45 protein-coding genes and 3 pseudogenes are annotated in these 53,128 nt (G+C 40.2%); 20 read left to right on the forward strand and 28 right to left on the reverse strand.

Going from position 1 to position 53,128, the window contains the following annotated elements:
* Positions 1-535 (reverse strand): annotated as a pseudogene (locus PSF42_RS15405) (transposase); the annotation flags it as partial.
* A gap of 52 nt (positions 536-587) precedes the next feature.
* Here PSF42_RS15405 and PSF42_RS15410 point away from each other — a divergent pair.
* Positions 588-1,001 (forward strand): annotated as a pseudogene (locus PSF42_RS15410) (DUF932 domain-containing protein); the annotation flags it as partial.
* Here PSF42_RS15410 and PSF42_RS20825 read toward each other — a convergent pair.
* The 8 genes and pseudogenes from PSF42_RS20825 to PSF42_RS15445 form a co-directional block, all read right to left on the reverse strand.
* Positions 965-1,048 carry a hypothetical protein gene (locus PSF42_RS20825; protein ID WP_423810928.1) on the reverse strand — a complete coding sequence of 28 codons (84 nt, stop codon included), beginning with the start codon at positions 1,046-1,048 and terminating at the stop codon, positions 965-967. The pseudogene PSF42_RS15410 and the gene PSF42_RS20825 overlap by 37 nt on opposite strands.
* 215 nt (positions 1,049-1,263) lie before the next feature.
* Positions 1,264-1,551, reverse strand: a complete 288-nt coding sequence (locus tag PSF42_RS15415; protein WP_217748447.1) for a hypothetical protein — start codon at positions 1,549-1,551, stop codon at positions 1,264-1,266.
* A 36-nt stretch (positions 1,552-1,587) separates the two neighbouring features.
* On the reverse strand, positions 1,588-2,379 hold the full coding sequence (locus tag PSF42_RS15420; protein WP_254879869.1) for an RHS repeat-associated core domain-containing protein: 792 nt from the start codon (positions 2,377-2,379) through the stop codon (positions 1,588-1,590).
* 57 nt (positions 2,380-2,436) lie between these two features.
* A complete protein-coding gene (locus tag PSF42_RS15425; protein ID WP_272680319.1) occupies positions 2,437-3,165 on the reverse strand; it encodes an RHS repeat domain-containing protein in 729 nt (242 codons plus the stop codon).
* 71 nt (positions 3,166-3,236) lie between these two features.
* Positions 3,237-3,440: pseudogene (locus PSF42_RS15430) on the reverse strand (transposase); the annotation flags it as partial.
* A 301-nt stretch (positions 3,441-3,741) separates the two neighbouring features.
* The gene (locus tag PSF42_RS15435; protein ID WP_272680320.1) at positions 3,742-7,020 is read right to left on the reverse strand and encodes a type I restriction endonuclease subunit R; all 3,279 of its coding nucleotides are present in this window, start codon (positions 7,018-7,020) and stop codon (positions 3,742-3,744) included.
* A gap of 122 nt (positions 7,021-7,142) precedes the next feature.
* Entirely contained in the window at positions 7,143-8,573 is a 1,431-nt protein-coding gene (locus PSF42_RS15440) for a restriction endonuclease subunit S (protein ID WP_272680321.1), read from the reverse strand.
* Positions 8,563-10,167: a class I SAM-dependent DNA methyltransferase gene (locus tag PSF42_RS15445; protein ID WP_272680322.1), complete on the reverse strand. Its 1,605-nt coding sequence runs from the start codon at positions 10,165-10,167 to the stop codon at positions 8,563-8,565. The genes PSF42_RS15440 and PSF42_RS15445 overlap by 11 nt, the downstream gene beginning before the upstream one ends.
* A gap of 351 nt (positions 10,168-10,518) precedes the next feature.
* Here PSF42_RS15445 and PSF42_RS15450 point away from each other — a divergent pair, with 351 nt between their 5' ends.
* Both PSF42_RS15450 and PSF42_RS15455 read left to right on the forward strand, forming a co-directional pair.
* Entirely contained in the window at positions 10,519-12,492 is a 1,974-nt protein-coding gene (locus PSF42_RS15450) for a TonB-dependent receptor domain-containing protein (protein WP_272680323.1), read from the forward strand.
* A 14-nt stretch (positions 12,493-12,506) separates the two neighbouring features.
* Positions 12,507-13,316 carry a DUF4198 domain-containing protein gene (locus PSF42_RS15455; protein WP_272680324.1) on the forward strand — a complete coding sequence of 270 codons (810 nt, stop codon included), beginning with the start codon at positions 12,507-12,509 and terminating at the stop codon, positions 13,314-13,316.
* A gap of 217 nt (positions 13,317-13,533) precedes the next feature.
* Here PSF42_RS15455 and PSF42_RS15460 read toward each other — a convergent pair whose 3' ends face one another.
* From PSF42_RS15460 to PSF42_RS15495, 8 genes are all read right to left on the reverse strand, one after another.
* Positions 13,534-15,165: a sodium/sugar symporter gene (locus PSF42_RS15460; protein ID WP_125894022.1), complete on the reverse strand. Its 1,632-nt coding sequence runs from the start codon at positions 15,163-15,165 to the stop codon at positions 13,534-13,536.
* Between the two features lie 263 nt (positions 15,166-15,428).
* Positions 15,429-16,433, reverse strand: coding sequence for a substrate-binding domain-containing protein (locus PSF42_RS15465; RefSeq protein ID WP_213914337.1), 1,005 nt, complete (start codon positions 16,431-16,433; stop codon positions 15,429-15,431).
* Positions 16,434-16,586: 153 nt separating this feature from the next.
* Positions 16,587-17,618 (reverse strand): galactose-1-epimerase, encoded by a 1,032-nt coding sequence (galM, locus tag PSF42_RS15470; protein ID WP_125894026.1) that lies wholly within the window; start codon positions 17,616-17,618, stop codon positions 16,587-16,589.
* A 34-nt stretch (positions 17,619-17,652) separates the two neighbouring features.
* The gene (gene galK / locus PSF42_RS15475) at positions 17,653-18,807 is read right to left on the reverse strand and encodes a galactokinase (protein ID WP_125894028.1); all 1,155 of its coding nucleotides are present in this window, start codon (positions 18,805-18,807) and stop codon (positions 17,653-17,655) included.
* Between the two features lie 80 nt (positions 18,808-18,887).
* Positions 18,888-19,940: a UDP-glucose--hexose-1-phosphate uridylyltransferase gene (locus PSF42_RS15480; RefSeq protein ID WP_272680325.1), complete on the reverse strand. Its 1,053-nt coding sequence runs from the start codon at positions 19,938-19,940 to the stop codon at positions 18,888-18,890.
* Between the two features lie 12 nt (positions 19,941-19,952).
* Positions 19,953-20,978, reverse strand: coding sequence for a UDP-glucose 4-epimerase GalE (gene galE / locus PSF42_RS15485; RefSeq protein ID WP_272680326.1), 1,026 nt, complete (start codon positions 20,976-20,978; stop codon positions 19,953-19,955).
* A 310-nt stretch (positions 20,979-21,288) separates the two neighbouring features.
* On the reverse strand, positions 21,289-22,614 hold the full coding sequence (gene uhpC, locus PSF42_RS15490) for an MFS transporter family glucose-6-phosphate receptor UhpC (RefSeq protein ID WP_248466776.1): 1,326 nt from the start codon (positions 22,612-22,614) through the stop codon (positions 21,289-21,291).
* A gap of 184 nt (positions 22,615-22,798) precedes the next feature.
* The gene (locus tag PSF42_RS15495) at positions 22,799-23,428 is read right to left on the reverse strand and encodes an NAD(P)H-binding protein (protein ID WP_272680327.1); all 630 of its coding nucleotides are present in this window, start codon (positions 23,426-23,428) and stop codon (positions 22,799-22,801) included.
* 209 nt (positions 23,429-23,637) lie between these two features.
* Here PSF42_RS15495 and hemP point away from each other — a divergent pair, with 209 nt between their 5' ends.
* The 8 genes from hemP (at position 23,638) to PSF42_RS15535 (ending at position 30,970) form a co-directional block, all read left to right on the forward strand.
* The gene (gene hemP, locus PSF42_RS20830) at positions 23,638-23,811 is read left to right on the forward strand and encodes a hemin uptake protein HemP (RefSeq protein ID WP_229597470.1); all 174 of its coding nucleotides are present in this window, start codon (positions 23,638-23,640) and stop codon (positions 23,809-23,811) included.
* Positions 23,812-24,241: 430 nt separating this feature from the next.
* A complete protein-coding gene (locus tag PSF42_RS15505) occupies positions 24,242-26,254 on the forward strand; it encodes a TonB-dependent hemoglobin/transferrin/lactoferrin family receptor (protein WP_272680328.1) in 2,013 nt (670 codons plus the stop codon).
* A gap of 25 nt (positions 26,255-26,279) precedes the next feature.
* Positions 26,280-27,329, forward strand: a complete 1,050-nt coding sequence (locus PSF42_RS15510) for a hemin-degrading factor (protein WP_125894040.1) — start codon at positions 26,280-26,282, stop codon at positions 27,327-27,329.
* 15 nt (positions 27,330-27,344) lie between these two features.
* Positions 27,345-28,166, forward strand: coding sequence for a heme/hemin ABC transporter substrate-binding protein (locus PSF42_RS15515; protein WP_272680329.1), 822 nt, complete (start codon positions 27,345-27,347; stop codon positions 28,164-28,166).
* Positions 28,163-29,164, forward strand: coding sequence for a FecCD family ABC transporter permease (locus PSF42_RS15520; protein WP_125894044.1), 1,002 nt, complete (start codon positions 28,163-28,165; stop codon positions 29,162-29,164). The genes PSF42_RS15515 and PSF42_RS15520 overlap by 4 nt, the downstream gene beginning before the upstream one ends.
* A 2-nt stretch (positions 29,165-29,166) precedes the next feature.
* Positions 29,167-29,955 carry a heme ABC transporter ATP-binding protein gene (locus tag PSF42_RS15525; protein WP_213914348.1) on the forward strand — a complete coding sequence of 263 codons (789 nt, stop codon included), beginning with the start codon at positions 29,167-29,169 and terminating at the stop codon, positions 29,953-29,955.
* Between the two features lie 302 nt (positions 29,956-30,257).
* Positions 30,258-30,470: a HEAT repeat domain-containing protein gene (locus tag PSF42_RS15530; RefSeq protein ID WP_213914349.1), complete on the forward strand. Its 213-nt coding sequence runs from the start codon at positions 30,258-30,260 to the stop codon at positions 30,468-30,470.
* A 281-nt stretch (positions 30,471-30,751) separates the two neighbouring features.
* Positions 30,752-30,970: a HEAT repeat domain-containing protein gene (locus tag PSF42_RS15535; protein ID WP_213914350.1), complete on the forward strand. Its 219-nt coding sequence runs from the start codon at positions 30,752-30,754 to the stop codon at positions 30,968-30,970.
* A 90-nt stretch (positions 30,971-31,060) separates the two neighbouring features.
* On the opposite strand, the gene fghA is transcribed toward PSF42_RS15535, so the two are convergent.
* From fghA to PSF42_RS15560, 5 genes are all read right to left on the reverse strand, one after another.
* On the reverse strand, positions 31,061-31,897 hold the full coding sequence (gene fghA, locus PSF42_RS15540) for an S-formylglutathione hydrolase (protein ID WP_213914351.1): 837 nt from the start codon (positions 31,895-31,897) through the stop codon (positions 31,061-31,063).
* A 10-nt stretch (positions 31,898-31,907) separates the two neighbouring features.
* On the reverse strand, positions 31,908-33,020 hold the full coding sequence (locus PSF42_RS15545) for an S-(hydroxymethyl)glutathione dehydrogenase/class III alcohol dehydrogenase (RefSeq protein ID WP_102137454.1): 1,113 nt from the start codon (positions 33,018-33,020) through the stop codon (positions 31,908-31,910).
* 15 nt (positions 33,021-33,035) lie between these two features.
* Positions 33,036-33,308, reverse strand: a complete 273-nt coding sequence (frmR, locus tag PSF42_RS15550; RefSeq protein WP_004261729.1) for a formaldehyde-responsive transcriptional repressor FrmR — start codon at positions 33,306-33,308, stop codon at positions 33,036-33,038.
* Between the two features lie 168 nt (positions 33,309-33,476).
* Positions 33,477-34,394: a bestrophin family protein gene (locus PSF42_RS15555; RefSeq protein WP_272680330.1), complete on the reverse strand. Its 918-nt coding sequence runs from the start codon at positions 34,392-34,394 to the stop codon at positions 33,477-33,479.
* Between the two features lie 185 nt (positions 34,395-34,579).
* Positions 34,580-34,906 carry a DUF1090 family protein gene (locus tag PSF42_RS15560; RefSeq protein WP_125894054.1) on the reverse strand — a complete coding sequence of 109 codons (327 nt, stop codon included), beginning with the start codon at positions 34,904-34,906 and terminating at the stop codon, positions 34,580-34,582.
* 549 nt (positions 34,907-35,455) lie between these two features.
* Between PSF42_RS15560 and PSF42_RS15565 the strand changes: the two genes are divergently transcribed.
* Positions 35,456-36,601: a fatty acid desaturase family protein gene (locus tag PSF42_RS15565; protein WP_272680331.1), complete on the forward strand. Its 1,146-nt coding sequence runs from the start codon at positions 35,456-35,458 to the stop codon at positions 36,599-36,601.
* A 322-nt stretch (positions 36,602-36,923) separates the two neighbouring features.
* A complete protein-coding gene (locus PSF42_RS15570; protein WP_125894058.1) occupies positions 36,924-37,868 on the forward strand; it encodes an ATP-grasp fold amidoligase family protein in 945 nt (314 codons plus the stop codon).
* 70 nt (positions 37,869-37,938) lie between these two features.
* On the opposite strand, the gene PSF42_RS15575 is transcribed toward PSF42_RS15570, so the two are convergent.
* Both PSF42_RS15575 and prpR read right to left on the reverse strand, forming a co-directional pair.
* Entirely contained in the window at positions 37,939-39,081 is a 1,143-nt protein-coding gene (locus tag PSF42_RS15575; RefSeq protein WP_213914361.1) for an MFS transporter, read from the reverse strand.
* Positions 39,082-39,749: 668 nt separating this feature from the next.
* Positions 39,750-41,336 (reverse strand): propionate catabolism operon regulatory protein PrpR, encoded by a 1,587-nt coding sequence (gene prpR, locus PSF42_RS15580; protein ID WP_125894060.1) that lies wholly within the window; start codon positions 41,334-41,336, stop codon positions 39,750-39,752.
* Positions 41,337-41,578: 242 nt separating this feature from the next.
* Here prpR and prpB point away from each other — a divergent pair, with 242 nt between their 5' ends.
* Genes prpB through PSF42_RS15595 form a run of 3 tightly spaced genes read left to right on the forward strand, consistent with a single transcriptional unit; the run spans position 41,579 to position 45,156 of the window.
* On the forward strand, positions 41,579-42,466 hold the full coding sequence (gene prpB, locus PSF42_RS15585; RefSeq protein WP_125894062.1) for a methylisocitrate lyase: 888 nt from the start codon (positions 41,579-41,581) through the stop codon (positions 42,464-42,466).
* Positions 42,467-42,526: 60 nt separating this feature from the next.
* Positions 42,527-43,690: a bifunctional 2-methylcitrate synthase/citrate synthase gene (prpC, locus tag PSF42_RS15590; protein WP_272680335.1), complete on the forward strand. Its 1,164-nt coding sequence runs from the start codon at positions 42,527-42,529 to the stop codon at positions 43,688-43,690.
* A gap of 11 nt (positions 43,691-43,701) precedes the next feature.
* Positions 43,702-45,156, forward strand: a complete 1,455-nt coding sequence (locus PSF42_RS15595; RefSeq protein WP_272680332.1) for a bifunctional 2-methylcitrate dehydratase/aconitate hydratase — start codon at positions 43,702-43,704, stop codon at positions 45,154-45,156.
* A gap of 73 nt (positions 45,157-45,229) precedes the next feature.
* Here PSF42_RS15595 and PSF42_RS15600 read toward each other — a convergent pair whose 3' ends face one another.
* Together PSF42_RS15600 and PSF42_RS15605 are read right to left on the reverse strand one after the other, a co-directional pair.
* Entirely contained in the window at positions 45,230-46,270 is a 1,041-nt protein-coding gene (locus PSF42_RS15600) for a galactose-1-epimerase (RefSeq protein ID WP_125894069.1), read from the reverse strand.
* Between the two features lie 222 nt (positions 46,271-46,492).
* Entirely contained in the window at positions 46,493-47,422 is a 930-nt protein-coding gene (locus tag PSF42_RS15605) for a cation diffusion facilitator family transporter (protein WP_125894071.1), read from the reverse strand.
* A 298-nt stretch (positions 47,423-47,720) separates the two neighbouring features.
* Between PSF42_RS15605 and PSF42_RS15610 the strand changes: the two genes are divergently transcribed.
* Positions 47,721-48,158, forward strand: coding sequence for a universal stress protein (locus tag PSF42_RS15610; protein ID WP_125894073.1), 438 nt, complete (start codon positions 47,721-47,723; stop codon positions 48,156-48,158).
* Positions 48,159-48,205: 47 nt separating this feature from the next.
* Here PSF42_RS15610 and eco read toward each other — a convergent pair whose 3' ends face one another.
* Positions 48,206-48,682, reverse strand: a complete 477-nt coding sequence (gene eco, locus PSF42_RS15615; protein WP_125894075.1) for a serine protease inhibitor ecotin — start codon at positions 48,680-48,682, stop codon at positions 48,206-48,208.
* A gap of 266 nt (positions 48,683-48,948) precedes the next feature.
* On the opposite strand from eco, the gene PSF42_RS15620 reads away from it, so the two are divergent.
* The 3 genes from PSF42_RS15620 to PSF42_RS15630 all read left to right on the forward strand — a co-directional run bounded on the left by PSF42_RS15620 (position 48,949) and on the right by PSF42_RS15630 (position 51,339).
* Positions 48,949-49,161 carry a DUF465 domain-containing protein gene (locus tag PSF42_RS15620; protein ID WP_004261774.1) on the forward strand — a complete coding sequence of 71 codons (213 nt, stop codon included), beginning with the start codon at positions 48,949-48,951 and terminating at the stop codon, positions 49,159-49,161.
* Positions 49,162-49,417: 256 nt separating this feature from the next.
* Complete coding sequence (locus PSF42_RS15625; RefSeq protein ID WP_125894077.1) at positions 49,418-49,786, forward strand: nitrous oxide-stimulated promoter family protein; 369 nt, start codon at positions 49,418-49,420, stop codon at positions 49,784-49,786.
* 734 nt (positions 49,787-50,520) lie between these two features.
* The gene (locus PSF42_RS15630) at positions 50,521-51,339 is read left to right on the forward strand and encodes a helix-turn-helix transcriptional regulator (RefSeq protein ID WP_125894079.1); all 819 of its coding nucleotides are present in this window, start codon (positions 50,521-50,523) and stop codon (positions 51,337-51,339) included.
* A gap of 222 nt (positions 51,340-51,561) precedes the next feature.
* Here PSF42_RS15630 and PSF42_RS15635 read toward each other — a convergent pair.
* Positions 51,562-53,128 (reverse strand): hypothetical protein (locus tag PSF42_RS15635; RefSeq protein WP_272680334.1); only part of this gene is annotated, 1,567 nt, incomplete at its 5' end.

Genomic DNA, 53,128 nt, shown 5'->3' on the forward strand with positions numbered 1-53,128 from the left:
ACGCGATAAACTCGTTTATGATTAAAAGAATAACCTTGAAATCTCAGTCGGAAATAGCATTTCCAGAATCCCGATTGTGGCGATTTCGCTAACACATATTGTATGGCATCGATGACGATTCTATCTTTCTCGCGCCAATTTTGAGTCTTCCGATAAAACGAAGCGCGAGGTAGAGATGTGAGTTTACACGCTTTAATGACTGATAAGCCCGCCTCTTTTAATGATTGAGTGCAGGATTTCTTTTCAGCCACTACCAACCCTTTTTTGCGAAAAGCTCCTTCATTGCATGGTTTTCAAGGCTAACTTCCGCAAAGCGCTTTTTCAGTTTCGCGTTCTCATCTTCAAGTTCTTTTAATCGTTTAACATCATTAGATTCCATGCCACCATACTTTGATTTCCAATTATAATAAGTGGCGTTGCTGATCCCATTTTGGCGGCAAGTATCTTCCACTTTCATACCAGAATCAGCGAGTTTTAAAATATTAACGATTTGAGTTTCAGTAAAACGGGCTTTTTCATCATGACCTCTGCAAATTTTAGAGCAGAAAATCTAATTATAGCTGTCTTATTTTAGGGGAAGTGGACATATTCAAGTGCCTGAAATTATTCTTTTAAATAGCCATGATGGTTCAAGCAGTTATCAAATGTTACCGGGGTTATTTAGAGCAGTATGTCAAAATGGTTTAGTTTGCGGAGATACGTTTGGTGAAGTGCGTGTGCCGCACAAAGGTGATGTCGTTGGGAAGGTAATTGAAGGAGCTTATGAGGTACTAGAAACCTTTGATACGGTAGCTGAAAAACGTGAACAAATGCAATCACTCATGTTACCGCCATCAGCACAACAAGCCTTGGCACAAGCGGCGTTGACGTATCGTTTTGGTGATGAACATCAACCTGTTACCGAAGAACAGGTATTACAACCTCGCCGCTGGGTGGATAAAAAAGATGATCTTTGGACTGTATATCAACGCTTGCAGGAGAATTTAATCAAAGGCGGATTACCGTGCCAGATTATGCGCCCCTGGCTGTCCGTCAGTTCTTTCGGCAAGCCGTTCAGGGCAACGTGGTAATATGCAATATCCGTTGTCTGTTTTTCCGGATGGTCAAAGCTCTCTATCCGTGCCAGCGGGTTATAACTGCCGCTGTTATAGACGTAATGCAGGGTCAGGTGCGCGGATTTACTGCTCTTTTCACCCGCTAGCCGCAGACTGTTTCAGCAAAACTGCACCGTTGATAGATCCACTAAAGATATTTTAAACTTATTTATAAATCGTCAAAAATAGAATTAAGGCATAGTGTTACATCATCTATATTATTTTCATCTAACTCTATAGAAATAGATTTTGAACCATTCCAATAAAATTTATTATTATCCAGAAGCATTAGGGTGAGAACACAGCCATCAATACTATACCTTGCCTCTTTAGTATTAAATCCATAAATTTGGTCATCCGGCTCAATATATAAAAAATCAGGGTTTTCTATAAGATCACGACAAATACCTATATTATGAGGAACAATATTATTGTCGAAATTGAAGGTGAAGCCCAATGAAAAAAACCATCATCACTTACTTCATTATCAATATCAACTTGAATGGGCTTGCATCATAGCATCAATTTCAGCATGCATGCTAAATCGATTACTATTAGGATATCCGAGTCCCGGAAGAGTCTTGCCTTCTATTCTAGGTATCCGCTCTGTAGGGTTAGAACCTTGGAATACTTGCCCTGCCATTTCAAAGAAAGCATCGACAACTGATAATCCGAGAGGATCAACCCACCCAACCGGATTCGGAGCATACTGATACAGATTTAACCCGCCCATCAGCCCTATCGGGTCTTGCTGGGTAAAGCGGCCTAAATCTGGGGCATAGTAGCGGAAGGTATTATAGTGCAACCCGGTTTCTTTGTCGAAATACTGCCCCTGAAAACGCAGATTCTGTTCACTGTCAAATTCATTATTTGGGCGTACTTGTCGCTGGAGATTTCCCCATACCCTATATTGCCCTTGCCAGACGATATTGCCGTCCGCATTGGTGAGGACTTCGGGCAAACCGTTTAAGCCACAGTGAGAATAATAAATGTTTTGCTGTGGGTGGATTTTTGTATCCGCGCATTCAATACGCGCTAATGATGTATAGCTGCCATCATTATAGGCATGATAAACCGTAGTGTGAGGCTTTGCGCTACTGTGTTCATGCACAAGTTGCATACCCACCCAACCAAATGTCTGAATTTCATCCGGTTCACGGGTGTGGTACGTGGTTGTATTCGCAATCGCACTGGCTTTCCATAAGCGCTTTTCAATACGCCGACCTAAGATATCGTAACGGTATTCGGCACGTTCATAACTAAGCGGGCCTTGGTTGATATCCACCGCGATAATCCGGTGCTCGCTGTCGTAATGATAACGCTGCCCTGCCGTGCTGACTTTTTAACAACGTGACACCATCCGCCCAAAACCATCATAGCGATAGTCATATTGGTCGCTGTGTTGCACTTGGTTATGGGCTACAACCTGTTGATTATCCTTGAGTAAGTTGGCCGCTTCATCGTACTGATAGTATTTTTGTTGGCCGAGGAGGTCTTGCTCCTGTGTTAAACGGTGAAGGGCATCGTAGGTAAAATGGTACTGCTCGTTTTTCTCGTTTTCTAACGCCTTCATTCGCCCAAGTGCATCATAATGAAAGTATAACCAATGACCAGCGGGGTCACGACGCGCAATTACTTGACCACGACGATTACGCTTGAGTAATATATGCTTGTCACCCGCATCCTTGATACAAATAAGTTGGCCTGCCGCATCATACTCATATCGGTTCTCTGTCGCGTCGGGTAAGCGTTCGGTAATCAGCAGTCCGGCGTCACTGAAAGTATAGGTGGTGGTTTCATTGAGGGCATTGGTGATGCTTTTCAGCTGACCCCAATCATCATAGGTCAACGTCGTTGGGTAACCCGAACAATCGGATTGGCGAGTCAGTTGTCCACTTGGATTATAGCAGTAGTGTGTCTCATTCCCTTTAGCATCCATTTGACCAACACAATTACCGAATTCGTCCCATACAAAGGTCGTCACATGCCCTAAAGGGTCAATCACACGACGTACATCGCCTTTATCCGTGTATTCCCAGTGCCACGCGGCCCCATTAGGCAAGGTTTGCACGGTCGGAAAGGCGAAATCTTTATCCCAATCAAAACAGGTCGATTGGTTTTCAGGGTCGATTGATTGGGTTAATTTTCATCTTCAAGTTCTTTTAATCGTTTAACATCATTAGCTTCCATGCCACCATACTTTGATTTCCAATTATAATAAGTGGCGTTACTGATCCCATTTTGGCGGCAAATATCTTCCACTTTCATACCTGAATCAGCGAGTTTTAAAATATTAACAATTTGAGTTTCAGTAAAACGGGCTTTTTCATCATGACCTCTGCAAATTTTAGAGCAGAAAATCTAATTATAGCTGTCTTATTTTAGGGTCAGTTTTGATAAATTACCTAATGATGTAATTACTCATCATTAAATATGAAATGGGGCAATTGCCCCATTTCAATTAACTAATTCGATACCATCCCATCAGCATGATATAAGCATTGGTAACTGTTAAGGCCGTTCCTGAACCGAGGTTTTCCGTGTTACCTGAATAAGTATGCGTATGCGGCCCACTATTAGACGTTTCACCTGACCATTTGTTAGTTCAGTAAACTAAAGTCCCCGACTATATATCAGCAAGTACCAATCACCCCAGCTGATATTTCTTAAAGTTCTCGGCTTGTTCCAGCACACTTTTATACACCTCGTCATTGGCCACTGGAGGGAAGCCATAACGGTGCAATAATAAAATCAGGTCGACTTTCAGCTTAGCTTTAATATCGTCTCGGTTGCTCCAGTCAGGGTATTGTGTGCTGTCATCCACAATCCGCTTCATATCCTTAGCAAGTGCCAGCATTTTGTCGTCATCGTAGGTAAAATCGTATTTCTGGCACATATGCAACAAAATATCGAGGAAAGCTTTTTCTTCCATATCGATACCTATGCCTTTAAATGACATCATTTCCGCCTTGATGTCATAAATCATCGTCGCCATTTGCTCGGTGAAATCATCAAACTCTTCGCCATTGAGCACATCGTTTTCTTTTCGTTGGTTATATTGTTCGACTAAGGCTTGGAATCGCTTGGAGAAATTGATCCCTTGGAGTTGATTGACCTTTTGAAAATCACTAATGGCTTTTTGTAGCATCTTTTGTAGCAGCTGCATTTTTGTGTTTGGCAGCTTGATTTTATTGATGCGCGCCATGTATTCATCATCAAAAATATCAATGGTCTCCGCTTTGTCATCGCCCAACGTGAAAATCTCTTCCACGCCTTCGGCTTTGAGGGCTTCGGCTATCATTTCTCGCACTTTTTGGTTCATTTGCGCTGTATCCGGTGCGTCCCCTTTCGTTAATTTGTAAACGATGGAGCGTACCGCGAGATAAAAATGAATGTGTTCACGTTCATCTTGAGTAATATCTTCACTGCCCACACACACATCATAAGCGGCTTTCAACCGCTTCACTAAGCCCATAAAACGCAGTTCAACTTTCTTGGTTTGCAAGATAAATTCAGCCGCCCGATTAAGGCAGTCTAATTGCAGCGTTGGCGAACCTGAAAAGTAATCATCGCTATCAAATTTATGGAATACTTGCGCCAATAAGTTCAAGTGATTACGCACTTCAACGATAGATTGCTGAATATCTTCGAAATTAGACTTATCCGCTTTCGAATACATGGCCAACGCCATATTCATGCGACTTTTAATACCAATATAGTCAACCACTAATCCCTTTTCTTTTCCTTCGAAACGGCGATTCACGCGGGAAATAGTTTGAATAAGATTATGCTTTTGTAATGGCTTATCGATGTAAATAGTATCCAGTTCTGGTACGTCAAAACCAGTCAGCCACATATCCACCACAATAGCGATTTTGAAGTTGGACTTCGGGTTCTTAAATTGTTTATCTAACTCTCTGCGGTAATCTTTTGTTCCCAGCAAATTGTACATGGCCTCATGGTCATCTTTTCCACGAGTCATCACCATATTGACCATCGGCAGGCGCATCAATTCGCTTTTCTCTTGCTCAGTGAGTTCGACACCCTCTATTGCCAGTTTCGCCTCAAACCACTCTGGCCGTTGTAACTTCAGGCTCTGATAAAATGCATAGGCAATTTCACGGCTGGCACAAACCACCATTGCTTTGCCTTTGATGGTTGAACCTTCTTCCACCCGCTTTTCATAATGCTGCGCAAAATCCTTCGCTAGCGCATCAATACGGTCAGGATCCCCTAAAATGGAGTTCATGTTTGCGGTGGCTTTTTTGCTTTCTTCTATCTGATATTCGCTGGTGCCTTGGGCTTCACACTCTTGGTAATAGCGTTCGATCTCTTCTAATTTGCTGTTATCAAGGGCGATTTTAGCTGCACGCCCTTCGTACACAATGCGCACGGTAATTTCGTCATTCACCGATTCGGTCATGGTGTAGCTATCGATTGTTTCACCGAATACATCTAAGGTGGCGTCGATAGGCGTGCCCGTAAAACCAACGTAAGTGGCATTCGGCAGTGAATCATGCAAATATTTAGCAAAACCATAAGTCTTTTTAACCGTGCCGTCTTCTTGGTTAATACTGATTTTTTGGTCGAGGTTAATTTGACTACGGTGAGCTTCATCAGAGATACAGATAATATTACTACGCTCAGAAAGCAGTTGAATATCTTCCGTGAATTTATGAATGGTGGTGAGGAATACCCCGCCACTGGCACGCCCTGCTAACTTGTCGCGCAAATCTTGTCGGCTGGTGACCGGGACAATAATTTCATCGCCAATAAAGGCTTTTGCATTGCAAAACTGTTTTGCTAGCTGTTCATCAAGGTCGGTACGATCGGTGATTAAAATAATGGTTGGGCTAGCGAAATCGACGCTTTTCATCAATAAGCGTGCTAAAAATTGCATGGTGTAGCTTTTACCACAGCCAGTGGCACCAAAGTAGGTGCCCCCTTTACCGCTGCCACCAATATTTTCACCATCCACATTTATCTGCTTACGCTCTTTTTCGATGTTGTAATACAGCTTACGAGCCGCGTAATACTGCGGATAACGGCAACAAACCTTAACTGAGGTCTTGCTGGTATCAGGAAAGAAAATAAAGTTTTTCAATACATCCAATAAACGAACGGGATGAAATAGCCCCTCGATCAGGGTATATAGGCCATTGATGCCTTGTTTTTCCGTTGATTCGTTACCGTTGATTTTACGCCATGCATAATAGAATTCATAAGGGGCAAATAGGTTACCCATTTTGTTATTCACGCCATCACTAAGAATACACAAGGCGTTATAAACAAATAGCTTAGGAATATCGCGGCGATAACGAACGCAAAGCTGTGTCCATGCGTCAAATAGGGTAGCTTCTTCCCCACGCACCGCTGATTTAAATTCGAAGACCACCAGCGGTAAACCATTGACGTATAAAATTGCATCAGGGATGCGCAGTTGTACTCCACCGTCCCGCGCTTGCCCTTCTATTTCCAACTGGTTAACTAACCGATAGCGGTTATTATCTGCCTCCGAGGCGATATCTTCCCCAGCAAATAATTTAACCAATTGAGCAGGCAATGTTTGGGTATCGAGCAGTTCGATATACAGGTCTTTTTGCTTGCGGTCTTCGCGTTTGAGTAAAAAACCATTACTGAGCCAATGGCAAAAAGTTTTATTACTTTGGTAGAGGTCGCTGGCTGGCAAAGATTGTAATTGCAGAACAATCGTGGTGATTTCACTTTCAGTGATGCCATCTGCTTGATATTGGTTAGCAAGGTACTGACGTAAGTCGTCCACTATCAACACTTCGCTATTGTCTTTACGTGGAATTGTGTTGCCGACATAATGCGGATAGCAGGTTTTTCCTGCATTGTTTGCATGTTGTCCTAGCAGTTCAATAATTGCCTGTTCCAATTTGGCTTCAGTGAAGATATGGCTCATGTCAGTGGCTTCTTGTCTGTTTTATAAATTGTTTTTTTTCGCGTTTTTTAATTAAGCTAGTTTAATTGATTCGATAACAAAAACCGCTGCACAATAAGAAAAATGTGAAGCGGTCGAGTAAATTAGATAAGTGTTTCTTCTGGAAGATCTATTTTGATGTCGTTTAATGACAGCTCACCGGAGATTAATTTAGGGAGGAGAGTGTCGCGGAGTTTTGTTAGTTCAGCAATTTCACATAGAGAATGTTTTATTCGTTCTAAGAATCGTCCACTCTCTCGTTGAAATAACTCCAATATAGGTTTATCTGGTTGAATAAAAAGAACATTTGAAAATAATGTCGTATTCATGTTCAAAGTCGTACTACCTCCACTAGCAAGGTCATGAAAGTGTTTATTTTTATTTAAAAGCGAAAAATAAAGGTAATCTCTAAAATATTTATGTTGAGGAACTATACTATTAATTTGCTGATTAGTATGAGCAGGCTCTGTAGTTATTGATACAAGACCTACAGTCGCTATACTACTCACACAAATGCTGCCTTCCGGTATAAGTTTTTTAATTTGAGATTTACCACCTTCAAAACTAAGATTATCAGATGTTTTAGTGATAAATACATTACCATGCATATCAGGGATTTTAATAAATGGTATGTCATTACCATAGAAATTCTTTTCTTTCTTAGAAGGTGTTTTTCCACAAATTATATTACCAAAATCAGAAAGCTTTGATATTCCCCATCCTTTAGGAACCCATCCCCCTAGCCCTAATATAGACTCTGTATCCTCTTCAAAAGCATCTGGAAATAACTGACGCATATCTTCTGGTAACGCTTTAAAATCTTCACTTTCTCGTACTATTTTACGCACTTCAACTCGGCGCAATAACTCTTCCGAAAACACTAAGTCCTGCTCAAAAAAACCGGTATCTAGTGCGTTATCAATCACAGGGTCAAAATCCACAAACCAGGATTTAAATAGGGTCTGCGCCATTTGCTCTAAGGTTTGGTTGATTTGGCGGTTACTTATTATTTTGTTATCTAAACTTTGAAGTATATTTGCAATAAAAGCCTGAACATCAAGAGATGGTTTTGGAACTTCAAAATTCTCAATCATACTTTTTGTTAATGCATTTCTTGTTGCTCCTGCACTCGACAAATTTAGTAGCAATATCTGGGTTTTAGGGCTAGCTAAGAAATAGCGTAAAAATCTAGCATCAAAGTGTTTCACGTTAGGTCGAATTATTGCTACATGCTGATTTACGCGGGCGGGCAAATAGGCATCTGGAACCAAACATACACGAGCTACTGAGTCACCAGTGATATTAAGCAGAATATCATTATGTTCAACAACAACATTTCTAAGCTTAGTAGCAGCAATCTCATCTATATAAACCAAACCACCTTCATCAAACCCTTCATTATAAATATTTTGGCTACGGATAAGGCAAACATCACCAGAATCTAAATAAACACTGCTCCCTCCTTTAGGAGTAGCCCCACTACCAATTTTGCAACAGTAATCACCTAGTTTGACTAAAGGCCACTCACTCCCCATAACCCAGCGCCTCCATATTTTTACGGATAGCTTTATCAAGCTCTGCTGCTTCATCCATCTGGCGATAAAGGGTTTGGGTCAATTCCTGCATCTTGGTTTCAAACGACACGCCGTCATCTTCGACCTCCGCAGCGCCCACATAGCGCCCCGGTGTGAGTACAAAATCATTGGCCTTGATATCGTCAAGGGAGGCAACTTTGCAAAAACCGGCTTGGTCTTGATACTGCTCAATACTGATTTCTTTGGCGGTGACACGACGTTTCAGTTCACTTTCGCTACTGCGCCATGCATGGAAGGTATCAGCGATAGTGGCGATATCCTCACCTGTAAGTTCTTTTTGGGTACGGCTGATCATGGTGCCGAGGTTACGGGCATCGATAAACAAGGTTTCCCCTTGGCGGTCGCGATAACCATATTTGGCGCTGGCGTGTTTACTTTTACTGATAAACCATAGGCAAACAGGGATTTGCGTGGTAAAAAATAACTGGCCGGGCAGTGCAATCATGCACTCAATACGGTCATCTTCAATAAGCTTTTGGCGAATTTCGCCCTCACCACTGGTATTCGAGCTCATGGAACCGTTGGCTAACACAAACCCGGCAACCCCATCTTCACTGAGCTTAGATAACATATGCAAAATCCACGCATAGTTAGCGTTGCCCGTCGGTGGAGTGCGGAAACCAGCAAAACGTGGGTCGTTGGTCAGCTCGGCTTCATTACGCCAATCTTTTAAGTTAAACGGCGGGTTTGCCATAATAAAATCGGCTTTTAAGTCAGGGTGCTGGTCTGCGAAAAAGGTATCCGCTGGGCGTTCCCCTAAATTGCCCGTAAGCCCCCTCACCGCCAAGTTCATTTTCGCCAGTTTATAAGTGGTGCTGGTCAGTTCCTGCCCATAAATCGCAATATCTCTACTTTTCCCTTGATGGCTTTCCACAAATTTCAACGATTGCACAAACATACCGCCCGAGCCGCAGCACGGGTCATACACTTTGCCTTGGTAAGGCTCTAACATTTCAGCTAGTAGGGTTACGACCGATTTAGGGGTATAGAACTCGCCCCCGCCTTTACCTTCGCTCGCAGCAAAGCGCCCTAAAAAGTATTCATAAACACGGCCGACGAGATCTTCTTCCCCTACCCCACACTCCGTGGCAAGGGTATCGATGTTTTCAATACTGTCGATCAGTGAAGCAAGCCTTTTCGGTTCAAGCCCTTGGCGAGAAAAATAGTTATCCGGCAATGCGCCTGTCAGTGATGCATTGCTTTTTTCAATGGTGGATAACGCGGTATCAATGATAACGGCGATATCGTCTTGTTTCGCACGCTCTTGCACATAAGACCAGCGGGACTGTTGCGGCAAAAAGAAAACGTTATCTTGCTGATAGAAAACATCCATATCAACAAAGGCTTCCTGACCATTTTTGATTAATTCGCTACGTTTGGCTTCGAATTTGTCACTGATAAATTTCAGGAACACCAAACTGAGTACCACATGCTTATACTCGGAGGATTCAACGCTACCACGCAGTTGATTAGCGGTATCCCAAAGGGTTTCTTCAAAGCCTTTGGTTGGTTTTTTCGCAGGTGATTTTGCCATGTCGATAGTTTCTCTTTTCTTATCAATTATTATCGGAGAGCACTGAGTTAGTGTTGATTGTTTTTACGCCAGCTGCCGATAATGTATACAAAATAGGTATGAAGAAGATTATCTCATAAAATCAGATGGGTTTGGGCGGCTACCGCTGAAATTCTTTTTGAAACATTCTCTTTAATGTCCAATGTGATCTTACCCATAACGCGCTGATACACGGCCAAATTAGAGAATTAGCGTGGTATCGGCAGCAAAATCCAAAATAATAATTTCAAAATAATTAGAGAGAAAAACTTGAAGTTATATTGTTATGTTATAACATAACCTACACATATCGGATCTATATTGGGTTTATTAATGAGAACAACAGCATTAGCAACTTTTTTTATTTTATTTCTAGGGAACCATAATTCGAGTTTTGCCGTTTCTACTGCAAAAGACTCAACAATTACTGTCACAGCAACAGGTATAGAAACGGAACAATTTGAAGCACCTTCCATCGTTAATGTAATACACAACAATACGGCATTAACTCATACCTCAATGACTGCGGGGGGGCTGTTAAAAGGGATCGCGGGGCTCAGTGAAGTTGGCGTAGGTCGTACTAATGGGCAAACATTTAACTTACGGGGTTATAACAAAAATGGGGTTTTAGTTCTGGTTGATGGCGTAAAACAGGACACTGGAATGGACAAGGGAAGTGCGACATTTGTCGACCCATTTTTAATCCAAAAAGTTGAGGTTGTCAGGGGACCTATGTCAAGTTTGTATGGTAGTGGTGGACTTGGAGGCGTCATTGATTATCGAACTGCAAATGCAAAAGATTTTCTGGATGCTAACGAGAAATATGGCTTTCGCGTATTTACTGCAGGGGCAACAGGGGACCATAGCTATGGAACAGGAGCGATGGCATATGGGCGAACAGCACAATTTGATGGCTTGCTTTCGCTGACCCAACGTCAGCGAGGTAATATTTATCAAGGAGATGGGTACTCCGCTCCAAATGATGAAGGAAATAACAGCTTGTTTGCCAAAGGTGAATATGCGATTGACGAGAACCAAAGTGTAAGCGGCAGTATCAAACACTATCGTAGTAAATCAAAAGAACCTGGCAACCCAACAGTCACGAGTCCTAGTGTTGATAATTCAGAATACTATCACCGCAATATTACTCAGCGTGATATACAAATGAATTATCATTTTAACCCTACTTACTCAGGCTTAATTGATTTGAATACACTACTTTATTCTTCTGAAGTGGATGTTCATTCAACACCTGCGGGACAAAAAAGTAAACACCGCAATAGCTCAAGTTATGGAACAAAAATAACAAACACGAGTATGATCCAATCGCCATTATTTGGTCAACAGATTATTTTAGGTGGCGAATTTTATCATCAAAAGCACCAACCTTCAGGTGCTGAAACCGTCTACCCTGATGGGAAAATTAACTTTTACTCAGGGCTAATCCAAGATGAGATTACATTACGCGATTTACCACTGACTTTTATCATTGGTACTCGTTATGACCATTACCAAAGTAGCAATTCAAAATATGGTGATTTAACAGCTAGCAACTACTCGCCAAAAGCCGCAATTGTATTAAATCCAACCGATTGGCTGATGTTATTTGGTTCCGCATCTTCAGCCTTTCGGGCACCTACAATGGAAGAAATGTATCGTGATGGATTACATTTTTATTCACGAGGGAAACCTAATTATTGGGTACCAAATCCAAACTTAAAGCCTGAAACTAATCATTCACAGGAGATTGGAGCGGGCCTGACATTTGATTCTATTTTCTCTGAGGGAGATAACATCGAACTGAAAGGCAGCTACTTTAATACCCATGCGAAAAATTATATAGCAACGCATGTTGATAGAAAAAAGGGAATTACCTATGCAAATAATGTCGCGTTAGCAAAAATTTGGGGATGGGATATCCAATCAAGTTATGAACATCGTGATTTCAAATTAGGCCTATCCTATAACCACACTGATGGGATTGATGCTAATAATCGTGAATGGTTAGGAAATTTAAGTCCTGATACGCTGGTCACTTCTCTAGAAATACCCACATCACTCAGTGGCGTATCCGTCGGTTGGCGAGGCACTTTTGTCGCGCCAGCACGCCATGTGAAAACAGGCACGGACACTCAAGCAGGCTATGTTTTAAATACATTTTCTGTGGATTATCAACCTCTCGAAAATCTAAAAGGCGTAACCGCTGCGTTAGTTTTAGATAATGCATTAAATAAACAAGCGAATTCAATTCAAGGTGCTCCTATTGCGGGCCGCTCTGTTAATGTTTTTGTTAGTTACCAATGGTAAATAGGAATACTGAAATGAAATACCAATTAATTACGATTAGTTTATCCACATTATTGATGACATCTATAGCGTCCGCTCATGATGTTTGGCTCACTGCTAAGCCAATAAGCGACCGTATTATTGCTGAGATTGGCTATGGCCATGATTTCCCGTCGAAAGGACGTTTACCTAATCGGCAGGATTACTTTGTATTACCGCGAATAACGACAGAACAAGGAAGTGAACCATTAGAAAGCACAGAAACAGATTATGTCTATGAATATAAGCAACATCTAAAAAATACAGAAAACTTTATTATATCAACAAATATGAAACCGATGTTTTGGTCTAGAACTAAGAAGGGTTGGCGGCCACTAGATAAGCAACAAGCAGAACAAGCGAGCTATTGCCAATTCAGCGTTAAATTCGCTAAAACGGTCGTGAGTGACGGAAATCTAAAATTAGATAGTTATATCTTTAAACCTATAGGGCAAGAGTTAGAAATAGTCCCAATTAATAATATTTTTTCTAATAATGAGCAGGTAGATTTATTTCAGGTTTTTTACCGCGGTAAGCCACTTAGTCATAGCCAAGTTGAAATAGATTCTGCTGAATATATTAAAAATAGTCATAATCATAGCCACAGTCATGCAGCTAATAACGAATCAAAGCACCCGCCACATACTGCGGAGTATTCGGTGACGAGTAATAATGATGGCATTATTTCAATTAAGCATTTACCTGCTGGTGAATGGATGTTATTAACTAAGTATAAGCAACCATTTGAAAATAGAGAACAATGTGATGAAAGTGTGGCGGTAGCAACGTTGTCATTTAAACGTTAATCGCAATATTTTTACGGCTCTGACAGCTATCTCATAGACAGAATCGAATTATCAATGAGATAGCTTTTTCTTGCGGGTTAGTGGCAATAGATAGTTAATCCAATTTCAGTTTTGATGATAACCATTATTTTGCTTAACAAACACAAAAAATAAGGCGGGAGTTACCTTTCCCGCCTAATGTTATCATTTTATTTATCAGGTTGTTAGATGTATTTCGTTACCAGAACAGTGCATATAAAACGCATAAGATAACCATAATTGCGTATGACGCAATATTGAAGCCTTTTGAGGTTTTAAATGTCTCTGACGTTAGGATAATTGCCCCCTCACAGTCATCTTCTTTTGCTGTTGTTAAGCTTATCAAACCAATCACCACCGCAGTAAAGAAGAAGGTGTACATCATTTGGTCTAGGAATGGCATACCTAATGGCATCAGTTTTAAGAATAATGCAAATGGGATGGAGAGCAGTACACCGATGATCGCCCCTTTCGCATTGGTTTTCTTCCAAAACAAGCCTAATAAGAAGACAGCTAAGATACCTGGGCTAACTAACCCCGTATATTCCTGAATATATTGGAAAGCTTGTCCAATGTTACCCAGTAATGGGGCGATAAAGCAGGCAACAATTAAGGCAACAACCGCACTAACCCGCCCAACATTCACTAATTTGTGATCAGATGTGGATGGAGCAATGTATTCTTTGTAAATATCCATGGTGAAAATAGTTGCTACTGAGTTCAGCATGGAAGCTAAAGAAGAGACAATCGCTGCAGCTAATGCAGCAAATACAACCCCTTTAGCGCCTACGGGTAAGAACTGCGTTAACCATGGGTAAGCTTTATCTGCCTGTGCCAGCGTAGGTATATGCTCTTGTGCCATCGTACCTAATCCTGCCAATAACGCTGGATCAGAAACAATCACATATGCCGCGATACCGGGTACGACAACGAGGATTGGGACAATAAGTTTGAGAAATGCCGCGAAAACCAAACCTTTTTGCGCTTCATTAATCGATTTAGCGGCTAATGCACGTTGAATAATATATTGGTTAAAGCCCCAGTAATATAAATTGGCAACCCATAACCCACCAATTAACACGGCAATACCCGGCAAATTGCTAAATTGCGGGTTGTCTGGGCTTAAGATCATTTCAAAATGCGCAGGTGCCTCGCTGGCCATACGACTCATACCCGCGAATAACCCTGCATCACCACCAATATAGCTCACTGCCATTATCGTGGTTAAAAAACCGCCTAAAATTAAGAAGAAAACTTGTACCACATCCGTCCATGCAACTGCAGACAAACCGCCATAAAGCGAGTAAATCACTGCAAATAATGCTAAGCCAAAAATAGCATAATGCATTGGGATACCAAGGATTGTTTGTAATGCTAACGACCCTAAATAAAGAACTGATGTTAAGTTAACAAAGATAAATAATGCCAACCAGAATACCGCTAAGATTGTTTTTAACGTTTTATTAAAACGTTTTTCAACAAACTCTGGAATAGTAAAAATACCTTTATCAATAAACACTGGCATAAAGTATTTTGCGACAATAATCAGTGTTAATGCTGCCATCCATTCATAGGATGCGATGGCCAAACCTATTGAAAAGCCAGAGCCCGACATACCAATAAACTGCTCTGCTGAGATATTTGCCGCAATCAATGAAGAACCGATTGCCCACCAAGGTAATGTTTTTCCTGCTAGAAAATAGTCTTTTGTACCTTTTTTTTGCCCTTTTTTATCTCGAGAAACCCAAAGACCAACACTAATAATGACAAGCACATACAGAATGAATATTCCGTAATCTAATGTGCTTAACCCAACCCCTTCAGTTTGCATAATCAAATTCCTTCACCAAATGATAACGAAGTAAGTGTAAACGTTACCACAGAATTTCACCGTTAAATGAATCACATATTTTCACAATATCCTCTAAAATATTAACTTAATGAGCTAACTAGCCGAAATTAATACAAAAAATCATTGATAGATAGAAAAATAGTGATGGCAGGAAATCTGTTTTATAGTAAAACCGTGAACTCCATCAAATATGAATGAAAACGTTTACACAAAATAATGTCATTCTATGACCTATATAGGAGTTAAACGTGCAAAGGTCTAACTGAATTACGCTGAACCAATGTCGGAGAGTAAATCAAGCTTTCACCTGTTGTTTTTTCCCCTCTCGCTAAAGAGAGTGCTAGCTGGGTGGCTTTTTCTGCCATCATTTGGATAGGGTAACGAATGGTTGTTAAGCGTGGGTGGATATAGCGGGCAATCAACACATCATCAAAACCAATCACTGAGACCTGTTCTGGCGAGTGAATTTCATTTTCATCTAATACTGCGATGGCTCCTGCAGCCATAAAATCGTTATAACCCACGACCGCTGTAATTTCGAGCGATTTTATCAGCAAGTTCGTCATCGCTTGCTCTCCACCTTCTCCATACGGCACGCCATATTCAATATAACTATCAGACAGTTGAATACCATTATTTTTTAATGCATCCCGATAACCTTGTAAACGTTGCACCGCATCCTCAATTTGGTGATTTGAAGAAATGTACGCAATTTTAGTATGGCCATGTCGAATGAGATGCTCTGTCGCTAAATAAGCGCCCTTGTAATTATTTAATGAAATACAGCGGTTTGCAATTTCATCAATATGGCGGTTTATCAGTACCATACTTGGGACTTCTTTCGCATATTGTAGCAATTCTGCATCATCAAGGGCTTTAGAGTGGATCACCAGAGCATCACAGCGGTTGTTGATCAACAGCTCAATAGATTGGCGCTCTTCCTTTGCGTTATGGTAACCATTACAAATCAGAATATGTTTACCGTTTTTATGCGCTACGCCATCAACGGCTTTGACCATCACGCCAAAAAAAGGGTCGGAAACATCGTTAACTAACACCCCAATGGTATTTGAGCTTTGGTTCACAAGAGCACGAGCTGCGGCATTGGGACGATAACCCAGCTTATTCATTGCACTCTTTACTGAGACAATAGAAGCTTGACTCGCCTTCGGTGATTGGTTAATCACTCGAGAAACAGTTGCAACCGACACACCGGCTTCTTTTGCCACATCTTTGATTGTCGCCATCGTATACCTCTACAATTAGGATGGCTTATTAAACAATGCCCTAGGATTAAAAACAATGGCATAGCGCATATTAAAATTATTTAAATTAAAATAATGGGTTTATGGTGCAAAAAAGAAAACACCGCGGAGATGCGGTGTTAATGATGTCTAGATTTAGAACATAAATTGATAACAGGTTTCACTACAATAAATTTGATTAGGCTGTGAAATTGGGCTGTATCGCTCTCCCCATTCGGGATGATTAACGGCATCAGGAGGAAACTGCGTTTCAAATGCCACCCCGGAAAAAGGCGCATACGATTTGGTTTTACCTGCGACTGAAACCAAATAATTCCCGGTATAAAGCTGCATGGTGGGCATCGTTGTAAAAATATTCATTTTTACGTCTCCCTCAGGAGCGCTCAACGATGCTACCGCTTTGCGCCCATCGATACAGGCTGAATCAAGCACAAAAGTGTGGTCATAGCCCCCAGCGGCAACTTGGTCATTGTCTTGTAGAAAATCACGACCAATGAGTTTGCTTTGGCGAAAGTCAAAATTACTACCAGTGACATCACGCCACTCTCCACTCGGGATCCCTGTTTTATCTGTTGGTAAATAATAATCACCGTGTATCGTCAGAGCGTGATCTAACACCGTTTTTTCGCTACCCTCCCCCGCCAAATTAAAGTAAGTATGGTTGGTTAGATTTACAGGGCAGACCTTCGTAGTTTGGTGTTTATAACGGATAATCACTTGATTTTCATCTGTTAACTCATAACTCACTTCAACACGCAATTCCCCTGGAAAACCTTGATCACCATCCGGTGAGGTAAGTGAAAAAATTACCTTTTGGGCACTCAGTTGCGAAACAGCCCAAATACGATAACTAAAATTATCTTTCCCGCCATGTAAACAATGCGCCCCTTGATTGGCTGATACTGAGTAATTTTCACCGTGAATGGAAAAACGGGCATTTGCGATACGGTTAGCCACGCGCCCAACGGTCGCGCCCAAATACACATCCTGCTCTGCGTGTTGCTCCACATTCGGTGAACCTAAAACGACATCCCGTTTTCCACTCGCTAGCGGCAGAATACAGCTCATCCAGCTTGCCCCTAGACTTGTCAGGGTCATTTCTATACCATTTTTATTGGTTAACACTATGACTTTGGGTGTTTGATTTTTTTCTTGATTAAACAGCATGTTATATCAACTTTTTCAATATGTTAATTTGGTTTTAACTTACCACACTCGCACCTGAGCTTGGTTGGCAAACATAAATATCGGCTTGCAGACCTGTCGCTTTCTGGTATTGCGCTTCTACTGCGTCAATTACAGGCTGCACACATTGTTGCTGCATTAATGCCACCACACAACCACCAAAGCCTCCGCCAGTCATTCGCACCCCACCTTGAGTACCTAAAACCGACTTAACGATATCCACTAAAGTATCAATTTCTTGAACTGTAATTTCAAAATCATCACGCATAGAAATATGTGATTGCGCCATTAGCTCGCTTAGCTGCAATAAATCATTCTGTGTTAATGCTTTTGCTGCTGCCAAAGTTCGCTCGTTTTCACTGATCACGTGCTTGGCTCGCTTAGCAACAACAGGGGATAATTGATGCTGCTTCTGTAAAAACTCATCAAAAGTGACATCGCGTAACGCTTTCACCCCAAACAAATTAGCGGCTTCTTCGCATTGTTGGCGACGAGTATTGTATTCACTTCCAACCAAGCCACGTTGTTTATTTGAATTGATTATCATCACAACCAAATCATCAGGGATGGAAATAGGAAATAGCGCTAAACTGCGGCAATCAATCAATAGAGCATGACCTTCATCACCACAAGCTGAAATAAGTTGGTCCATAATGCCGCAGTTACAACCGACAAATTGGTTCTCCGCTTGTTGGCCATTCAGTGCGATATCTTGTTGACTAATATCTAATTGATACAATGCTTTCAGTGTCTGCCCAATCACCACTTCGAGTGAGGCAGAAGAACTCAAACCTGCCCCCTGCGGTACATTTCCACTCACAGCAATATCGCAACCGTTAAATGAAAGCCCGCGTTGTAAAAGAAACTTCACGACACCGCGAATATAGTTTGCCCACATTTTTTCAGGCAAAAATGCAATTTCGCTATCTAAACTGAATTCATCGCACTCATTATGGTAATCAGCCGCAACGACTCGGATTATACGGTCATCTCGTTTTGACGCGGCGGTCATCGTTTGGTAGTCAATGGCACAAGGCAATACAAAACCATCATTGTAGTCAGTATGTTCACCGATAATATTCACGCGCCCTGGGGCTTGAACATAAATTTCAGGTTGATAACCAAAGGTCTTTTCAAACGAGGAGGCAACAGTTTGCTTTAACGTTTCCATTTTTAATTATCCTTAATGCGTAATTTGCTTAACCCAGCAAACAGCTAAGTTAATTGTAATTTGATAAATGATTTAGCGGTTTAGCTTTGTTTATAATGGCAGTCACTCACATCACGCAAACGTTGTGCGGCTTGTTCAGGTGTGAGGTCCCGCTGGGTTTCCGCTAACATTTCATAACCCACCATGAATTTTTTCACTGTCGCTGAGCGCAATAATGGTGGATAAAACAAGGCATGTAATTGCCAATGTTCAATGCCTTGGCTGTCATTCATAAAAGGCGCAAAGTGCCACCCCATTGAATATGGGAAAGAACAGTGAAATAGATTATCGTAACGGCTTGTGAGTTTTTTTAGCGCAACAGCAAGGTCTGCACGAATAGTTTCATTCATTTCATCCATACGTCGAATGTGTCGTTTCGGCAACAGCATGGTTTCAAATGGCCAAGCCGCCCAATAAGGGACAAGAGCAATCCACTCTTCAGTTTCGACAACAATCCGTGAACCATCTTGCTGTTCCGCTTTAATGTAATCGGTCAATAAGTTACGACCATGGCGTTGATAATATTGCGCGAGAAAATGGTCCTTGCGTGCAATTTCATTCGGTAAAAAATCACTCGCCCAAATTTGTCCATGAGGATGAGGTTGAGAACACCCCATTATTTCCCCTTTATTTTCAAAAACTTGAATCCAAGTGTAACGCGCACCTAACTCAGCAATTTGTTGTTGCCATGTTTCGACAACGCCTTCAATGTCAGATACCGACAGTTCTGGCAACGTTTTACTGTGATCAGGTGAAAAACAGATCACTCGGCTAACACCACTCACCGATTGTGACTGAAACAATTCAGATTGATTATCAGGTTGGGCGCAGGGTTGTGCTAATAGCGCACCATGGTCGTTTTGGAAGACATAAGTTCCCTGATAGTTAGGATTCACTTCCCCTGAAACCCGTGTATTACCCGGGCAAAGAAAACAATGCTCATCATATTGAGGCAACTCCTCTATTGATGGTTTTTCATCTTTACCGCTCCACGGTCGTTTTGCTCGATGAGGAGACACCAGAACCCACTGCCCCGTTAATGGGTTATAACGACGATGAGGGCAATCAGACGGGTTAAATGGCATTGTATTCATTTCATTTATCTCCTAAACCTCATAGCCATTGGGATTATTTGATTGCCAACGCCAGCTGTCAGTCGCCATATCCTCTAGGGTTCGCTCCGCTTGCCATCCGAGTTCACGGTATGCTTTTTCTGGTGTTGACCAATATTCTGCGATATCCCCAGCACGGCGTGGTTCAATCACATAAGGAATGGCTTTTCCAACTGCTTTTTCAAAGGCGTGCAACATCTGCAAAACACTGGTGCCGTTACCCGTACCTAGATTGTAGCAATGTAACCCAGCTTGATTGCCAACCCCTTGCAGGGCAGCAACATGGCCATCAGCCAAATCCATAACATGAATATAATCACGAACTCCTGTTCCATCCACCGTAGGGTAATCGTTTCCATAAATCACCAGTTTTTCTCTTTTTCCTATCGCTACCTGGGTGATATAAGGCGTTAAATTATTTGGGATCCCTTGCGGGTCTTCGCCTATTAAACCTGATGGGTGGGCACCAACCGGGTTGAAATAACGTAATAATGTTAATGACCATGACGGATCCGAGCGAAATACATCAGATAAACAACGCTCAACCATATATTTACTGGTGCCATAAGGGCTTTGAGTATTACCCGTTGGAAACGCTTCAGTGATAGGTAAATGGCTGGGTTCACCATATACCGTGGCTGACGAACTAAAAATCAAGCTTTTCACGTTTGCTTCTTGCATACAGCGCAGTAATACCAATGTTCCATTGAAATTAACATCATAGTATCTAAGGGGTTTTTCTACCGATTCCCCAACCGCTTTTAACCCTGCAAAATGAATAACTGAATGAAATTGATGAGAAGAAAAAACAGAGGAGAGCTGTTGCTCGTTTCGGACATCATATTGATAAAATACCGGACGTACACCGGTTAATACCTCAATACGATTAAGCACTTCTTTCTTTGCATTACACAAATTATCTATAATAACTGGTGATAGCCCTGCTTTTATTAATTGAACACAAGTATGACTACCGATATATCCAAGCCCACCTGTAACGAGTATTTCAACCTGTTGCATTTCTCTTCCCCCAATACAGCCTAAATTACAATCTGTCTTCCAACGTACCATTGCTACGGAGTATAACAACGAGTTGGGATAAGATTCTGTGATCAATCTCGACTTAGTGTAAACGTTTACACAAAAATATAAAATTCAGTGCATCATGACAGTCGTCAAACCATTTAGTTGGGAGATAAATCCTTGTTATTCACAAGATGAATATGAAACGCTTTATGATTTGTATGGTTCATTAGCTCAGATTCAGGGGTAGCTCTCAAATGAAAAAAGCCCACATTTGTGGGCTCTGTTGCTAACAAACCAGTCTGCATTAACCTTCTACGCTAACTTTTTTCTTCGTCATTATCATTGCAATAATTAATAACAAAATTAAGAAAATTGATAGAGTTAATAACAAGGAGTAGAAGCCATTCCATTGGTATTTTTCAATAACGATTGATAATGGATACCCCGCGATTGATGCACCAATATAGGCAAACAAGCTAACAAACCCAGTTGAAGCACCTGCAGCATTTTTATGCGAGTTTTCAGCGGCTGCCATCGCAATCAAAAATTGAGGACCAAAAATGAAGAACCCAGTCATAAAGAATAAGAAAGAAAATACATATTCGTTATCAACAGGAACAATCCATAAACAGAATGACGTGATAATAATCCCGAGCGCATAAATGACATTCATTTGCGCACGATTTCCTTTAAAGATTAAATCGGAGCCCCATCCTGCAACAATCGCACCAAAGAAACCGCCAATTTCAAACATCATGACGACAGCATTGGCCGACAATAAATTAAAACCGTGTTCTTCAATTAAATACAGGTTTGCCCAGTCATTTATCCCTGTTCTGACGATGTAAATCACCGCATATGAAATAGCAAGAACCCATAACACTTTATTTTTAAAGATATATTCGTTCAATATTTTGCCTAAAGGTAAACCCGCCCCTTTGGCTTCATATTTTAATTCTTCAAGATCATTTCGCCATTCACCAACCGTCGGTAAGCCCATTGTCCGAGGCCTATCACGTAATAAAATACATAATCCAATACCAATCACAATGGCAATAATTCCCGGAATGATCATCCCATAGCGCCAGCCAAGGGCTAATGCGACACCGCCCGATAGAATTGGAATTATCGCGCCGCCAATATTATGTGATGTATTCCAAATGGCCCACCAGAGCCCTCGTTCATTACGTGAATACCATGTGTTAAGTATTTTTGCACAAGGCGGCCAACCCCAACCTTGGAAAAAGGCATTTACCATCCACAACACGATAAACATACTGATTGAAGAGGTTAGCCCAAACAGGATGTTTACAACGCCTGTTGCTATCAAGCCAATCCCCATAAAATAACGTGGATTTGAACGGTCACCAATGATGCCAGAAAGAAATTTAGATGCCCCATAAGTCAGGTAGAATGCGGTTCCAACCATCCCTATATCGGCCTTTGTAATACCTAAATCAGTTAGCATTTCAGGCATAACAAAATTAAAGCTTTTGCGTGTGAAATAAAAAACGGCATAGCCAATATAACTGACAATCATTAAGTGTAATCGCCAGTATTTATATTTAGCGTCGATTTCAGACTTCGACATTGTGACTGGTATATCTGGTTGTTCTTTAAATATTGACATATTCAACCCCGGCTAAAAGTACAAGCAGGCAAAAATATGACAATAATTTAGTGGTAACAATAAGTGAAAACACCTAATTGTTACATTTTTATTACAGTTTTATTACAGAATGTTACCTTCATCAAAAAATGAATATTTTTATCTATTCCCTATAACACTCAAAAGAAAAATGAACTACCCAGTGTTATATAAGCTGTTTAGATGAAATAACATGAACCCCTTTAGTGGGATTTATTGCAGCCTCAAATAATGCTTTCGCAATATTTGTTGCGGGGCTAACTTGGCAGCTCGCGGGCAATATAGATGATAGACAGGAAATAATACGGATCACAACGACTTCACCCAAACGCACTTTTTGGCGGTCACCACTAATCACATTCGGGCGAACTAAAGTTAAAGAATCAAACCCCAGTGACATTAAATCTTGTTCAAGCTGCCCTTTCACTCGACTATAGAAAAATGGTGACTTCGCATTTGCCCCCAACGCAGAAGTCAATACAAATGTTGGGCAATGCCATTTTTTGGCCAGCTGTGCACAGGTTAATGGATAGGTGTAGTCTACTAGGCGAAATGCCGCCTTCGAGCCCGCCGCTTTGAGGGTTGAGCCCAGCGCACAAATCACAGCATCGACTTCCCATAATGCAGCGTCGTCCGGTAAATGGTTAAAATCAACAATAGGTGCTTGTAATTTCTCATGCTCTGCTAATGCATATCGTGTTGGCGCTATCACCTGAGTCACACGAGAATCTGCAAGTGCCAATGATAAAACATGGCTGCCCACAAGGCCTGTCGCACCTAATAGTAATATTTTCATTTTATTCACCCATGCAATGAATGGATACATTCGATTATAGCCCGGCCAGTGAGGATCCACTAGATTAATGCTGTTTTTTCGTACTAACTTAGTTATTTGTGGCTCTTTTGTTGTTTGATTGTGAAAATTGCTTGATATTAGTAATTATTCTAAAGATAATCATTCTCAATATCATTTCGATTATCAACAAACTTAGTATGGTAAATAATATGACAGCCCCAGTTGCAGAAAATACCGTCGAAACGGCAAAACACACCGTAAAAACTGACGTGATAGAAAGCCAACAATTATTGGGCCCTGCTGGTAAGGTCTCAATTCAACATAATGGCGAACTTTATCAATTGAGACAAACACGTACCGGTAAATTGATCTTAACTAAGTAAGCCAGACCCAAAATAAGTCGTACCAAAATTTAATTCGCAAGCCACCTAGAGTAATTATCCAGGCAGCCAGCTTAATCTAAACATAGGAAAAGGTTTCTTATGGAGTTTAAACTGACGTCTGTATTTCACATTTGTGCTGCTAAATATCGAACTAGCAAGGATAGCCACTCGATACCTGACTATCGCACAGCGGTAGCATTAATGTGCCACATCCAAAGTAGTACGGCTAACCATAAAACCATAGCCTGCTATTACCTCAGCTTTATAGCTTCATTATTTGTTTACTCCTCTTGCTATGTTCAGACACTACTTACATGCAATTTTTCCTGTGTCATACCGAATTCAGGTCCTCCAGACCAACTCAACATCATCAATTAATACGAATTCACTCTGCTTAATACAGATAAAAACTATATGGAGTATCACAATTATGTCCCCTGTTTTGCGAATGTCAGTCCTGACCAGCGCCATCTTAGGCGTGATAGCAAGTGCTCACGCACAAACACCAGAGCCAACCCCCAAAAAAAATCATCATGATGTGATGACCGTCTATGCGACAGGGAGCGAACGTGACAGCTTCGAAACCCCGATGATGGTCACGGTGATCAAAAATAATTCACCTGAAACAAAAACGGCCAGCACGGTCAATGATATTTTACGTAAAGTCCCAGGGATTGGCGTCACGGGAACCAGCCGAGCGAATGGACAAGATATTTATATGCGTGGGTTTGATCGACGCGGCATTTTGACTTTGGTTGATGGTATTCGCCAAGGCACAGATACAGGCCACGTCAATGGCACCTTTATCGACCCCGCACTGATTAAACAAGTTGAAATCATTCGCGGCCCTTCTGCTCTACTCTATGGCAGTGGTGCTATGGGCGGTGTGATTGCTTGGGAAACTGTTGATGCCAAAGACTTGTTGCGTGAAGGCCAAGACCACGGTTTCCGTGTCTTTACTGAAGCTGCTACCGGCGATCATAGTTTCGGTTTCGGCGGCACTGCGTTTGGCCGTAGTGATAACCTTGATGGCCTCTTCAGCTTTGTTACCAAAGAAACTGGTAATGTCCGCATGAGTAATGGCGATGACATGAAAAACAAAGAAACCATCGGTAACCTGCTGGCGAAAGGTACATGGCAAATCGATGATACACAGAAATTATCAGGCCAAATGCGTTACTACAACAACGATGCCAATGAGCCTAAAAACCCGCAAGAAATTAATGCAGGGAGTGACAATCTAAAAGTGAACCGCACCACCCGCCAACGTGATGCTCAGCTGACTTATCAAATTAAGCCAGGTTCACAGGACTGGTTAAATTTTAAAGTCACGCCTTATTACTCCGATATAAACATTACGGCAAAAGGCCAAGGAACCCCCTATGAAGGCCGAACACAAAAAACCTATGGCATAAAAGCAGATAACCGCTCTAACTTTTATGACTTGCCATTAGCGTCGCATAATCTAACTTACGGCAGTGAAGCTTATAAGCAAAAACAAACTCCTTATGCTGCCACCACCCAATTCCCCGATGCGGACATCACCTTTGCATCCGGCTTTTTACAAGATGAAATTAGCCTAAAAGATTTGCCTGTTTCCTTTATTGTCGGTACGCGTTATGACCACTATAAAGCCACATCAGATGGCAATGAAGATGTGAAAAAAGGCAAATGGTCATCTAAAGGTGCCGTTAGCATTACACCAACAGAGTGGTCAATGCTATTTGCGTCATATTCAGAAGCCTTCCGAGCCCCTTCCATGATGGAAATGTATAACGACGAGGTCCACTTCCAAATGGGGCCAATCGTCAATAGATGGAGACCCAATCCTAACCTGAAACCTGAATCAACCCGTACTGCTGAGTATGGATTTGGCTTACGTTTCGATGACCTATTGATGGATCGTGACAACCTGCAATTTAAAGCCAGCTATTTTGATACCAAAGCGAAAGATTACATCAACACATATGTGAATGTTGATAGATATGTTCTGCAAAATAACTACACCACATCAATCAATACTAAACGTGCCAAAATTTGGGGATGGGATGCCTCAATGGATTATAAAACAGACTATTTCAACTGGAGTTTGGCTTATAACCATACTGAAGGAAAAGATGAATCTAATGGAAAATCCATCACATCAATTAAGCCTGATTCTGTCACCAGTAATCTGGCCGTGCCTATCTCAGACAGCGGTTTTTCCGTGGGCTGGTTAGGCGAATTCACACGCCATACTGAATTCAATAAAGCTTCTAAAGCAGAACAACAAGCGGGCTATGCCGTGCATGACTTCTACGTCAGCTACCAAGGTGACGGGCAACTCAAAGGGTTAGGAACCAGTGTCGTATTAGGCAATGCTTTTGATAAAGAATATTACTCATCACAAGGCATTCCTCAAGATGGACGTAATGCCAAGCTGCTTGTCAGCTTCCAATGGTAATTCACACAATATTAAGGAGATAAACGTGAATTCAGCACTTTACGAGCGTTACCAACAAGCAAAAACAGATAACAAAGCCAAATACGCTCGCGATCTCGCCGCTTATTTAAATGTATCTGAAGCTCAGCTGCTGCATAGTCGTGTTGGCCACGACAAAGCGGTTCGTTTAAACGTCGATGCCCCCACTTTATTGACAGAATTAGCCACTGTTGGAAAAGTGAAAGCGATTACCCGTAACGAGTATGTGGTTCATGAGCAAGTTGGCCGTTATGACAATGCGACATTTAGCCCCCATGGCGGTTTGATTTTAAACCCTCGAGCTCTTGATTTACGGATGTTTTTTAGCCATTGGGACGCTATATTTGCTTTGACAGAAGACAGTAAGCACGGTGAACGTCACAGTATCCAATTCTTTGATAAACAAGGTGATGCACTACATAAAGTTTACACCACCGATGAAACGGATATGGCGGCATGGCAAGCACTGATTGAAAAATACGCTACGCCAGACAATGCCGAGTTAACTCACGAGCCTGCGGCTGCATTTACTAATCAGCCCGTCAGCGAAGAACTGAAACAACAGTTAGAGCAAGAGTGGCGCAACATGACGGACGTTCACCAGTTCTTTGTTCTACTCAAGAAAAATAACCTCAGCCGCCAGCAAGTTTTCGCTGCGGTTAGCGATGATTTAGCATGGAAAGTGCCTAATGATTCCTTCAATCAGCTGATTAATACTGCGTTCAAAGATCAAAACGAAATTATGATTTTTGTGGGCAACCGCGGATGTGTGCAAATTTTTACTGGTGAAATCAAAAAAATCATGCCATATCAAAGTGAAGGTTCAGACTTAAAGTGGCTAAATATTTTCAATCCTGATTTCACCTTGCACATGATTGAAAATGGGATTGCCGAATGCTGGGTCACACGCAAGCCAACACAAGATGGCCATGTGACTAGCCTTGAAGTCTTCGATAACCAAGGAAATCAAATCGCACAAATGTATGGGCAGCGTACGGAAGGGACTCCAGAGCAAGAGCAATGGCGCCAACAAGTCACCGCATTACCCCGCATTTAAAATAGGTAACTTATTATGAAACAATGGCTTCTAATCTTATCAACGCTGTTTATCTCTTTTGGTTCTTATGCAGCAGAACGTATCGTCACCTTAGGGGGTGATGTGACGGAAATTGTGTATGAACTCGGAGCACAGGAACAGCTCGTCGCCCGTGACAGCACCAGCCTTCACCCAGAGCAAGCCACCAAACTCCCTGATGTGGGCTATATGCGTATGCTTAACGCAGAAGGTGTGCTGTCAATGCGCCCGACTTTAGTCCTTGCGAGTGAGTTAGCCAAACCCTCAATGGCTCTCTCGCAAATCGAAAAAAGTGGCGTAAAAATTATCAAGGTGACAGGGAAACCCAGTTTAGAAGCCATTCCAGAAAAAATTACCACCATCGCTAACGTGGTCGGTAAAACAGAGCAAGGAAAGCAATTAGTTGATCAATTTAACCAACAGCTCAGCCAAGTAAATACAACTCCTATCGATAAAAAAGTCCTGTTCATTATGAGCCACGGTGGTGTTATGCCTTTAGCAGCAGGACGGCACACCGCGGCAGACAGCGTGATTAACGCAGTCGGTGCAAAAAATGCCATGAGCAGCTTCGACAGCTATCGTCCTCTATCCCAAGAAGGTTTGCTATCAAGCCAACCCGATTTAATCATTTTCACCAAAGAAGGGGTTAAATCATTAGGCGGAATAGAAAATGTGTGGAAATTACAAGGAATGTCAATGACCCCCGCGGGGAAAAATAAAGCGCTTCTGGTTGTTGATGATGTCGGCATGCTCACCTTCAGTTTAGGTACGCCTGAAGTCATGAAACAACTACGTGAGGCATTAGAAAAATCCCAATGAGTCGCTTTAAAAACCCATTTTTGGTGATTATCGTTTTATTGTTCGCACTTGGTGGCTTAGTTCTCATCGCGTCGAATGCAGGCGCAATGAACTTTTCATTAAAAGCACTGTGGCAGGCATCTGCCACAGACTCGGATTGGCAGATATGGCTGAATATCCGCCTTCCTCGTGTGTTAATTGCCATTTTAGTCGGCCTTGCTTTGGCGGTGTCTGGTGCCATTATGCAAGGGTTATTTCGTAATCCCCTCGCCGATCCTAGCTTACTCGGTATCAGCAGCGGCGCAGCCCTATCCGTTGCTGCATTTATTGTTTTCTCGGTTTCATTACCTACCGTGATGCAAGGATATGGCCATGTTGCTGCCGCTTTTATCGGAAGCCTAGCCGTTTCTTTTATTATTTTTAGCTTAAATCGTTCATCAAATGGCAACCTCGCAAAATTACTTCTTGCGGGCATCGCTATCAATGCCCTGTGCATGTCATTCATTGGTGTTCTTAGCTATATCAGCAATGACCAACAACTCAGAACATTTAGCTTATGGATGATGGGGACACTCGGTAATGTTGATTGGACATCATTGACCATCGCAGCTTCCGTTATTCTGCCTATTTGTGCTGTCTGCTTAATGCAGGGAAATAAACTCAATATTCTGCAATTAGGGGATGAAGATGCACATTACCTCGGGCTTAATGTCGAAAGAACCAAATTTATTTTATTATTCCTCAGTGCCATTTTAGTTGGTTGTGCTGTTGCTATGAGCGGTGTTATTGGTTTTGTCGGCCTCGTTGTTCCGCACCTCATTCGTATGACGCTTGGGCCTGATCATCGTTGGCTCATTCCTGGTTCCGCTATCGTCGGTGCGGGGTTATTACTGATTGCCGATACTGTTGCGAGGACTGCGGTTGCACCTGCTGAAATTCCTGTTGGTTTACTGACAGGGTTAATTGGTGGCCCCTACTTCTTATGGCTCATTTTGCGACAGCCTGCAGGGAGGATCTAAAAATGCAAACAAAACCGTTCTTGTTAGAAGCCCAAAATTTATCGTATAAAATCAGTGAAAAGACGCTTATAGATAATGTGAGTTTATCTATTGAGCAAGGGGAATTCGTGGTAATTATTGGCCCCAATGGCGCAGGGAAATCCAGCCTATTAAAATTGCTAACAGGCTATAACACCCCAACTCATGGCACATGCTTTATTGAAGGCCGAGCGATGCTTGACTGGGACCACAATGCACTGGCACGAAAACGTGCCGTCATGAAACAACATAGCCACTTACAATTTGCTTTTACTGTCGAAGATGTTGTTGCGATGGGGAGAACCCCCTACGGTTCAGAACATAAACACACCGCCATTGATGAAGCTTTATCACAAACCAGTTGCCAATCACTACGCCAGCGAGACTACCGCCAGCTTTCAGGGGGGGAACAGCAACGCGTTCAATTGGCTCGAGTATTAGCGCAATTATGGCAACCCACAGCTCAACCCGCTTGTTTGTTTCTTGATGAACCCACTTCAGCACTTGATTTATACCACCAACAACATAGCTTACGGTTACTACATCAACTTACCCGTCAACGACCGTTAGGCGTTTGCTGTGTATTACATGACCTGAACCTAACCGCGCTATATGCAGATAAAGTGTTATTAATTCATGATGGGAAGTTGGTCGCCCAAGGTTCCCCTACCGATGTTTTAACGACTGAAAACTTAACACGTTGGTACCAAGCTGACCTCGGTGTAACTCAACACCCTGAAAATAATACACCTCACATTTATTTGCGCCACTAACTCAGGCTTAATAAGCACTTTATCTAACTCAATTTAAAGGTTAAGTGCTTTATTACTTTGACCTGACAAAATAATTATCAATTCATATTTATTTTTATATTCAACCAATATTTTTAATAATTTAAATTTTTCATATCACTAACTTTACTCCTTTAATGCACTTTAGATAATAAAGCAGTTATTAACCTCCAAACGCGTAGAATTTATATAATGTATTAATAAAACATTATATTTCAAAAATAAATTTCAGGTAACTTCACTTAGAATACCTTAGCATCGCGAAAATATTTCAAAGGGTTTACATGGAAAATAACATTATTGAGACATTAATTGAGTTAACACATCGAGGAAATGATGATGTTAAAATTGCAGCTATTTCTGCTTTAGGTGATTATAAAGTCACCGTTGAACAACGAAATGCAATCAACCGCTTACTTGAACTCTGTAAAGACCCGAATAGAGATGTCGCAGTGTCCGCCATAAAAGCATTGAGTAAACTCTCTGAGCATTTTTAATATACAATTAACATCCTTCCTCAATACTTTTCTTAAAACCAAAAGATTTTAATTGGATCCCCCCATCTCTAAAGCCACTAACGGATGAATAGCTAGTCGTATTTCTGCCTATTTATCCGTTATTTCAATTACTCCCATATTAACCAAAACTCAGATTAGTTGTGTTTTTTGATATTAATAAATTATTTATTTTCGTAGCATTCCCAATATTGAAATTAATATCTCAAAAACACATGAGTTTTAATTAACTTATTTAGTGATACTCATAAGTAGGATAGTAAATGGATAACAAAGTCATCAGTACATTACTTGATTTAACAAAAAGAAAAAATGATGATGTAAAAATAGCTGCCATATCAGCGTTAGGTGATTGTAATATACGGCCAAAACAACATAATACGATTAATCGGCTGCTTGAATTATGTAATGACCCAAATAAAGATGTCGCAATCAGTGCCATTAAAGCAATAAGCAAGCTCTCATACGGGGGCTTCGAATAGCGATTTAGTCTTATTATGGTAAAATCATAGAAATAGTCAGGTGAAACCCATTATTGGTCCCACCTAACTATATTTAGCAATTATTGTTATTTAGCAATTATCGTTTAAATAGCGTGCATGGAATGCAATATGCTCACCAATAAAGCTACTAATAAAGTAGTAACTGTGATCATAGCCATCACGTAGATTCAATCGATATTCAAATTGCTTTTTGTCACAAACACCGGCAAATAACTCAGGTTTTAATTGCTCTTGATAAAAAGGATCCGCAGTGCCTACATCCACTAAAATAGGTGGGATCGCCTCAGATTTTCTAATCAATTCAACGGTATCATATTGGGACCAACTCTCCGTTTCTTCCCCCAAATAAGCCATAAAGGCTTTTCGTCCCCAAGGAACTTGGGTTGGCGCAACAATCGGAGAAAATGCAGATAAACTAGAATATCGCCCTGGATTGCGTAAGCCAATCATTAAAGCCCCATGCCCTCCCATCGAATGACCAAAAATAGCGCGTTTATCTGTTACAGGCAGATGCGTTTCAACTAAATCGGGTAACTCAGACACAATATAATCATACATCCTGTAATGATTGCGCCATGGCGCTTGCTGAGCATTCACATAAAAACCAGCACCTTGCCCTAAATCATAGGCTTCGTCATCAGCGACCTCTGCACCACGAGGACTGGTGTCTGGTGCAATTAGGATCACGCCATATTCTGCCGCAAATTGTTGGGCTCCCGCCTTAGTGATAAAGTTTTGTTCATTACAGGTTAACCCTGATAACCAATAAATTACTGGGCAAGCCGCTGTTTTCGCTTGTGGTGGTAGGTAGACGGCAAACTTCATTTCACAGCCGAGTACGGTGGATTGATGTTGATAAACATCCTGCCAGCCCCCAAAGCACGCATGGCGTTCAATTCTCTCCATCAAAGACTCCTTAATCATAGTGAATAACGGTGCGGATTGATTTACCTTCATGCATTAAATCAAATGCGTCATTAATACTCTCTAACGGCAATGTGTGCGTCACAAATGGAGACAGCTCAATGTCGCCCTTCATGGCATCTTCAACCATTTTTGGCAATTGACTACGGCCTTTCACACCACCAAATGCGGTGCCACGCCATGAACGCCCTGTAACTAATTGGAATGGTCGAGTTGAAATTTCTTGCCCTGCTCCAGCAACACCAATGATAATCGATTGGCCCCATCCCCTGTGTGCACTTTCAAGTGCGGCACGCATAACATTAACATTACCAATACATTCAAAAGTATGATCAACACCCCACTGGGTTTTCTCAATCAGTACTTGCTGAATTGGCTTATCAAAATCGTTAGGATCCAAACACTCTGTCGCACCAAATTGACGTGCTAATTCAAACTTAGACGGGTTAGTATCAATGGCTATAATGCGGCCAGCCTTTGCTTGTCTTGCCCCTTGAATAACCGCAAGACCAATACCTCCGAGCCCAAAAACGGCAACAGAGTCACCTTCTTGTACTTTCGCCGTATTATGTACAGCACCAATACCGGTCGTCACTCCACACCCTAATAAACACACTTCTTCATGGTTGGCTTGAGGGTTAATTTTCGCCAAAGAAACTTCAGCAACCACCGTATACTCGCTGAATGTTGAACAACCCATATAATGGTAAACTGGCTGCCCATTATAAGAAAAACGGGTTGTTCCATCTGGCATCACACCTTTACCTTGTGTTTCCCTAACAGAGACGCATAAGTTTGTTTTACCTGATTCACAAAAAACACATTTTCCACATTCTGCTGTATAAAGTGGAATGACATGATCACCTACGCTAACGCTAGTAACACCTTCACCGACTTCCACAACAACACCTGCACCTTCATGCCCCAATACCACAGGAAATAAACCTTCAGGGTCATCACCTGACAATGTAAAAGCATCCGTATGGCAAACCCCAGTATGGCTAATTTTAACTAACACTTCCCCAGCCTTTGGTGGCATGACATCAATTTCGACAATTTTTAATGGCTCACCGGGACCAAATGCGACTGCTGCACGTGATTTCATCGTTATTCCTTCTTTTTACCGCAAATATGTTCGAATTAATGAGATAGCATCGTCTACAGAGTCTTTTTGCAACTGTGTTGTCGCAGACTCTTGAAGCCCTTCCCGTAAATGACTTTCTAATACCCCGGCCATCAGACCGTTAACGGCCCCTCGAATAGCGGCGATTTGTTGTAAAATGGCCGCACATTCAACTTCATCTTCCAAGGCCGACTCCAAAGCAAGTAATTGACCTTTCAATTTTCTGACCCGTGTAAGGACAGCTTTTTTTTCTTTTGGGGAATGTGGCATATTTAAGCCCCTTTAATATACATAGGGGGAGTATAGTATTGGTCGGATTATCTGTACAGAATTCCTTATTTTTATGACCCAAAAAGACAAAATAATACCCAGTGGAAAAGTAAAACAGTAAAACACCAATATCGAGCTTTACTGTCTCCAATTAGGAATAGAGCAACGCTACAACAAGTTGAAGTATTTATCTGGCCGGTACTGAGGAGGAAGTGGTTGAATATCTAACATATCCAATGCATTACGCTCAATACTATTACAAATGGCATTAAGCGGTAAATCATTTGCAGCAACCCCGAATGGGTCTTCAAGTTCTTCCGCTAATGCATCCCACGCTAAGAAAGTATAAGAAATAAAAACAGACACCAATGGCGTCATAAAATGTAAGTCAACGACCAACGCAAAAGGAAGTAATGAACAAAATAAGTAGACTGTTCGCTGTAAAATGAGTGTATAAGCGAATGGGATCGGTGTATTAGAAATACGTTCGCAACCACCGAGTACCTCCGATAACGCATTAATATCTTTATTAATGGCTTGAAAAAGTACATCACTGATGACTTTTCTATCACGTAATTCCCCCACCTTTAGGCCTATCTGCAATAATATTCGGCTGGTGGGAAACGGGCTCTGGATAACCTCATCAAAAACAGCTCGGGGCAGCAACCTATACAAATCAATGATTGGGCTAGTTTTTCTTAATTCATGTTTAAGGCTCCAACCAAAAGCGATCAATAAATTCGCGAACTCCTTCTGTTCTACGGGATCATTGGGTAATAATCCTTTAATATTCCTGAGAATATTTCTTTGGTTGATCAATAACGAAGCCCAAAGCGTTCGAGCCTCAATCAAGCGGCTGTAACATGCATTATTACGAAAACCTAGGAATATTGCGATAGCAATCCCTAGTAAACTAAAAGGGGCAATCGTTAAGTGTATACCTAATCGTTCGTACCATTGAAAACTGAGTACGGCCACGATAGATATCATGATATTTAGAGAAAGCCGAAATGTTATTTTTGACAGTACAGAACCATGCCAGTCGAATAACCGAAAAAACCAGTGTTGATGAGGGCGAATAACCATAAGAAGACATATTGTGTTAAGAAAACGACATTAACTTATTATTTCATTGATTAATTCAATACGCTAGCGCCAAACAAAAAATTAAAGTGAAAGTTACTATAATTATAACAAGTGGCAATTGCGCTAAATTCATCTAACACGGTTTATTTTATAAATAATATTGGGTTTTAATATTACCTATTACATTACTTTTTAGCAGCTTTTAAGCGTTCAATTTCATCTTGTAGCGCCTCTATCTGCTGCTCTAAATGTTCAGTTTCAGTAAAACTATATCGATGATTTAGTTTAGTTGGGCCTGTCGCTCCAGAATAATGGTCATAGCAATTATTTTGCACATTTGAAATCGCACGCTCTAATCCTGCAACCCTATTTCGATTTCCATGCATTTTGGCATATTTTAGTTGTTTCTCTAGTTGATAGATTTTTTTATCACAACCATAGTATTTATAACTTGCTTGAGCAGATACTGGAATAATCAGTGTTGATAAAATTATTAACAGTATTTTTTTCATGTTACATTCCTAATTCAAGAAATAATTTACCAGTGACTATTTCATCATTTTGATACATTATTAATATAGGCAAGCTCCTAATTTAACTTAAGCGAGATAAATATAACACGCAATTCGTATAAAACCACCAAAAATGGTAACATTAATTTATTGTTAACTTGGGGAACTAAGTGGCGATATTTTTTCACATGATTTATTACAGACAGACATATTTTTCCTTGATACCTTAAAGCTAAAGGATTTCTCTACAAGGATGTAGCCCATTTTTGGTATTTATGTAGGTTGAAAATACGTGCATTTACTGAGTTGCTAACAAAAAAACACATCAATTTAATTAACTCATATTTAATCGATTATTCTACAAAATTATCCATTTATATTTATTTCCATCAAAAACACTTATTTAAATTGTCGAAATTTATTATTTTCGATGAAATCTGATTCAGAATAGGTCGAAACGTTCTCCCCCTGTCATATTTATTTTGCGACGATTAACTTAGTATGGATATACTCTTTGATTAAAAGAAGATAACATCAAATGAGAGTCGCATGCATCACACTGAATTCGAACTCACGTTCTCAAATGCTAACGAACAACAATTTCATATCGCATTAAAACAAGCAAGTCAGGAATATCTGCAAGCTAAACAAGATCACGTGTATGCCAGCCTAGCTGACCTTACTGTAATCGGGGTCTTATTTATTGTTGCCCTTCTGAGTTATCTTCCAACAATCATGACAACATCTACCTCAATTTACATATTGTCCTATTTTGTATTTGTTTTACTTATCATGCTATTAAATGTAATTGGCCAGCACGATGCCTGTCACAATACCCTGTTTAAATCAGGCTGGAAAAATCGGTTATTTGGCCGTTTAGTCACATTACCTTTAGGCTTAGAGCCGGAGTTTTGGCGTACACGTCACGTTCATTATCACCATCACTACGCCAACATCGAACATTACGATTTAGACACTGAAGAAAATGGTATATTCCGCCAAACGCCATTTCAACGGTGGCGGCCTTTTATGAAATATCAGCATATTTATTGGCCTTTCATTGCATCGTTGTCACTCACATGGATTGCTCTCGTATTTGATTGGTCCGATAGGACTGGGAAAACACGCTTAAAGGCGCAGAAAGTACTCGAGGGTAAACTGGGTTGGGGGCTATTTTTAGGCAGCAAAATATGCCATTTAATACTGATGCTTGGCATTCCATTATTCGTAGCTCACAACCATGGGATCAGCTTAACAACAATATTTATCACTTATTTGTTGAGCCAAATGGTCGCATCCATTTTTGTCATTTATCTATTACTAGGTACACATTGGGCAGAGACACAGTTTTTCACTGCGCCCGAAGATAAACAAATTAAGCATGGCTGGTACCACCATAATTTTGTCACGGCTTGTGACTGGTTACCTACCCCTCATTATTTATGGCGCTTAACAGGAGGATTAAACTACCACCTTACACACCATATTTTTCCTCACTGGCATCATCGTCACTACCCTGCTTTAGCTCAAATTTTAGCTAGGCTAGCGCAGCAATATGATATGCCATACCGCTGTATTGATTACAAACAACTCGTTGCGGCCCAAATACGATTTCTAAAAAAAATGGGCAACCGCCATTACAGTAAGAATATTAGTCATTTTGAAAATAATAACCTTCTCAATTATTATCTCTGAGCCCACGGGTTTAGAGATAACATCTAAATAAATCCTTAAGGTTTATCTTCCTTATCTTTGTTACACTTAAAATAAGCAATAACCTTATTATTAGTGACGAATAATTAAAACAATTGATTGACTTGTTGATATAAGTTCAGACAAATACCGGTTATTATTAACAAAATGACCTTTATTTATCTTTTGTTTACTATTTATTTATTAAAAAATTATTAAATTGCTCGTTAGATTTATTGAAGCTTTATTTAAGTTATAAAAAATATAATCAAATAAAAATTAGATTTCATTTACACACTACAATTTTAGAATGGTTGGTGCTCGCATGAAAAAAGCAGAGTATTTTATAAAAAAATTACGCTCACTCATTATGAGTGATAAAATCTATCTCTCTAATAAATTTACTAAAAAACTCAATTATCGCCCTGATTTTAAAGTACCCAAAAGCTTTAATGAGAAAGTAAACTTTAGAATGCTACGAGATAAAAATCCATTATATTCACAATATGCGGATAAACTTACGGTCAGGGGATATATTTCCCGAACAATAGGAGATGAATATTTAGTTCCTATTATAGCCACTTATAAAAATACCGATGAAATCGATATAAATAAACTGCCAGAGCGTTTTGTTTTAAAATGTAATCATGATAGTGGCAGTAGCATTATTTGTCGCAATAAAGCACAATTTGATTGGCCAAAAGCTAAAAATAAATTGGATTTTCACTTAACTAAAAATCTTTACTATATTACTCGTGAACGCCATTATAAAACGATACCCGCACAAATTATGTGCGAAGAATATATTGATTTATTTGCTAATAAAAACCGAAAGTTAGTACCTGAAACATGCAGGATCCACTGCTTCTCTGGTAAGCCTGTCTATGCAGAGATTGACTACTCCGACGAATTTGGCAATGAATTTATTAATATTTACGATACCAACTGGCAATTGCAACCCGTGACTTTTGGTTATCCAAACATGATGGAACCTGTACCTGAGCCACCATTATTCAAAGAAATGTTACGATTAGCAGAAATACTCGTCACACCTTTTGATTATTGCCGAGCTGATTTTTTGATGTCTGATGAAAATACGTTGTATTTCAGTGAACTCACTTTCGCTCCAAATGCAGGTAGAACTGAAATATCGCCGCTATCATGGGATTTCAAATTGGGAGAGCTTTGGGAACAACGTATTGTCCGTAACACAAGGCATTTACCCATTGAAGCACAACTGGCACCTTCAATTGCAAATAAAAAGAAATAATTAGAACGTAAAAAAGGCTCTGAGATTACTCACAGAGCCTTTTATTTGCCGGTTTTATTTATCGACAAAATTAATTTGCTAACACGCTGGCTTTGCGACGTAAGCTGGCAATTAACATATAAATTGCAGTCACTAGCAGCACAATAAAGAAGAAATTCACTAACCCATTATATTGGCCTAAAAACGTCCCCGCAGCGATAGGTCCCATCGCTGAACCAATACTGTAACTAAACAGCATCACTTGGGTTGCAGCAACAATGTAAGAGGAATCTAAGCCATCACACGCTAGCGTTATCGCCACTGGATATAAGGCAAAAGTTGACATGCCGAGTAATCCTAAAGCGACAATCATCACCAAATAATCACTCGAAATATAAATAACTCCCATAGCAAAAACACCTAATAATGAAACCATGGCAAGCAATAAGGTTTTACTCATTAAAATAGATAATTTGCTAACAACTGGCTGTATTAACATCCCACCAAGAATAATTGAAGCCATCAACACCCCCACTTGATCGGTGGTGAACTGGTCTTTTTTCAATGATAACGGCATTAACCCATAGATAGTCCCCATGGTAATTCCAGAAACCATACAACCAATAATTGCAGGTTTACTTAAACGAGCAATTTTCTTCAATGATAATTTTTGATGTGAACCACTATCTGGCTGGCCTTGACGTACCAATAACGGTGGCATGACCGCCAATAATAATAGTCCTAATACCACCATAAACGGATAAGTACCCTGAGTTCCAATGACACCAATAGCAAGCTGGCCAAGGGTTGTTCCGCCATACAATGACGTCATATAAAAACTTAAACGTTTAGCGCGCTCTTTCGGATTGTCACCAATCAATAACCAAGATTCAACCACCACAAAAATCCCCGCCACTGCTACCCCCGCAATTAAGCGATTCGGTAACCAAGCTTCAATGGTTGGTGCCCATGGCAGTACGATAACTGTCGCGGCAAGCATCAATAAGAAACCTATAAATGCAAGGCGATGGCCTATTTTGGCAATAACGGGTTCAATTAACATTGAGCCAATTAATAGACCAATATAATACGCACTCGCTAACCAGCCCGCATATTGCGTATCAATACCAAAGCTTCCCATCGATAATGGGATTAAACTCATTAAATAACCCGATGCAATAGCAAAAATCGTTAACCCTGCAACAGGAACGAATGCATTGTCGCGTTTGCGCATGATAGTAGTGGACTGATTCACGCCCCACTCTCCAACTAACAAAATAAATAATATGCGCTGCAACTACATCGTAGAATACGACAACATTGTGTTCCTAATTAAAGAACACATTTCGGCGATTAGTGCAGTAGTAAAAAAACAAAGATAAGACTAATTTGAGCGCAATATAGAACGTTCAATCATGAAGTTAAAATGAGAAAATCTAATGGTGACTAACAAAATAATTTATGTGAGAAAAATCACGTTTTTTATGTCAGCGACCCCAGATCAAAAACGGCAGAAAAAAGAAGATAATTACTTAAAAAACAGATAATTATAAAAATCGCGAATAAAGACACCTCTGTTACTTTTAGATACAACTTAAACTAAATACAAGGCACCTAAAAAGTGCTTAATCACAAAAAAAATTATTTATTGTTTTCTCCTGCTGAATAAGCTGATTGATGAAGCAAATTCGCCTTGCTCAATTTACTAAAACAATTTATTTCACTTTTTTACTTAAAATAGAGAAATTAATTTTCTAATAATAAAATTAAGCCAACACTGATAACTATCATTCTCTATTCTTTGCCTTTAGTGACTTATGACGCCTTAATATTCATATTGTTGATGAGTACCTAATTTGCATACTATCTTCCTTTGGAAGGCAAGCACCTCTCAAAAGGTGATTAGGAATGGGAAGAAAGTCTTCGCCATAGCGTCGTTCTGCTAATACCTAGATACTGAGCCACGGCTTTACGGTCACCATTAAATTTAGCCATCACCTCTTCTAACGATTCATTAGATTTATCTTTTATTACAGCGTCCTTATATTCACTTTCCTGCCTTTCTGGGGATAAACTGGTTAGCATTTGTGTTGTGATCGTTTTTTCTGGGTAAGCACTGCAATACAACGCGACTCGCTCCATTAAATTTCTGAGTTCTCGCACATTACCGGGCCATGAATAATCAAGAAAAAAACGTTTACATGCAATTAACTGTTGCACGCGAAATGCGGGGAGTGGCAAGATCAAGCCTGCAAAAGCTAATTTAAGTAGCCGCTCCGCTAATACTAAAATATCATCACCACGTTCGTTGAGCGCAGGCACGCGCATTCTCAGTACTCCGAGCCGATAGAAAAGATCGGCTCGAAAACGTCCTTCTTTCACCCAACGGTCTAAATCACAATGGGTTGCACAAATGACCCGAACATTCACTTGCAGCGGTTTATACCCGCCGACTCGCACTACAGATCGCTCCTCGAGAACCCGCAACAATTTTGTTTGCAATGCGATAGGCATTTCACCGATTTCATCTAAAAACAGTGTTCCACCACTCGCCAATTCAAATAGACCTGCTCGACCACCGCGACGAGATCCCGTAAAAGCACCTTCTTCATAACCAAATAATTCGGCTTCTAATAATGTTTCAGGTATCGCCCCACAGTTAACGGCAACAAAAGGCATTTGCTGTTTACTACGCTTATGTTGATTAAATAAGGTATATTCGTGATGGATCCCTTGCGCCACCATCTCCTTTCCTGTTCCACTCGCACCTTGGATCAATACCGTTGCATCAGAGCGTGCATACAACATAATAGTTTGCCTAACACGCTCCATCGATAATGACGAACCAATCAAGTCGTTTATGGTATAACGAACTTTTGCGGGGTTAGGCGGAAGGTATTTACCTTGCGAATGGTTTTCACGCCTCGACATTCGGCTTAATTCGATAGCATCTGAAAATGCTTGCTGTATGGTTTCTGTGGAATAGACAAAAACCCCAGTCATCCCCATTTCATCCGCCAAATCCATGATTAATCCAGCCCCCACGACAACAGAAATCCCCATGGCTTTTAGTGCTTTAAGCTGAGACCTTGCATCCTCCGCAGTGACGTAGCTCCGCTGCTCGATTTGTAAACCAAAACGCTGCTGAAATTCATCTAATGAAGAAAGCGTTTTTTTATAATTGATGATCCCGACTTTATCGCTAATTTCCCGAGCTTGAGCCAATGCTTGCATAACATCGAAACCACTGATTTTCACAATAATAACAGGGACTGAAACATGGCTTTTTAAATAAGCCCCATTTGAACCGGCACTGATAATGGCATCACAGTGCCCATCCTGTAATCGTTGACGAACGGCCTCTACCGCCTGCTCAAAACCAAGATTGAGTGGCGTGATTTCCGCTTGCTCACTAAATTCAGGGCTGATATCTCGAAACAATGTAAATAATCGGGACACTGAAACCGTCCAAATAATGGGTTTTTCCATCGTCACCCTACCTTCTCAATACGTTTCAAATTTGTTTCATTTAACAATATATGGTTTCAATGAAACATACCAACCGATTATTTTAAATTTGGTTTTCTTATCACAAACAAAAAAATCCCCACCCGATTGATTTCATAGAATTTTCCATTGCCCTTCATTTAATTCAAGGTTGGCACGTCAATTGCTAGGTGACTATGGCTACCCAATTTCATTACAATTAATTAACACCACATGAGGCTATTATGTCGTCATTTAGTGCAGGACAAAAGTTTCGCGAAGCTATCAAGCAAGAGTCTCCACTACAGCTTGTTGGAGCCATCAATGCCAACCACGCACTTCTTGCTAAACAAGCTGGCTATAAAGCTATTTATTTATCTGGCGGTGGCGTTGCTGCTGGCTCATTAGGCATGCCTGACTTAGGTATCTCAACGTTAGATGATGTTTTAATTGATATTCGACGTATTACTGACGTATGCGACTTACCGCTAATGGTTGACGCGGATATTGGCTTTGGCCCTTCTGCTTTTAATGTCGCACGCACGGTAAAATCATTTTGTAAGGCGGGCGCAGCTGGGTTACATATTGAAGACCAAGTAGGCGCAAAACGCTGTGGCCATCGCCCTAATAAAGAGATTGTATCGACACAAGAGATGGTCGACCGCATCAAAGCAGCCGTTGATGCACGAACTGATGACAGTTTTGTCATTATGGCTCGAACCGATGCATTAGCGGTAGAAGGTCTTGATGCCGCACTGGAACGTGCACAAGCCTACATAGAAGCTGGTGCGGATATGCTTTTCCCAGAAGCCATTACTGAACTTTCTATGTATCAAAAGTTTACGAGCAACACCTCGGCTCCCGTACTGGCCAATTTAACCGAATTTGGCCAAACCCCTTTATTTACCCTTGATGAATTACGCAGTGTGGGTATTGCCATTGCGCTATACCCACTGTCTGCGTTTCGAGCCATGAACAAAGCGGCTGAACAGGTTTATACGACATTACGTAAAGAAGGCACGCAAAAAAGTGTCATACCACTCATGCAAACTCGAGAAGAGCTGTATCAAAGTATTCATTATTACGATTATGAGCAAAAACTGGATGCACTGTTTTCTCAGAAAAAATCATAATTTTAAGCACTTATCATTACTCAAAGTTGCATCTCCTCTGTCCCCTACAAGGAATAAATGATGAATGAACAACTTAGTCGTACTGAAGCACCTCAATTTAAACCTAAAAAATCAGTTGCACTTTCTGGTGTAGCAGCTGGAAACACAGCGCTTTGTACCGTTGGGCGTAATGGTAATGACCTGCATTATCGCGGGTTTGACATTCACGACTTAGCCACACAATGTGAATTTGAAGAAATCGCACATTTGCTCATCCATGACAGGCTCCCTACGGCAACTGAGCTCGTTGCATACAAAGAAAAACTACAATCCTTTCGAGGGTTACCCGCAAGTGTCAAACAAACCTTAGAATCAATACCGGCGAACGCACACCCGATGGACGTCATGCGTACTGGCGTATCCATGATGGGATGTGTGTTACCCGAAAAAGAATCACACCCTTTTTCCGGCGCTAGAGATATCGCTGACCGCTTGTTAGCGTCACTGGGTTCGGTGTTGTTGTATTGGTATCACTTTAGCCACCATGGACGACGCATTGAAACTCAAACGGATGATGATTCGATTGGCGCGCATTTCTTGCATCTATTACACGGCAAAAAGCCCCCTGCTCAATGGGAAAAATTCATGCATATTGCGGCAATTTTATACGCAGAACATGAATTTAACGCATCCACATTCGCAGCGAGGGTTATTGCGGGAACAGGCACCGATTTTTACTCTGCAATGACAGGTGCAATTGCCGCTCTGCGTGGCCCAAAACACGGTGGTGCAAATGAAGTTTCATTAGAAATTCAGCAACGTTATGCATCAATGGACGAAGCGGAACAAGATATTATCGCCCGGGTTAAAAACAGTGAGGTTATCATTGGCTTTGGCCACCCAGTTTATACTCTCGCAGATCCCCGTCATCCCATAATCAAATCTGTCGCCTTACAGTTATCAGAACAAAATCTAAATCGACATCTTTATACCGTTGCAGATCGCATTGAATCCGTTATGAAACGTGAAAAAAATATGTTTCCAAACTTAGATTGGTTTTCTGCTGTGGCTTATCACCTTATGGGTATCCCTACCGCCATGTTTACACCTCTATTTGTTATGGCACGTACCGCTGGTTGGTCAGCCCATATTATTGAACAACGACAAGATAATAAAATTATTCGACCTTCAGCCAACTATGTTGGACCTGAAAATCAATTATTTATTCCTATAGAACAGCGTTAAAAGGTAACCTAATGACAACACAAACCGTGCGTTCGCAACAAATTGAATTTGATAAAGTGATCAGCGATATTGTTGATTATGTAATGGATTACCCGATTACTTCTGACCTTGCCTATGATACGGCTTATCATTGCCTACTCGACACCCTGGGTTGCGGGATGGAATCCCTTGAATACCCTGCGTGTAAAAAATTATTGGGCCCTATCGTTCCAGGTACAATTGTGCCTAATGGCACAAAAATCCCAGGAACACAATTTCAATTAGACCCTGTGCAAGGTGCATTTAACCTTGGCACAATGTGCCGATGGCTTGATTTTAATGACACTTGGCTTGCTGCCGAATGGGGGCATCCATCAGATAACCTTGGGGGGATATTAGCCACTGCGGATTGGCTTTCGCGTGAAAACATTGCTAAAGGAAAGTCCCCATTGTCCATGAGAGATGTTTTGACTGCATTAATTAAGGCCCATGAAATTCAAGGCTGTATCGCATTAGAAAACGCCTTCAACCAAGTTGGGCTCGATCATGTTATTTTAGTCAAAGTGGCCTCAACTGCGGTTGTTTCTCATTTATTGGGCTTGGAAAGAGAACAAATTCTCAATGCGGTCTCCCAAGCATGGATTGATGGGCACAGCCTGCGTACCTACCGCCATAGCCCCAATACAGGATCTCGCAAATCATGGGCGGCAGGTGACGCCACTTCCCGTGCGGTACGGCTCGCTTTAATGGCTCAAAAAGGGGAAATGGGCTACCCAACGGCATTAACGGCTAAAACATGGGGCTTTTACGATGTTTTATTTAATGGACAGCCCCTGCGTTTTCAACGCCCTTATGGCTCATATGTCATGGAAAATGTGCTATTTAAGATTTCTTTCCCTGCTGAGTTTCATTCCCAAACCGCAGTAGAAGCCGCGTTACAACTCCATCAAACCCTCCAAAAATTAGGGAAAACGGCGCAAGATATTGAGTCGATTGCCATACGTACCCATGAGGCATGCATTCGTATCATTGATAAAAAAGGGCCATTACATAATCCGGCAGATAGGGATCATTGCATTCAATATATGGTCGCTGTCCCATTAATTTTTGGTCGTTTAACGGCCGCTGATTATGAAGACAATATTGCTAAAGACGAACGTATCGATGCATTACGTGCAAAAATGCATTGCACAGAAGATGTCCAGTTCACCCGAGACTATCATGACCCAGAAAAACGCTCGATTAGCAATGGGTTAACCATTACATTGAAGGATGGGCAAGTGCTTGATGAAGTTGTTATCGAGTATCCTGTTGGCCACAAGCGCCGCCGTAAAGAGGGTATGCCATTACTATTAAATAAATTTAGAGTCAATTTAGCAAGACAATTCCCTGAGGCTCAACAAATTCGAATTCTAAAAGCCTCTCTCGATAAGCCAATGTTAGAAAAAATGCCCGTAAATGAATATATGGATTTATTTGTTATTTAAGTCTAAAGCTAATTATTAGCAAGCAATTCAATTCAGCGCCTTAATATTGAGGCGCTGAATATTCACTGAGGTATCAAAAAACAAATTGGTAGCGAGTTTGGTTTCGGTACACTTGTTGAGGAAACGCAATCGAACTGTATTGTTCTCCCCACTCTGGATGATTAATGGCATCCGCTGGAAACTGAGTGGCCAACACTACCCCTGAATAAGGTACATACGTTCGAGTTTTCCCCGATGTTGCATGCAGGTTATTCCCACTATATACATGTAATGCAGCCTGTGTTGTTGCGATATTTAGCCGTACATCACCATTTGGTGCCCCCAGTGTTGCCACTGTCTGCTCACCATCGGTTAATGCGTTGTTTAATATAAACCCATGATCATACCCACCAACGCGGTGCTGCACATCATCTTGTAAAAAGTCTCGGCCAATCCGCTTGCTTTGGCGAAAATCAAAATTGGTTTCAGCCACATTATGCCATTCACCCGTTGGAATACCGTCCATATCTGTCGGCAAGAATTGGTCTGCATCAATGTATAAATCATGCTCCAACGCTGTTCTAACCGAATCTTCTCCCGCTAGGTTGAAGTAGATGTGGTTCGCGAGGTTTACAGGGCAAGCTTCTGTCGATTGATAAGCATGGTGAATAACAACTTGATTATCTTCTGTAAGTTCATAGCTCACCTCAACCTCTAGCCGACCTGGAAAGCCTTGTTCACCAGCAGGAGACACCAACGAAAAAATAGCTTTCTGGGGAGTTGGTTGAAAAATACCCCATATACGCTGGCTAAAATTACGCTTTCCACCATGCAAGCAATGTGCGCCTTGGTTACCAACGAGCTGATAGCGTTGTTCATTTAGTGTGAATTGTGAATTATTTATACGGTTAGCGACTCGCCCAACGGTTGAACCAAGGTATACCCCTTGCTCCATCTGTTTCGCCATATTGGGTGAACCCAAAACAACGTCTCGTTTACCTGTTACTAATGGAAGTATACAGCTAACCCAACTAGCGCCTAGACTACTGAGAATAATCTTCATACCATTTTGATTTGTAAGGGCAATAACCTTTGGGGCGCGAAATATCTGACATTGTTCTTGAGTTAACTGCATTTTTTCCTCAATCATTCAATAATCACTATAAAGAGCAGCTTGCTATATTTACCCTTTACGTTGAAAAATACTATATTGTGCCATGCTGAAACAACATATTAATTTTCGCCTTGTTATCAATTAGGTGCAATAATTAATAGATCCTTTTTACATAATAGCTTGCAATAAAAAACCGAGCCACTTTATGCTCGGTTCTTATCAGAAAAGAAAATCAACCTATCATTAATGCTTAATCTCTTTGTCATACGGGTCAAGGTGTGTCATGACATCCAAAATTAATGGGTTTTCCATCAATTTTTTACGTACATTTACCGCAATTTCATGGCCAACAGTGATACTCATATTTCCATCCAGCTCTAAATGTACATCTACCAACAAAAAATCCCCTGACTTACGTGTTTTTAAATCATGATACCCTGATAATTCACTGATATTATCCAAAATAGAACGAATTTCTTGCAACGTTTCTTCATCCGCACCTTTATCCATTAAATCTTGCATGGATTGATTGGTGAATTTAAACCCCATGCGGAAAACGAATGTCCCCACAATCAATGCTGCAAGTGGGTCAAAAATTTTAAATCCGCACAAACTACCAACAATACCGATAGCCACCACCAAGGAAGAAGCTGCATCAGAACGAGCATGCCATGCGTTCGCCACTAACATACTGGAATTCACTTTATTTGCGACATGCAACATATAGCGAAACAGCCCTTCTTTTGCGACTAAAGCAATCAATGCGACAACTAATGCGACTGAGTGCACTTCAGGGATCAAATCCGGTTTCAGCAATTTTTCGATCGCTGACCAAACCATTCCTACACCCACAATTAATAAAATAATACCCAATATTAATGATGCACCATTTTCATAACGAAAATGGCCGTATGGGTGGTCTTCATCCGGTTTTTTATGGCTTTTCTTATTCGCTATCAATACAACAAAATCAGCGATTAAATCCGATAATGTGTGAATACCGTCAGCTATTAACCCAGAAGAATGCGAAAAAAAACCAATAATTATCTGCCAAATCGATAAAAAAATATTTACAACAACACTAACTAATGTACTTTTCTTTGCGGCTTTAAATTTTATTTGCTGAATTTCAAAATCACTTTTTTTCTGTGTGGAGGCATTATTCATAGTCATAAAATGGGTTCTTAATGAAAAACAAAATAATTATCATTCATATAACCTATTTAAATCAATAAGTTAAAAAATAAAATGCAATACTCGCATATATTCTGTTAAAAGTCTCCGTGTTATTTGTAAATAAAAAGCGTGATTGATAATAATTATTCTTTCTTTTCAAAGAATTAATTATACTATCTTTAAATTATCATTATAAATGCGCACTTTATTACATTTATTATTTTTCATTTAACTTATAGTATATTGAAGATAAGCCTTTGTAATTAACTTTAAATAATACGAAAATGAGGTCGCTATGTATAAAAAAATCCTAGTTCCTATTGATTTGTTAGAAGATGAATTGAACCAAGAGATCATCAAACACGTTGAAGCACTAGCGCAACTTAGCTCAGCCGAAATTCATTTTCTATCTGTTATTCCGAGTCTCGAATTATTTTTTGGTATTGAAATTGCCGCATTACCAGAAAGTAACAAAGATTCTGCTGAACGCGCAATCCTTGCCATGCGCGCATTAGAAGAAGTCATTAAAGACATCAAAGTTGCTGATGAACGCATTAACTGCAAAATTGGTATTGGTTCCGCTAAAGATGAAATCTTAGATTATGCGCAAGAAATTAGTGCTGATCTGATTGTTGTTGGTTCTCATCACCCAAGTTCTTCAACTTACCTATTAGGCTCAACAGCATCCGCTATTGTACGTCATGCTAAAACATCCGTATTTGTTATTCGCTAAATGATTTTCTATAAAAATGCCGCAGTTAGCGGCATTTTCTTTAATCTTTATTTTGTAACTGAATCCATTAATTTATCGTCTGTAGACCAAATTCGATATTTCACTTGCATATCTTTTGGTGCATAAATCACAATCGGTAATTTGCTGTTATAACGCACAAATGCATCATCACCTAACTGTGTTGAAACAAAACGGTCTTTGGCTGGCTCAGAGCACCCCATCATTGTTGAAGCAGGGCCTTTAACCTCATCTAATTTATAGTAGCTGTAACCCCAACCTTCCAACGTTTTTTCATCCAGCTCCCCCATAAACCATTGACGATTACAGTCTGCTTTGATCGTTTTACCAATAACTAACTCGACCATAAAATTATTTTCATTTTGTTGCTTAGTTAATTCAATCACATGACGAGTCATACCCGCTTCCGCTTTTGGGTATGGCGCGATCTTTTCCAAATCTTCCGTTGCGACTGCACATGATGAAATTAATGCCGCTGCCATTACAGATAAAATCGCTTTTTTCATTATTTATTCCTATCTAGAAACACAAAATCAATTTTAAAAACCAGAATTCTATACATACTAGGTCATTTACACCGTAATTATCACTATAGATGATTCTTAATTACAAAAATATAGATAACCCAGATAAAAGCAATGTAATACTACTTAATTCTAGTTGAAGGATCATAAAACTAATAAAAATTATGTAAATTACAAGCTATTCGATGTACAAAATGTACGCTCTGTTTATACTGAATCTGAGGCTTAATATATTCTGAGGAGGTAGTATGTTATCAGCAGATCAAGATTTAGTTTCAAAATTAATCTCTACGCATCCCCGTTTTCAAACTCTTTATGAAAAGCATCATCAACTCGACAAAGAAATCAGTAAATTAGAAGGCCCTTCTGGAGCTGGTTACAATGAGCATGTCGCTAAGCTAAAAAAAGAAAAATTACATCTTAAAGATGAAATGCAAAAAATAATGCTCTCGAGTCAATAAATTATCACGATAACAACATGCGTTGTTTTTCTTGCATAGTGAAAATAAAACTAGCTAACCAATTGAAAAATGAAAATATTTTATTATTCATTTAATATTAGCTAAGTATCGTGTTTCACGCTAATAAAAGAGGGTAATTTTTACCCTCTGTTTTATTGAGCTCCATCAATAAAAGTAAGAATACATTGTCATTAGCTAGCTATCCTTACATAAAGTTGTATATTAAATGTATGTTTATTTTTTATAGAGACTTATTATGGTTGGTAAACGTATTAATCGTGAAATTAAAACGATTGAAAAAATGATAAAAATCTATGAAAAAGCCCACCCTGTTCCCATAGAATCTCCTAATTTCTATCAAGAATTATTTTCCTATGCCATTAATAGGTTAGAAAAATGCCGATATGGGGAAGAAAAACCAGCTTGTAAACAATGTCCAATCCATTGTTATCAACCCAAAATGCGAGAACAGATGAAGCTCGTTATGCGTTGGGCTGGCCCTAAGATGCTAATCCATCACCCAATACTTGCTATACGGCACTTACTTGATGACCGTAAACCCGTTCCTGACTTACCAGCCAAAGTTAATAAGCGAACAGCTAAAAGCATAGGTCATGATAAGTGAAACTCTAGCGCAAATTGGTACCTTCTATTTGAAGCTTCAAGCAAAATACAGCAAAAGGAGAAAAATAAGGTATAGAAAGATTGAATAATGACGATTGAAAAAGTAATAACAAATGAAATTATGCATAAAAATGCATATTTGAAATACCTATCAGAGCAATTGCAAAAACCTATCGTTGTTAAAATGAGACACCTGTCGCAATAAACCCGCCATAAAGCCCCTTTTTGATAAAATTATATTATCGTCAAGATACATAAAACAAATAACTCAAGTTAACAATCATTTATTATATAAGATAAATTTATCAGTGTTAATTTTAACGAATGTTAATATCATCATTCTCATAGCTAAAATTCACATTACCATACTAAAAATGATAAATGAGCAAAAAGTAGAAAAAAAACGCCTGTTACGCGTAAAAAACGATAACATATTAACATCCGACTAATTTTACTATTATAGGTTAATAATCTGAAATAACAAACTCAAACAAAATAAAACACCAAACCAGTTATTTTAAACACAATTAATTCCGAGCTATAAACACAAAAAGATCGGTAAAAGTATATTTGGAAACATTTATTTATATTTAGAATTACAATGTGACACAAAATTAATCGATTTATATAATTTCAAACATACTAATAACACCAATGCTTTATATTGCCAGATGGAAATTGTTGAATATTTTATTTTGAAGTTATATTTGAAATACAATTAATGAAGGTATCGTCATGCAAGTAATAAACTCATCGAATCAATGCGTAATTAAACAGATAAACATTAATAACCTCGCAACCCATAACATTATCGACTTAGAAACCAAAGGGCTTTTGATCATAGAACAAGGCTCTGTGTTACTAGAAACCCCAGCCAACTCACAACGTTTAAATGAAGGTGATATTTTATATCACAAGCAAGGGGCTTACTCCTTACAACTCAGTGAAACTAAAGATTGCAAATTACTTTGGGTTCCCTTAAGTGATGATTTTTTGCGTAACTTTATTTCCAATCATGGTGCAGAGTTAAGTGAAATAGACCGTAATGAAGGCTTACCCTGTGATGTAATTAAATTTAATTCATCTCCTATCATTAACGAAATCAAAGCGAGCTTAAATGCATTTATCAATAATGAATACCCTGACGTCATCTTCACACTTCGAGTAAGCGAATTATTATTATTACTTAGCTACAGCGAACAAGGGGCTTTATTATTATCTAATTTTAGGCAGCTGAGTAGTCGCCAAGTCGAACGATTGCAGCTATTTATGGAAAACAATTACCTTAAAGAATGGAAGTTAAGTGAATTTGCTCGTACTTTTGGCATGGGGTTAACAACATTTAAAGAACTGTTCAATACCGTCTATTCAACTTCACCACGCTCATGGATTAGTGAAAAACGTATTATGTATGCACACCAGTTATTAGTTAACACGACAATGAGCATTGTCGAAGTTTCAATGGAAGCAGGCTTTTCCAGTCAATCTTACTTCACCCAAACTTATCGCAAACGATTTGGATATACGCCGAGCAGATCAAGAATAGCCGCTTAACCGCTCAGTAATTTTCGAACTCATGCCCTGTCAGTTATAGAAATTTAAGCTTTAACTATAATCTGGCAGAAAGGCAAGTTCAGTCTCTTCCATTACACAGCCATATTCACTTTTTAGACGTCTTAAATTTCTATAATCCATTCGGGTTGCTATAACACAAAAAAAGGTAATTCGCCTTTCAGTGACAAATTACCTTTAAGAGAAACCCAGATAAAAGCTATATTATTTTGCTTTAATTATTTTTAAATCAATAATTGACATGGAATTTGGTGGTACTTCACCTGGTATGCCGTCAACGCCATAGCCACCTTCCGGTTTAATATAGACTTTAACCATCCCTCCTTCCCCTGCTCGTTCTACAAAGGAATTTAATGGCGTCGGTAGCTGACTATAAGGTAATGTGACCGGGTTTTGATCGGTGTACAATACCGTAACCTTACCATCCGTTAATTGTTCTCTCATAATAAAAGTCACGTCTTTATTTTTAACATCTTTTATAGGAGAACCTGCTTGAATGATTTTATAGTAAGTGTTGCTATCGAGCTTACTGTATTTTTGAGCGGTGATTTGCTCAATAATTTTTTGGTTTTTCTTCGCATTTTCTGCAGCAATCGCTTTTGCATCTTTGCTAGGTGGAACTCGCCCTGCCAAGCCAGTATTCGGTTTTGTACCACTTCTCGCTTTTAATGCATCATTTTCATCTTGTAACTGAGTTATCAATCGGTTTAATTCCATAATTTGTGATTTTAAAGCTTCATCACTCGAAATGGATTTACGCGAATCTAGCTCTGTTTGTAATTTTTTCAACTTCTCTTGTGCTGATGCCAACTCTTTTTGAGAATTGGTTTTTAAATCACCAAGGAGTTTATTCGTCTCTGCCAGCTTTTGCTCAATCTCAGACTGTTTCTTTGTTTTAGCCGCAATATCGCTTTCAAGTTTACTAATTTTGTCTTCTTGGGACTTAGTCTGTTTAACAAATTGCTGGTTTTGCTGCTCAAGTTTTTTCTTCTCATTTTCCTGGGCAGTCAGTGCATCATTAATTGATTTTTTCTCAGATTCCAACTTAGCTAAAGCGGCTTCTTTCTGTTTCAATAATGCAATTTGTTTATTTAAGTCGGTCGTTAACTCTTTAACTTGCTTGTCACTTGCTTGCCCTATTAACGCAGTTTGTTTTTCAACCTCTTTTTGCAACTTCAGCAGATCCGCATTAGCTTGTTGTAATTGTTTTTGAGCATCAACAAAATTCTGTTCATTTTGTTTTAAGTTTGTTTGTAATTGTTCTTGTTGCTTTTGGCTCTCAGCATATTGTTTAGATAATGTATTTTGTACTGCTTGCTGCTCAGCCAACTGTTTTTTTGCTATTGCTAATTCTGACTCTAACGTAATTTTTTGTGCTAACTTGGCCGTTTGCTCAACTAAAGAAGCTTGAATTTTGTCTGCTTGCTGCGCTTTTTGTTGCAGCTCGGCGGTCAGTTGCTGGTTTTTCTCCGCTAGTGCTTTTGCATCAGCTTGCTGTTTTGCTAAGGCTTCGCGAGTGGTTTGGCTTTCCGCTTGCGCTTTCTTCAACCCGTCTTCTTTTTGCTTCAACAAGGCGAGTTGTTTATTTAAATCGGCGGTCAGCGCTTTCACTTGCTGATCGCTCGCTTGATTCATTAAAGCAGTTTTCGTTTCAACTTCATTTTTTAACTTTTGTAAATCCGCATTCGCTTGCTTCAGCTGCGCCTGTGCCGTGGTGTAATTTTGCTCTTGTTGAAGGAGTTTCGCCTGCAAGTCTGCCTGCTGTTTTTCG

The organism is Providencia sp. PROV032 (assembly GCF_028484875.1).
Lineage (GTDB): Bacteria > Pseudomonadota > Gammaproteobacteria > Enterobacterales > Enterobacteriaceae > Providencia > Providencia rettgeri_E.

Bases quoted from the DNA above. Each gene is read 5' to 3' on its own strand.
- PSF42_RS15435 (WP_272680320.1), bottom strand. From the start codon at position 7,020: ATGAGCCATATCTTCACTGAAGCCAAATTGGAACAGGCAATTATTGAA.
- PSF42_RS15440 (WP_272680321.1), bottom strand. From the start codon at position 8,573: ATGGGGAGTGAGTGGCCTTTAGTCAAACTAGGTGATTACTGTTGCAAA.
- PSF42_RS15445 (WP_272680322.1), bottom strand. From the start codon at position 10,167: ATGGCAAAATCACCTGCGAAAAAACCAACCAAAGGCTTTGAAGAAACC.
- PSF42_RS15450 (WP_272680323.1), top strand. From the start codon at position 10,519: ATGAGAACAACAGCATTAGCAACTTTTTTTATTTTATTTCTAGGGAAC.
- PSF42_RS15455 (WP_272680324.1), top strand. From the start codon at position 12,507: ATGAAATACCAATTAATTACGATTAGTTTATCCACATTATTGATGACA.
- PSF42_RS15460 (WP_125894022.1), bottom strand. From the start codon at position 15,165: ATGCAAACTGAAGGGGTTGGGTTAAGCACATTAGATTACGGAATATTC.
- PSF42_RS15465 (WP_213914337.1), bottom strand. From the start codon at position 16,433: ATGGCGACAATCAAAGATGTGGCAAAAGAAGCCGGTGTGTCGGTTGCA.
- galM (WP_125894026.1), bottom strand. From the start codon at position 17,618: ATGCTGTTTAATCAAGAAAAAAATCAAACACCCAAAGTCATAGTGTTA.
- galK (WP_125894028.1), bottom strand. From the start codon at position 18,807: ATGGAAACGTTAAAGCAAACTGTTGCCTCCTCGTTTGAAAAGACCTTT.
- PSF42_RS15480 (WP_272680325.1), bottom strand. From the start codon at position 19,940: ATGAATACAATGCCATTTAACCCGTCTGATTGCCCTCATCGTCGTTAT.
- galE (WP_272680326.1), bottom strand. From the start codon at position 20,978: ATGCAACAGGTTGAAATACTCGTTACAGGTGGGCTTGGATATATCGGT.
- uhpC (WP_248466776.1), bottom strand. From the start codon at position 22,614: ATGTCAATATTTAAAGAACAACCAGATATACCAGTCACAATGTCGAAG.
- PSF42_RS15495 (WP_272680327.1), bottom strand. From the start codon at position 23,428: ATGAAAATATTACTATTAGGTGCGACAGGCCTTGTGGGCAGCCATGTT.
- hemP (WP_229597470.1), top strand. From the start codon at position 23,638: ATGACAGCCCCAGTTGCAGAAAATACCGTCGAAACGGCAAAACACACC.
- PSF42_RS15505 (WP_272680328.1), top strand. From the start codon at position 24,242: ATGTCCCCTGTTTTGCGAATGTCAGTCCTGACCAGCGCCATCTTAGGC.
- PSF42_RS15515 (WP_272680329.1), top strand. From the start codon at position 27,345: ATGAAACAATGGCTTCTAATCTTATCAACGCTGTTTATCTCTTTTGGT.
- PSF42_RS15520 (WP_125894044.1), top strand. From the start codon at position 28,163: ATGAGTCGCTTTAAAAACCCATTTTTGGTGATTATCGTTTTATTGTTC.
- PSF42_RS15525 (WP_213914348.1), top strand. From the start codon at position 29,167: ATGCAAACAAAACCGTTCTTGTTAGAAGCCCAAAATTTATCGTATAAA.
- PSF42_RS15530 (WP_213914349.1), top strand. From the start codon at position 30,258: ATGGAAAATAACATTATTGAGACATTAATTGAGTTAACACATCGAGGA.
- PSF42_RS15535 (WP_213914350.1), top strand. From the start codon at position 30,752: ATGGATAACAAAGTCATCAGTACATTACTTGATTTAACAAAAAGAAAA.
- fghA (WP_213914351.1), bottom strand. From the start codon at position 31,897: ATGGAGAGAATTGAACGCCATGCGTGCTTTGGGGGCTGGCAGGATGTT.
- PSF42_RS15545 (WP_102137454.1), bottom strand. From the start codon at position 33,020: ATGAAATCACGTGCAGCAGTCGCATTTGGTCCCGGTGAGCCATTAAAA.
- frmR (WP_004261729.1), bottom strand. From the start codon at position 33,308: ATGCCACATTCCCCAAAAGAAAAAAAAGCTGTCCTTACACGGGTCAGA.
- PSF42_RS15555 (WP_272680330.1), bottom strand. From the start codon at position 34,394: ATGGTTATTCGCCCTCATCAACACTGGTTTTTTCGGTTATTCGACTGG.
- PSF42_RS15560 (WP_125894054.1), bottom strand. From the start codon at position 34,906: ATGAAAAAAATACTGTTAATAATTTTATCAACACTGATTATTCCAGTA.
- PSF42_RS15565 (WP_272680331.1), top strand. From the start codon at position 35,456: ATGCATCACACTGAATTCGAACTCACGTTCTCAAATGCTAACGAACAA.
- PSF42_RS15570 (WP_125894058.1), top strand. From the start codon at position 36,924: ATGAAAAAAGCAGAGTATTTTATAAAAAAATTACGCTCACTCATTATG.
- PSF42_RS15575 (WP_213914361.1), bottom strand. From the start codon at position 39,081: ATGCGCAAACGCGACAATGCATTCGTTCCTGTTGCAGGGTTAACGATT.
- prpR (WP_125894060.1), bottom strand. From the start codon at position 41,336: ATGGAAAAACCCATTATTTGGACGGTTTCAGTGTCCCGATTATTTACA.
- prpB (WP_125894062.1), top strand. From the start codon at position 41,579: ATGTCGTCATTTAGTGCAGGACAAAAGTTTCGCGAAGCTATCAAGCAA.
- prpC (WP_272680335.1), top strand. From the start codon at position 42,527: ATGAATGAACAACTTAGTCGTACTGAAGCACCTCAATTTAAACCTAAA.
- PSF42_RS15595 (WP_272680332.1), top strand. From the start codon at position 43,702: ATGACAACACAAACCGTGCGTTCGCAACAAATTGAATTTGATAAAGTG.
- PSF42_RS15600 (WP_125894069.1), bottom strand. From the start codon at position 46,270: ATGCAGTTAACTCAAGAACAATGTCAGATATTTCGCGCCCCAAAGGTT.
- PSF42_RS15605 (WP_125894071.1), bottom strand. From the start codon at position 47,422: ATGACTATGAATAATGCCTCCACACAGAAAAAAAGTGATTTTGAAATT.
- PSF42_RS15610 (WP_125894073.1), top strand. From the start codon at position 47,721: ATGTATAAAAAAATCCTAGTTCCTATTGATTTGTTAGAAGATGAATTG.
- eco (WP_125894075.1), bottom strand. From the start codon at position 48,682: ATGAAAAAAGCGATTTTATCTGTAATGGCAGCGGCATTAATTTCATCA.
- PSF42_RS15620 (WP_004261774.1), top strand. From the start codon at position 48,949: ATGTTATCAGCAGATCAAGATTTAGTTTCAAAATTAATCTCTACGCAT.
- PSF42_RS15625 (WP_125894077.1), top strand. From the start codon at position 49,418: ATGGTTGGTAAACGTATTAATCGTGAAATTAAAACGATTGAAAAAATG.
- PSF42_RS15630 (WP_125894079.1), top strand. From the start codon at position 50,521: ATGCAAGTAATAAACTCATCGAATCAATGCGTAATTAAACAGATAAAC.